Raw genomic sequence first — 56,937 nt, 5'->3', positions numbered from 1 at the left:
AACGCTGTCGGCGAGCGCCGCATCCAGATACTGACCGCGTCCGCTCACCGTGCGCTGGTAGAGCGCGGCCAGCAGCGCGGATAGCGCCGTGGATGCGCCGGCCAGATCCGCGATCGGCAGCATGGCCTGGTGCTCTGGAGGACCACCGGGCGCGCCAGCCAGTGATAACGCGCCCGCTGCTGCCAGGTAGTTGATGTCGTGACCTGGCAGCAGCGCATGCCGGCCGTCCTGGCCAAACCCGGTCAGCGACAGATAGATCAGCCGTGGGAACGGCTCGCGGAGGTTGTCGTAGTCCAGCCCGAGCCGGCGCATCACGCCTGGGCGATAGGATTCGATCACGATGTCCGCCTGCGCGATCTGCTCCCTCACCTCGGCCAGGCCACTATCGCTCTTCAGGTCGCAGAACAGGCTGCGTTTGCCACGATTGATCGCATCGAACAGCCCCGGCGCCATGCGCCGGGCATTGTCGCCGTGCGGGGGACGTTCGATCTTCACCACTTCGGCGCCCATGTCGACGAGGGACTGCGTCAGGAACGGGCCGGGAAGCAGTTCGGTCAAGTCGACAACGCGCACGCCCGCGAGCGGCGGGGCACTGGTCGCACGGGCCGCGCTCATTTCCCATCCTCCTCTTGCTCCATCACGATCACCGCATCGAGTGGCAGCGCCCCCTCCCCCGCGACGCCGACCCAAACCGGATTCAGATCCATCTCCACCAGCCGGTCGGCATGCGCGACGACGAAGTCCGACACCTTCACCAGCAGCGCCGTCAGTGCCGCGATGTCGTGCCTCGGCTTTCCGCGCGCGCCATCCAGCAACGGGAAACAGCGCACCTCGCGGATCATCCCCTCGGCCTCTGTGGCCGACAGCGGCAGCATGCGGCGCGATACGTCCTTGAAAACCTCCACGTAGATCCCGCCGAGGCCGAAGGTCAGGATGTGCCCAAACACCGGGTCACGCGAAACACCGATGAGTATCTCCAGACCGCCCGGCGCGGCCATTTGTTCGAGCAGCAGACCGTCGATGCGCGCGTCAGGCACGTTGCGCGTGACCGATGCGTGAATACCTTGCCAGGCCGCCTCGAGCCCGGCTTCGTCGTGGATACCGACCACCACGCCCCCAACATCCGACTTGTGCTGGATCTGCGCGCTCACCACCTTGGCCACCAGCGGGTAACCCATCTCGCGCGCCAATACGCGCGCCTGCTCCAGCGTGGCCGCCACACGGGACACGGGAACGGCGATGCCGGCTGCGCGCAGCATCGCCTTGCCCTCGGGCTCGGACAGGGCCCGCGTGGGCACCTCGGCGCGTGGCCGCGCGGCGGCCTGCAGCAGCGGCTCGAAGTCGATATCGGCGCGGGCCCGCCAGTCCGCATAGGCCATCCAGCGCTGCACCGCCTTGACGGCCTTGCTGATGCTGCGCACGGGCGCCAGGCCCGCATCGGCAAACACCTTGTAGGCATCGCCCTGGCGCTCGCTCATCCAGATCGGCAGCATCGGCACCGGGCTCTCTTCCTGCACCTGTGCCGTGATGTCGGCGGCCAGCTTGGTGATGGCCCCGTACTCGAGCGCCTGCGGCAGCAGCACCAGTGACACGTTCGGGTCTTGGCAAACCGCCTGCAGACAAGTCCGTGCCAGCTCCGGGTCAGCCATCACCGCGGTGGTGGTGTCGATGGGGTTGTCGATGGCCGCGTACGATGGCAGCGCTTCGCGCAGCACAGCGAGGGTCTGCGGCGCGAACTCGGCCAGCTTCAGTCCGGAATTTCCGACCATGTCGGCGCACAACGCCGCGGTGCCGCCCGACCCCGAGTAGATCGCAAGGGCACCGCCCTGGCGCGGCATGCCGCGCGCAAACAGCCAGGCGGTGTCGATCAGTTCGTCGATGTCATCGACCTCGACCACGCCAAGCTGGGCGAACACGGCGCTGTTGACCTCCGCCGAGCCGGTAATCGAAGCCGTGTGCGACTGCGCTGCCTTGCGCCCGTATTCGGAACGCCCCACCTTAAGCACCACCACCGGCTTGCCCTTGCGCGCCGCATGCTGCACGGCCGCGACGAACTTGCGGCCGTCATTGACCCCTTCGAGCAGCGTGGCGATGACCTTGATATCGGGCGCATCGGCCATGTAGTGGATGAAGTCGCTCACCTGCAGGTCGACCTCGTTGCCGCTGGAACTCCACAGCGCCACGCCGATGCCGCGATCCATCGCCTGCAGCACATTGCGGCCAAGGCCGCCCCCTTGCGTGGCCAGCCCCACCGGCCCGCCGCGAAGATCGTGCCGGAAGGACGGCGAGAACGTGAAGCCGAGCCGCTCCGTGATATTGGTCAGGCCCGGGCAGTTCGGTCCGTAGATGCGCATGCCCGTGCGCGCCACGATCTCCTTCATGGTCTGCTCGGCGGCCTTGCCCTCCTCACCGGCCTCGCCAAAGCCCGAAGTCAGGATGATCGCGAAGCGCACCCCTTTCTCGCCGCACTGTTCCAGTACCGCAAGCACATGCTCGGCGGGCACCGCCACCAGAGCGGTGTCGGGCACGGCCGGCAGCGACGCCACGTCGGGCCAGGCCTTGCGCCCGGCCACTTCCGGCTTGGTCGCGTTGATCAGGTACACATCGCCCAGAAAATCCGAATGGTCCAGCAGGTTCTCGAGCGCGCGGGCGCCAATGCTGCCACTGCGGTCACTGGCCCCGACCAGGGCGATGGAACGCGGGCTGACGAGCCGGGACAGGTCTTGGTATGTCTCCATGTTTTTTCTCTCGATGCGGAAGTCTGCGGAGCCCGGCGATACGCCGGGCGGAAAGGGCCTGGAGGCCCGGCGCGGCTGTTGCCGCTCAGGCGATGGCCGACATGCCCAGAATCTCGCGGCCGACGATCAGTGTCTGCACTTCGGTGGTGCCTTCTGGAATGGTGCCGCCACGCGTATCGCGGAAGATGCGTTCGATCGGGTAGTCGGTGGCGTAGCCCAGACCGCCGTGCACCTGCAGGGCCATGCTGGCCACCTCGTGCGCGGCCTCGGTCGCATACAACTTGGCAATCGACGCGGAGACACGCGTGTCCTCACCGCGGTCGAGCGCCATGGCGGCGCGATACCCGAGCGCACGGGCCGCTTCCACCCGGATCGTCATATCCACGATCATCTTCTGCACGAGCTGGAAACTGCCGATGGGACGGCCGAACTGCGTACGCGTCCTGGCGTAGTCAGTGGCGAGGTCGAGCGCGGACTGCGCCGCGCCCACGGCGCCCATCGCGATATTGACGCGCGCTCCGTCCAGGCCCTGCAGCATGCGCTTGAGCGCGCCGCCCTCCTCGCCCAGCAGGTTCTCGCGCGGCACGCGAATATTGTCGAAGCCGAGCTCGGCGGTGCCGGTACTGCGCAGCACCATGGTGTCGACGCGGCGCACCTCGTAAGGACTGACTTCGCGCTCGACCAGGAACGTCGACAACTGGCCTTCGCAGTTGTCGCTGTAGGTACGGGCCACCACGATGCCGAAGTCGGCAAACGCGCCGTTGGTAATCCAGAGCTTGCGGCCATTGAGCACGTAGTGGTCTCCGTCCAGGTCGGCACGCGTCTGGATCTGCGCGATGTTGGAACCGGTACCCGGCTCGCTGATCGCGGTAAACACCTTGCGCTCACAGGCCAGCAAGGGTTCGAGGAAGCGGGCCTTCTGATCCGGCGTGCCGACGGCAGCAAGCTTGGCGATCGGGCCGTTGGTAATGTTCAGGATGGTACGCAGCGAAAGCCAGGCGTAGCCGGCCTCCTCCATCATCATCGCCCAGGTGAGCTGGTCCAGCCCCATCCCGCCCTGTTCCTCGGACAGGCGCCCGCCGATGTAGCCGAACTGCGACAACCCCTTCAGGATCTCGAAGGGAAAGGTCTTCTCCTGATCATGCCGGCTGATCAGCGGTGCCACCTCCGCCTGCATGAATCGGCGAATGTTGTCGCGCAGCAGCCGCTGCTCGGGAGTTGCTTCGAAAAACATGGGTGTCTCCTGTAAAAGCCCGGTTGAGAAATGCATGCGGCACCGGCGGCATTGCGTGCCAGGCACCGCCGATACAAAGCCGGACACAGGAACGGTCCCATGTGCCGGCCTAATCCTTCTGGGCGGCGGGAAAAACCAGCTCCCGCGCAGCCTCGATCACCTCCAGGTACTCGTCCTTGCGGCGATTGAATCGTTCGGTGGGGCCCGCCAGCGAGATCGCCAACGGTTCGTCGCCGATCAGCCCGGCCACCGCGATGGCGGTCACCCCTTCTCCGCCCTCGTCCTCGACCCACGCCCAGCCGCGCTCACGCACTTTGGCGATCTGCTTTTCCAGCACGACCGGATTGATTTCCGTCTTTGGACCCAGCTTGGGCAGCGCGCGCAGGCGTAACTGCCGCGCCGCGTCTTCCGGCGGCAGTACCGCCAGCAGCGCCTTGCCGAGCGCCGTGGCATGCAAGGCCAGGCGCTTGCCGACGCGCAGCACGTAACGCAATTCGTAGCGGCTTTCCTGGAAGCCGGTCACCCGCACGTGAGCGCCGTCGAGCCGGCCGCACAACGAGGTCTCGCCGGTCTTGCCAGTGAGGAACTCGGTGGCCTCGGCCGCCACGGCCGCCAGCGGATCGTTGCCGGCAATGGCTTCGCAGATCGAATGGAGCCGCGTGGTGGGATAGAAGCGGCGCGTGCGCGCGGTACGCATCAGATACCCCGTCTCGGTCAGCGTATGCAGCAGGTCCGAGCAGCTGCTCTCCGGCAGGTCGAGCAGGCGCGCAAGTTCCGAGTTGGAGAGCTCGCGCTTTTCGCGCGAGAACACCTCGAAAACGGCAAGACTGCGCGCGGCGGCAGGAACAAAGCTTGGCATGGGTTCTCCGAAATTCTCGTGATGACAGGGCGGCATCCGCCCAAAGCGCACAGTCTACGAGATTTCGTACGTTCTCCCGTGTTTGACATGGGGTATTACTACGATATACTGGATACTAATCCGACCTATCGTAGTTATGCAAGATAAAGATCGGCCGATGGCACCCGCGACGTCGCGCCGACGTGCAAGCACCCGCGCGCCCGATGGGCAAACAGATACTGAAGAGGAGACACGATGCAGACTGCGGAATCCCGCTCGCCTGAAACACAAGGGGCGCCATTCCTGGCCGTACTGCGCTGCGGCGCATGCGGCAAGCCCACCTACCCCGCTTCCGCCTATGGTTGCCAGTACTGCGGCGCCGAACCCGAGCGCGGCACGGTGGAACAGATGCCCGCGCGGGGCACGCTGCGCAACTACGTGACCGTGCATGCGCCGCTGGTGCGCGACATGCCGCCGCCATTCGTTGTCGGCGAGGTCGAGTTCGCGGAAGGCATACGCGAAGAAGTGCTGCTCGACGTGGTCAGCGAATCGGAACTGGCTCCGGGCATGACGGTGCAAGGCGTGATCCGCGCCGACGCCCCGTGCGGCGACCGTTATCCGCTGCGCTTCGCGCCCGCAAGCCAGGAGGTGCAACGATGAACCGCCTGCTTCAGCAAACCCCCGTCTACGTCATCGGCATCGGACTGCATCCGTACCAGTTCGCGTCGGATACCCCTTATGTCAGCCTCGGCCTGCGCGCGCTGCGCGAGGCGCTGGCGGACGCCGGCATTGCCTGGCCAGAGGTGCAGAGCGCGTACGTAGGCACGTCGGCGATCGGCATGGCAACCGGGCGCGTCATGTTCCGCCACCTGGGCTCCACCGGCCTCGCCGTGACGCAGGTGGAAAGCGCCTCGGCATCGGGCTGCTCGGCGTTCCGCCAGGCGTGCCTGGAGGTGGCGAGCGGCATCTCGGACGTGGTGGTGGCGATGGGGGTGGACAAGTTCGGCGATGGCCGCAAGGCCGCCGACAAGGACGGCCTGCCGCACCTTGCGCCGACCGCGACCATGCCGCCGGTGAAGTTCGCGCTGATGGCGCATGAATACCTGCGCCAGCACGGCCTGAAGCCCGAAGCGATGGCACGCGTCGCGGTCAAGAACCACGGCAATGCGGCGCTCAACCCGTATGCACAGTTCCGCAAACCCCGCACACTCGAGCAGGTCATGGCCTCGCCAAAGGTGGTGGGCGACCTGACGGTGCAGCAGTGCTGCCCGCGTGGCGACGGCGCCGCTGCCGTGATCGTGGTGTCGGAGGCGGCGATCAGGCGTCTCGGCCTGGACAAGCGCCGCGCCGTGCGCGTGCTGGCATCGGTGGCGAACAGCGAGGAGCTTGAGCACGGCGATTCGTCGGCAGCCGTCGACATGGTGCGCAAGTCCACCGCGCTGGCGTATGAGCAGGCCGGCATCGGCCCGCGCGACCTGAACCTGGTGGAACTGCACGAGGCCTTCTCGATCGAGGAGCTGGTCTACACGGAAGCCATGGACCTATGCGCGCCTGGAGAAGGGGCGGCGTGGCTCGAACGCGGCGCTTCGGCCATCGGCGGCCAATGCGCGGTCAATGCATCGGGCGGCCTGCTAGGCATGGGTCATCCGACCGGACCGACCGGTATCGGGCAGATCGCCGAGATCACGCGCCAGATTCGCGGCGAGGCACACGGACGGCAACACCCGGGCGCGCGCCTGGGGCTGGCTCACATGATCGGGCTCGGCTCGGTGGCCTTCGCCCACGTCCTGGCGGCATCGCACTGACTGCCCCCGCGGGGTGGCCGGCCGCGCGTGCGACTGGCGAACCCTCACGCAAACATCGGCGCGAACATCATTCCAGGCAAGGAGACATCGATGCAGTTTGAAACCCTGTTGTACGAAGTGGTCGAGGCCGTGGCCATCATCCGGCTGAACCGCCCCGAGCGCATGAACACACTCGGCGGCTCCATGAAGCCGGATCTCGCCAAGGCGTTCTTCGAGGTGGCGCGGGACGACACCAGCGTTCGCTGCGTGGTGCTGACCGGCACCGGCGACAAGGCGTTCTGCGCCGGCGCGGACATCAAGGAGCGCGCGGGCGGCACGGCGCATCCCGCCGATTACTACGTCACGCAGCAGCGGACGCATGAGTTGTTCCGCGGCATCGAGGAATTTGAAAAGCCCGTGATTGCCGCCATCAACGGCGTGGCACTCGGAGGCGGCCTGGAACTGGCCCTGTGCGCCGACATCCGGCTGGCGGCGCGATCGGCGCGATTCGGCCTGCCCGAGATCAAGCTCGGCGTCATACCCGCCGCTGGCGGCACGCAGCGCCTGCCGCGCGTGGTCGGCCAGGCCGTGGCCAAGGAACTGATCTTCACCAGCGAACTGATCAGCGCCGACGCAGCGAAGGACATCCGCCTGGTGAACCGCGTGATCGACGATGACAAGCTGATGGACGAGGCACTGACGATGGCCAGGCGTATCGCCACGCAACCGCCGCTGGCCGTGCGCTTCGCCAAGCGGTCGGTCAACCTTGGCATGCAAGGCTCGGTCGACCTTGGCCTGCAGTTCGAGTGCTACGGCGCGGCCATGGTGATGGACAGCGAGGACAGGAAGGAAGGGATGCGCGCATTCGTCGAGAAGCGTGAACCCCGCTTCGTCGGGCGCTAAGCCGCACGCGAACGACATCGAAACATCGGAACATCGAAAACTGGAGGAGAACGGAATGGAACTGCATCTGCAAGGCAAAGTGGCCCTGGTGACTGGCGGTGGACAAGGCGTGGGTCGGCGCATCTGCCTGGAGCTCGCCGGCGAAGGTGTCAGCGTCGTGATCAACGACTACTTCCTGGAGCGCGCGCAGGCGGTGCAAAAGGAAATCGAAGCGGCAGGCGGCCAGGCGTTGGCCGTGCAGGCCGACATTGGCGACGCCGAGCAGGTGGAACGCATGTTCGCGCTGGCACGTGAGCGCTTCGGCGATGTCGACATCCTGGTGAACAACGCCGGCGTGACCGTGGCGCGTCGCACCAAGGGCGGCATGCCCCCGACGTTCATGGAAATGCCGGTGGAAGACTGGAAGGAAGTCGTCGACCTGAACGTCTATGGCGTGATGAACTGCTGCCACAGCGCCCTGCCCGGCATGCAGCGCAAGGGCGGCGGCAAGATCGTCAACATCATGTCCGAAGCCGGACGTGTCGGCGAGGCGCGCCTGGCAGTCTACTCCGGCGCCAAGGCCGCCATGCTGGGATTCGCCAAGGCGATCGCGCAGGAGCACGGCCGTGATCGCATCAACGTCAACACCATCGCACTGGGCGCGGTCTCGCACGAAGGCATCGCCAACGGCCCGCTGCATCCGTCGGCCACTCCCGAAACCGACGACCGTCTCAAGAAGATGCTTGGCGCCTATCCAATCGCACGCGGGCTGGGGAGGCTGTCACGGCCGGAAGATATTTCCGGCGTCGTGACATTCCTGGCATCGGATCGCGCGGCCTTCATCACCGGCCAGAGTCTCGGCGTGAGCGGCGGCTACGTGATGCTCTGACGCAGCTCTGACGCGCCGCATCCAGACATCCGATGGAGGAGAACACATGAGTTCGGCAGCATCCGGCCACGCGGCCGAAGGCATTTTCCGGACGCGGTTGGCCGCGCTGCTGGATATCCGCTATCCGATCCTGCTCGGCGGCATGCAACTCCTCGGCACGTCCGATGTGGTGGCGGCCGTGGTCAACGCGGGCGCGATGGGGTTCATCACCGCGCGTTCGTTCCCGAACCTCGACGCCTTTCGCGCCGATCTGCGCCGCTGCCGCACCCTGACCCGGGGCCGACACTTCGGCGTCAACGTCACGCTGTCGGCCCGCGAGGACCGCAACCGGCTGGCCGCGGCGTGGATCGACGTCGCACTGGAAGAAGGCGTGCGCGTATTCGAGAGCGCGGGCATGTCTCCCGAGCGACTGGTGGCGCCAATTCATGCCGGAGGTGGCCTGCTGATCCACAAGTGCCCGAGCGTGCGCCACGCGCTGACGGCACAGCGGCTTGGCGTGGATGCCATCGCGCTGGTGGGGCTTGAGGAAGGCGGACATCCTGGCGCCAACGAGTTGTCCGCCTTCGTCAATGGCGCGTTCGCGCTGGAACGCGTGGAGATCCCGCTCGTCATCGGCGGCGGCATCGGCAGCGGCCGTCAGATCGCCGCCGCGCTGGCGCTTGGTGCCGATGGCGTGGTGATGGGCAGCCGCTTCATGGTCGCCACAGAAATCGCCACCCACCGCGCGCTCAAGGAGCGCATCGCCGCGGCTGACGAGCATTGCTCGATTGCCATCCTGCGCAGCCTGAACGATACCTGGCGCGTGCTCGACAACGCCGCCGCGCGCGAGGTGCAACGCCTCGAAGCCGAGGGCGCCCGCACGCACGCGGCATTTGGCGACCTCATCCTGTCGTCGCGCACCCAGGAGCGCGTGTACCTGGGCGGAGAACCCGACGCCGGCATCGTCTCGCTCGGGCCGGCCGGCGGATTCGCCGATGCGATCGAACCGGCTGGAAGGATCATCGAGCGTCTGGTTGCGAATGCGTGCACTGCGTGCGAGGCCATGATGCAGCGCGTGGAGAGGGAGTGGGCGTGATGCGGCCTCATGTAGCCTACGTTCCGGCGACGCCACCTGCATCGGTCATCGAGTTGTTCTGCAATGCAGCCATGGTGGCCAGCAGACTGGCGTCGATATGCATGCCGGCTTGCTGCGGGGATCTGTGCGAACAGCCACGGTGAAATAGTCAGCGCGCATGACCGACGTGATAAACGTCTTCTCGCCGATGACGACATAGTGGTGATAGTCGACACTTACGCAGACCAATCGTCCGCGTTAGCTCAGATACCTGCCTCTCAGATCTGGTCTGTCGGCTGTCTCTCATTGAGCGTGCGTTGCAGTCTCGGGCCCTGAAGGGCAACTATCGAAAACCACGTATGTCTCTTCAGGGTCGGGACGCGCCGACTGTCAGGTACCGGTCGGAAGGCCCATTCCGGCCATGAGGAGCCGTTCGGTTGCGCTTGTGCTGAGACACTCGAACGGCCGATCGAAGGCTCGAAGCACACAAATGGCTGCGCATACGTTGCAGTGTAGGTCCATGTGACAACCCCGACTCCTCTGCACCGGCACACACATCGTGCAAAATAATTTATAAATTATGATCTTGCAAACAAGATCATTGTTGATGTACATTTTGCAAATATGCCAGGGAGCGACATATGCCGGTGGCACGCACTTGATTTGGATGCAAAGTGAAAACGTCAGACCAGTTCGTGAGTGAACCAGAGTCCTCTCAGCCACCGCTGCCCACCGCGGCCGCAGGGGCGTATGAATGTACTGTCCTTGACTGGGCGAAACACCTACCGGAAAGCGTCGTCGCTTTGCGCGACCTCACCTACGGTACCGACCAGCAGCAGCGGTTCGATGTGTTCACGGCAAGAGGGTTCCGCGACGCGCCTGTCCTGATCTTCTGGCATGGTGGTGGCTGGACGAACGGCTACAAGGAATACGTCTCGTTCCTTGCGCCTATGGTGATAAGCCTTGGCATGGTCTTGGTGGCGCCCACGTATCGGCTGGCGCCGGCCCACAGCTTGCCCGCAGCGTTTGACGACGCGGTGCTGCTCCTGGCCACGGTGCAGAAGAGCATTGCCACTTGGGGCGGCTCTCCCTCTCAAGTGTATCTTTCAGGCCATTCGGCGGGCGGCGGTATTGCGGCAATGGCGGCGATGCGAAAGCCACAACTGCGCGCGATGGGCGTTGACCAGCAGGCCATTCGCGGTTGCCTGCCCATCAGTGGCATCATGAACCTGCACCACCCGAACCCGGCGCCCGGGAGTCTTGAGGAGCGGGTGTACACCGCATTGCTCGATTCGCAGGAGCTGGATGCGGCAATGAGTCCGCTGACGTGGTCTGCTGGCAATACCGTTCCGATGGTGCTCAGCTACGGCGAACATGACAGCGAGCGGGTGATCCGCTCCAATCTCGCCATGTACGCCATGCTGAGGATGCAGCCGGCACCCGTTGATTGCTACATGCTCGCGGGCGAGGATCATTTCCGCACACATACTGCGCTTTCCGACCCTTCCCACCCTTGGTATGCGCGGCTCGCGCAACTCGTCAAGGAGACCTCACAGTGAAGCAGGTCATTGAGACTGGCTTGCCCGCCCCGGCACAGCCATTTTCCTGGGCGACCCAGGCCGCAGGTCTGCTGTTCACGGCGCACGGTCCAGTCCGTCCGGACGGGTCGGTGGATACCGGCGATATCGCCCGGCAGGCGCGCCTGACGTTTGAGAACCTGAAGTTAGCGACCGAAGCAGCGGGCGCGGACCTGAACGATGTGGTGCAGGTGCTGATCACCCTGCTGGAAGCCGTTGACGTGCCGGTAGTCGATGCGGTCTATAGAGAGTTCTTTGCCCCGCCTTATCCAAATCGTTCGACGGTGATCGCCAAGGCATTGGTAGTGCCAGGCATGCGCATCGAAATCGTGGCCTACGTCGCGCTGCCCGACAAGCCCTGAAATTAGGGCTAGTCGGCAAAGCGCTTGCTGAGGACTTCGGCCGTGCGCATCAGGTGGTGCCGCAGCAGCGCGGAGGCCTTCTCCGTGTCGCGCGCGAGCACCGCCTCCATGAGGTCCAGGTGTTCCTTCAACACGTCGTCGGCCAGTTCCTTGCTCGAGCGCGGGTAGGCAAGGCGAATTCGACGATACCGCTCAGAATGGTCGACCAGTTGTTCGTCGATGCGCAGTAGCCACTTCGACGTAGCCGCTGCAACCAGCGCGAGGTGAAAGCGCCGGTGAGCCGTTTCCCACAGTTCCACTGCGACCGTGTCCGATGCATCGGTCGGCAGCCGCGCTCTGGTCAGCTTGTAATAGGCGGCCATGATGTTCGCGCCCCAGTCATCGTCGCCATGCTCAATGGCATCGGCCAGCAGGAGCAGTTCGATCGAGGTGCGCGCATGCATCAGATCGAGCAGATCACTCCTGGAGAGCTTGGTCACGCTGAAGCCCCTTTGCCCCTCATTGCTGACTAGTCCTTCGCCGCAGAGGAGCATTAGGGCCTCGCGGATCGGGCTCACGCCGAGTTCGTAGCGTTCCTGCAATGCCTGCAGGCGAAGCTTTTCTCCAGGGGGCAGGCTGCCCGCAATGATGTCTGCGCGCAGCAGTTGATACGCCTTCTCGGAAATGGTCTGGGTTGGCGCCGGCTCTGCGTGCTGCAGCCTGCGCGGCAAATCGGAAGTCCGCATGATTTGTTGTTGGATGGATGAGCGGCAAGGGCTGGCCGGTATCTATAGGACACCTGCAATTTCATAAATTTACCTCCAACAACGAAATTTTGCACTATCCGGAGACCAGAGCGGGTGCCGCCGATCGGTAGGATTACCAATTCGGGCCTGAATTTCGCCCGTGTGCAGCCGGAAAAGAGCCATTTCCGCACCCTTTGCCTACGCAGGGTAAACGCCATCTTTTATTCAATAAATCTAAATTTATAATTTCTACGGGTTTTCATTGAAACGTTGTTTCATATATGAACATGGTGCGGTAAGCGCCGGAATTGCTGTGAGGCCCGGCGGGCCGCAATGCACCTAGAGGAGTTGGATCACATGAAGAAATCCGCGAGACGCCGGGCATTGGTTGGCCTGGCAGCGATTACCACCCTACTTGCGGCGGGCGGAGCCACTGCGCAGGGCAGCTATCCAACCAAGCCGGTCACGCTTCTCGTGGCCTATCCAGCCGGCGGCGATACTGATGTGCTGGCACGCCTCTTTGCCGAGAAGCTGACTGCGCGGCTTGGGCAGCCCGTCGTGGTGGAGAACCGCACCGGCGCCGGCGGAACCATTGGCACGGCTTACGTGGCAAAGGCTGCGCCGGATGGCTATACGCTGCTGTTCGCCCCGAACACAATCTCAATCTCTCCGCACGTGCTGCGGCCCGGCACGGGCGCCTCCTACGACCCGCGCAAGGATCTGACGCCGATCACGCTACTTGGCACGCAATCGCTGTTCGTTGTGGTCAATAAGGCCGCCGGTGTCACCCGGATGGAAGACTTCGTCACGCATGCTAAAGCCGGTACGCTGAAAACCTATGGCAGTCCGGGCAACGGGTCGCCAATGCACATACTGGCGGAACTGTTCAACAAATCGGCCGGCATCAAGCTCACCCAGATCCCCTACCGCGGCAGCGCCCCCGCGGTGGTCGACTTGCTGGGCGGGCAGGTGCCGATGATGTACTCCACGCTTGGGCCGGTGTCCCAGTACTTCCCGTCGGGCAAGCTGATTCCGCTGGCCGTCGCGGATAAGAAGCGTTCGCCATTCGCGCCGAACGTGCCGTCCCTGGCCGAGCTTGGCTACAAGGATGTCGAGGTTGGTGCCTGGCAGGCCGTGGTGGGTCCGAAGGGCATGTCCCCGGAACTGGTTCTGACGCTGAACAAGCACTTCAACGACATCCTGAAGATGCCGGACGTCGTCGCCAGGATGGCAACGGTTGCCGTGACGCCGCAGGGCAGCGACCCAGCCTCCCTTGGCAAGCTGATCGCTGCTGACTACGAGCGCTATGGCCGGATCGTCAAGGAATTCGGCATTCAGGCCGACTGAGGAGCTGCCATGACGATATTAGTCACCGGCGCCGGCCTGATCGGCCGTCTGACCGCCGCACAGTTGCTGGCCCGGGGAGAATCTGTGCTGCTCGCCGACGTGAGGCGGCCCGATTCCGCTGAACTGGGCGCGCTGCCGCTGGCATTGTGCGATGTGACCGACTACGACGCATTGTCCCGCCTGGTGGACGAGCATGGGGTCACCGCTATCGTCCATACGGCGGCCTTGCTTTCCACTGCCATTCGCAAGGATCCACTCGCCGGCATCCGGGTCAATACGATGGGAACGGCAAACGTTCTTGAGCTGGCACGCCAGCGTAAGCTCTCGCGTGTCGTGATTGCCAGCTCGACCACCGTCATGTACTCAGCCTTCCCGTCCCTGCCTGCCACACCGATCGCCGAGGATTTCCCGTTGCGGGTCCTCAGCGAACGGCCTGGCAGTATCTATGCGGCCACCAAGCTGGCTGGCGAGCATCTCGCGCTCGCCTACGCCTCGCTCTATGACGTCGATGCGGTCGTGCTGCGCTACGGCGCTGTGCTCGGCGCGGGACGGGACGCGGTCACCAGTGTGCCGGGCCGGTTACTGGCCACGCTGCTCGAAGCCGGACGCACCGGAGTGTCTGCAAGGCTGGACGACTCGATCCTGTTGTGGAACGGCTGTGAGGAATTTATCGATGCCCGGGACTGCGCTATCGCCAACATCGCTGCACTGACCGCACCGGCGCCGCGCCAACGCGTGTACAACATCGCTACCGGCGAATGGTTCTCGGTTGAAGCGTTCATCGATGTCGTGCGCCAATGTTATCCGGCGCTGCAGACCACCGAGCTCAGGCTGCCCGAGGGCGGCTTTGCCGGATTTCCGTATGCACGACCGGCGCCGTCCGACGTCAGTGCCGCTCGCCGAGAAATCGGCTTCAAGGCCACCTATTCGCTACTAGAGACCACGCGGCACTTCGCGGCAACGCTGTAGATCTGCGCCGCACCCGACGGGATCCCAACCAGGAGCAGGCTCACAGTCCACCAGCTGATTGGCGCCCTCGTGCGCGCCACGCTCAAATTTAGATATTCCATAAATATTTGCATATTTTAAAAAATTTAGAATGAAAACCGACATGGGAATGAAGCGGGCGATGTTGGCAAGATGCGTGCTCGGCGCGGCGGTGGCATTCGGCGCAGGTGGGCACTCGATCTATGCCGCGGCGCAGTCGTCCAGCGTGAATCTGTATGGCGTAGCGGACGTCGGGCTGGTACACGAAAACGGCGCGGCAGCTGGTTCGGTAACAAAGGTCACGAGCGGCATGATGTCAGGCTCGCGCGTTGGCATGCGCGGACGCGAGGAATTAGGCGGGGGCACGGCAGCGTTCTTTACGCTGGAAGCCGGCATCCTGATGGATACTGGCACATCAGGTCAGGGCGGCCTACTGTTCGGCAGGCAGGCCTACGTCGGACTCGACGCATTGCCGGGCCGCATCACGATGGGGCGGCAATACACAACGCTGGCGCTGGCACAAGTGGAGTTCGATCCGTTTGTGACTGGCTTGGCCGGCACGTCTGCAAACCTGATTTCAGCCGGCGGTCGAGGCGGCAGCAACCGCGTCGACAACGCCCTTAAATACAACCTGCCGGGCACACTCGGCGGCCTCGATGGCGAACTCTCCTATAGCTTTGGCGAAGTGCCCGGCAGCGCGGCCACCAACAGCCAGTTTGGCGCGGCACTCGGTTACTCGGGGGGGAACTTCCAGGGGCGTGTTGCATACGCGGACGCCCATGACGCCAACGGCCCTGGCAGGAATGCACGGGAAGTGTTCTTCGGTGCCAAGTACGACTTCGGGCTCGCGACGGGCTACTTCAACTACGTGATCAACCGGGGCGCCATCGTACCGGGCACGCCCAACTTCAAATCGGAAGACGTGTTGGTGGGGGCTTCGATTCCAGTCGGCGCCGGGCGGGTCGTGACGTCATACATCTACAAGAACGATCGGACCGACGCCAACAACGATGCCCATCAGTTTGCAATCGGCTACGTACATAGCCTCTCCAAGCGGACCAGGCTCTATACGTCCTACGCTCACATCTGGAACCGCGCGGCGAACACGGCCAAGTCCGGCTTCTACCGCGTATGGAATGCCAATGACGTCGGCAACCCACTCGCCGGAAACTCTGCCTTCAACGTTGGCATCAACCACAACTTCTGACCTCTCTGCCGCCTACCGTCCGGTGGGGTAGTGCCCACCGGCCTTCTTGCCCGATGCCAGCCAATGCTCGCATCAGGCCTTTCTCCGAGGCAGGCACCTGATTAAAGAGCGCAGGCCTGATCATGTTGTTGCTGGTTCTGTTGCATTCAACGGCAGGCATGCCCGATAAGGTGCCGGCGACGACTCCTACCTCGATGACCGCTTGAATCTCAAAAGCTGCCGTTGGTCGTTTTTGAAAGCGAAGTCCGATATGGGTCGGGAGCGGAAGTTCGACGCCGCGGCGGAGGTCGGCGACCGATGGACTTCCGGGTTCGGCCATCTCCGGACGCTCGCCTTTCGCTTCACTCCAACATTCGAGCGGCGGTTGTGCCTTGGAAAACGCCATTGTAGGTGCGCATTACAGGTGGACTCTAATCTGCTGTGCGATATGTCCGAGTGCCTCGTATTCGAAGCGAAGCATGATCTCGCCTGCTCACATGGCCACGGCGGCAATTCGATCGGGAAAAGCATTCGCGTTCAGCTGATTCCTTCTCTGATGGGCCGGTTCGCGCATTCCTCAAAGATGCGCACGCCGCACCCCGCGCAGATGTCAGGGTCGAGCCGCGCGATGACGGCGTGCAGGGCCTGGCGCTTGGTCGGGAAGACATGGTTATCGCCCAGCTTGGCGCGAAAGCCGGTCTGTTCCCAGGTCCGCTGCACCTGCGCGCGCGGGCGGTGGAAGTACAGATCGCCGCCCGCGGCGCGGCGCTCGGTCAGCTCGCTTTCCCACATCTCCGCGCCTGCCAGGTCGATGAAGTTCATGCTCTTCGTCATGACCAGCAAATGGGTCTGGCCAGGACTGACCGTGCGCAGCCGATGCAGGCAGTCGGCCACATACTGCACTGCGCCGAAGAAGATCGCGCCTTCCATGCGCAGTAGCTTCAGCTGCGGACATTCGAGCCGGAGCCGCGGCAGTTCGTCCAGCGGGGTGAAGCGGCGGTCGGGGTCGTCCGCATCCGGCACCAGGCTGCGCACGGCGGGTCGCGAGGTGCGGTACAGATAGGCCACCAGCGAGAGCGTAGCTCCGAGCAGCACGGCCATCTCCAGGCGGATCACCAGCGTGGCCGCGAAGGTGCCGAGCGCGATAGCGAACTCGGTTCGGCTCAGGCGTGCGATGCGCCTGAGTCGGGCGAAATCGAACAATCCCCATGCCACCAGGATCAGCGTAGCAGCAATGGCCGCGAGCGGAATCTGCGCCAGCAGCGGCGCGCTGACGCTCACCAGCGCCACCAGTAGCAGGGAGGAAAACACACTGGCCAGCGGCGTCTGCGCACCGGCCTCGAAGTTGGGCATGGAGCGGTTAAGCGAACCGCAGGAGACATAGGAGGAGAACAGGCCACCGGCAATGTTGGACAGGCCCTGTCCGATGAATTCGCGGTTGGCATCCACGTGCTGACCGGAACGCAGCGCTACTGCCTTGGCGATGGAAATCGACTGGCCGAGCGCGACGATGGTCAGCGCGGCAACCACGCCCGGCAGGGCGGGAATGATTTGCCAAGGAGTACTCGGTAAATGAAAGCGTGGGATCGCCGAGGGGATCTGGCCAATCACATTCACATGGCCGCCCAGGTCCGTGGCGTTCAGCACCAAGGCGAAGCCATAGCCGGCCAGCAGGCCGAGCAGAGTGAAGGGCAGCCGGCGTGAAACGCGCTTGACCACCAGCGTGACTACCAGCGTGACAGCGCCGACCGCGGAGGCACCCCAATGGACGCTGGACATGTTCTCGAACAGGAAGCGCACCACGCCAAACGCATTGGTGCCGGTGGGCACCGGCAATCCGAACAGGTCCTTGAGCGCATACAACGCGATCAGGGTGGCGGCACCGCAGGTGAACCCCAGCAGCACCGATGGAGAGATGAAGTTGGCAAGGGACCCCAGCCGCAGCGCGCCGACCGCCAGTTGCAGCACGCCAACCAGAATGGTCACCGCCAGCACCAGACTGATGTACTCGGCGCTGCCAGCGATGGCGAGCGGGCTCAACATGGCGAACAAGGCCAGGGAGTTGGCATTGGTCGGGCCCGACATCACATGCCGGCTCGATCCAAACAAGGCCGCGACGATGCATGGGACCACCGCCGTATAGATGCCGTACTGCGGCGGCATGCCGGCCAGTGTGGCAAAGGCAACCCCTTGCGGCAGGACCAGCACGGCACCAAGCAGACCGGCCATCAGGTCGGCACGCAGCGATTCGGAACTGATGCCGCGGTGCCATGGCATCAGGAAACTGGCGAGACGATTAGCGGCTGTAGCGGGCAACAGCGACGCACCGGGAAGTGAAGGCATCGATTGAAAAGCTCAGTCAGCCACGACCAGATTGGCTGACTTGGCGGCCGACGTCATCCACGCAAGGTCCGCAACGATCCCATTATCCACTTCAGCAGCCGTTGATGGTCTGACCTCGCTTCCAGCCGCAGCAAAGCTTTCCCGCAGATCAGGCTCTCTCAGGACAGCGCTGACCACGGCAGAGAGCGCTTCAATGACATGCGCGGGCGTCCCCTTTGGTGCAGCGAGGGCGCCCCAGAAAACGAGATTCAGTCCCTGGATGCCCAACTCGGCCAGCGTGGGCGTATCGGGCAGCGCCGCCGTGCGCTTCTCATCGGTAACGGCGAGCACGCGAACCAGCTTCTTCTGTGCAAAGCTGGCAACGACGGGCACCGCACTGATGGCGAACTGCACGTCGCCGCGGGAAAGAGCGGTCAGCATGTCGGGCCCACCCTTGAAAGGTACGGGTACCACGTCCAGGTTGAAATGCCTTGCGAACTTGACGCTTGCCAGGTGCTCCAGCGTTCCGGGCCCGGGCGTAGCGTAGTTCACCTTCCCGGGGTTCGCGCGGGCATACTCGATCAGCTCCTTCAAGGTCCGATAGGCGCTGTTGGGAGGTATGGCAAATGCCCCAGGGGTCATGCTGGTTCGGCCGATGGGCGCCAGTTGCTTGAGCAGGTCGTAGCGACGCAGCGACGCTTGCGCTGCCACCATGCCCGAATTCAGGGCGATCAGGGTGTAGCCGTCCGCAGGAGCTCTCGCTATCGTCTGCATGGCAATCTGATAAATCCCGCCCGGCTTGTTGTCCACCACAACCGACTGGCCGAGGCGCTTCTGTAGCGAAACGCAGAGTTTCCGAACCAGGACATCCGCGGCGCCACCGGCTGGCAGCGGAACGATGACGGTGATAGGCCGTGATGGGAAGGCGCCTGCCGCCAGGACTTTCGTTGCGGGGATCGCCAGCATGCAGGCGGCGCATTTCAGGATGTCGCGGCGGGTAAAGCTCGTCATGGAATTGGCCTCCATTGAAACGGCGTCAGTAAGGCCGACCTTCCTTGCATTGCCACGCAAACTTGATCAGAAGGCGGCGTACGGATTCTGGCGCCCGTGAAACGGTGCCAGGCATCGAACCGTGTGCAGCGCAATCGGTTGCCAGAATTCAGCCAGCGGTATCACGGGATTCGCCATTTCCGGATCTGAATCCGTGCAACAGCTCGCGCTTGAGTACTTTGCCAATTGCGCTGCGAGGCAACTCGGCGGTGAGATGCACCGCTGCAAGCCGCTGCATCTTGCCCAGCCGGTCGTTGACCCACAGGAGCAACGCCTCACTTGTAGGCGCCTGGCCTGGCCGAACCACCACAAATGCCACGGGAGTCTCCCCCCATCTTTCCGAGGGGACGCCTACCACCGCGACATCCGCTACCGCGGGATGCAGAATGAGCTCCGCTTCAAGATCACTGGGAAAGATATTGAAGCCACCGGAAATGATCATGTCCTTCTTGCGATCGACAAGCACAAGGAAGCCGTCCTCATCGAAGCGTCCCATATCACCAGTGCGGATAAAGCGCTCACCCTGGGGGCTGTACCATTCAGCCTCGGCGGTCCTCTCTGGCTGATTTTGGTAGGCAGACATCATTCCCGCGGATTTGCCCACAATCTCTCCAACCGCACCAGATGGGAGTTCGTTTCCGTGCTCATCGATGACACGAATGTCAGAGCCGGGCGCTGGCTGCCCCACGGTATGCAGCTTGTCAGGAAACGCATGCGCGGCGAGCATGCACGTGCCGCCCCCTTCCGTCATGCCATACAGTTCGACCAGCCCGCCGGGCCAGCGCCTTAGCACGTCGGCCTTGAGTTCGGCAGAGAAAGGCGCGCTAGTGCAAAACTTGGTGCGGAAGCTCGACAAGTCGTAGCGCTCGAATTCCGGATGGGCCAGCAACCGCCGATACTGGACCGGCACCAGCATGGTGTTTGTCACGCGGTATTGCTGGGCAAGTTCGAGGTAGTCAATGACATCGAACTTGTCCATCAGGATGACGGTGCCACCCAGCGCCAGGGTCGGGATGAAGCTGACCAGTGTCGTATTGGAGTACAGGGGCGTCGAAAGCAGTGTCACCGAATCCTGACCGTAACCGGTGAGCGCGCTTCGGCACACATGGTTCCACCGCATCCCGTGCGATTGCACGACGCCCTTGGGGGTGCCGGTCGTCCCTGAAGAGTAAATGATGTTGAAGGGCTGCTGGGCCGTGACTGGCACATCAGCCGGGGGCTTTCCGGCGGGGCCGAGCCAGTCCACGAAAGCCTGCGTATCCAGCCTGGCCAGCCTCACATTGCCGAGTTCTGCGGCAACGCCTTCCAGCATCGCAGCCACGACGGCATCGGCAAACAGGATGCCGGCATTGGCGTCGGCCACCATCCCAGCCAGGTTTGCTGCAGTCGAAGACGGCGCCAGCGGCGCAACGACTGCGCCAGCCCGCAAGGCGCCGAGAAAGACGGCGGCATATTCGACGGACGAAGCTGCGCAGATGGCGACAGCTTCCCCCGAACGGACCCCATCGCGTTGCAAGGTGGACGCGACCTGATCCACCATCGCATCCAGTTCCCGGTAACTGATTTTCCGGCAGCGATGAATGAGTGCGGTGCGATCGCCCCCCTTCAACGCATGTTCCCGAATCAGCGCGGACATGCTGGTGAACGGCCGCTCCATTGTGGTGGCAGCTTGCATAGTGATACTTTTGGTGACGTTGAGAACAGCGCAGTTACGGGCCCACCTTCATCTGCCTTGCCTGCCGGGACCGAGGTCCCGGCGTCTTGTGAAGTGGGTAAGGGATCAGTCGGCAGCTGCCGCTGCTTCTAGGTATTGAGCGCCGCGCGCAGGGTCCGTACGGCGTTGCGCATGCGCACGAACTGCAGTTCAGGCAATAGTGGCTGCGGCGTGTCAGGCCCGATGCGCCGTGGGTCTGCATCGACCACCAGGTCGACAAACGTGGCGCCGTCCTGCGCAAGCAATTCCGGGAGTGCGGCAGTCAATGCGTCCAGGTTATCGATCGTGCGCGCATCGTCATAGCCGGCAGCCCTGGCCATCGCCGCGAAATCGCACGTCGGCTCTGTGCCTGCGGTCGCAAGATTGACCAGGCCATTGAACTGCACGCTGTTGTGAAGCACGATATGCAGGAAGCGTTGAGGCCGGTTGTGAGCCACGGTGACCAGGCCACCCAGTTCCATCAGCAGACTGGCGTCGCCATCGACCACGATCACCGGAAGGTCGGGCCTGGCCATCGCCAATCCCAGGCCAAGGCCAGCCGCCCCGCCCATCAAGGGGACCGAGTCGATCCGGCGCTCAGCCACACCCAGCGCGTCGAAGGCAAACTGGGCTGACATCGTCGATACGAGCAGTGCGTCAGGGCATGCTTGGTTGCGGGCCGCAGCGATGGCGGCACAGGCTTGCTGAATTTGCATCGTTTTCGTCTCCTCAATTCCAGGTTACGTGACGACCGATCAGCAGCACCGCCGGTCCCTCACAGGCCGCCGCGTGCGCAAAGGCTTCCGCGCAGTGGGCGACGTCAGTCTCATCTTCGATATTCCAGTACCGAACGCCGATGGCATCCAGCAATGGTTCCATCAGACGCACCATGCTGCGCTTGGAATCTCGTGCAGGTTGCCCGATGTTCTCCAGTTCGCGCCCGAACTGGCCAACAAGAAACACCATGGGCACGCCGGCGTCGATGCAGGTTGCGCGCAGCGTGTTTAGGCACTTGTAGAATCCCTGGTTCTGCACCATGACCACCGGCTTCGCACCGCCAACGTACAGTCCGGTAGCCATCGTCAGTGCCTGATCCTCGCTACAGGCGGCTACCTGCCGGATACCACTATCAGCAGCGAGCAACCTCTCGTGGAGTGCGAACTGCACGAAGTCCGGCACGGTGACGGCGTGCGTTACCTTAGCAGCGCGCAGGGCGCCGAGCATTGCGCTGGCGCTGGGGCCACCGGGGGGATTGGGTGTTCGAACTGCAGTCATGGTTTGTGCATTCATCGTCTTCTCCTTAGTGTGCAAAGTGGCGCGTGTCCGGCGGGTTGCGCCTTCCTCTGGCCGAACGTCCGAACCGCTCAGACAGCGCTGCCCTTCAACCCGGCATCGCGCATCCTGGCTTGTATCAGCGCTTCGCTCGATACGATCGGACTGTCGCTGGCCAGTTCGCCCGGCTCGATCCGCACTCGATCGATCTGCCCGGTGTATCGCAGTGCGCCCTTGCCTTCATGGCACTCGCTGACAGACAGTCGCCTGCTCATGCCGACGCTCAGGCCATTGGTCGCGCGGAGCATCGTCGGCGACAACTCGGCACGCTCAACGTGCAGCGCGCCATTGAGTGTGACAGCCGCTTCCCCCCGGCGTCCGCCGGTCGCCTTGAAATCGAGCTCGAACTCCTGTTTTCCCGGCTTGAGCCGGATGGGCGGCAGGGTCCGCGGGCTGAACCACCACTGGTACGTGAAATGCAGCGCGTCCTGCTCCACGTAGAGCACCATTCCGGAGAAGCGGTCGCCGATGGAAAGGATGACGCCCTCGTCCCCCGTGTTCCAGTCAAACGATGCCCGCAGGACAAAGCACCGATCGCCAATCAGGGGAGAGATCACCGCGCCCGGAATGGCCTGGCCCTCCCGATGGAAGTCTCGCGGCAACCGGACGTGATCGAGTTCATATGGAGGCAGGGAAACCAGGCGCCGCTCATCGCGGTTGTCGAGCGGATAGACGTAGTTCGCGGTCGCTTCGCTTTCGAACTCCGCCACCATGCGATCCAATATCTCCGGATGCTGGTCCGCGAGGTCATGGATCTCGGTCGGGTCGTCGGCGATATTGAACAGCATCCAGTTGTCCAGATCGAGGCGCTGCGCCGGCACCTGCAAGGAGACGATCTTCCAGTCGCCAGAGATATATCCCCGGTTGGCCTGCAGTTCGTAGTACTGGCGGCTGCGCTGCGACGGCGCCGTGCCGCTGCGCAGGCTGGCAGTAAAGCTCTTGCCGTCCAGGTCACGGGTGCGGAAGCCATTAAACACCGGCGGCAGCGCCGTCTGGGCCAGGTCCATCACCGTCGGCAACACGTCAGTCACGTGAATCCATTGCCGGCGGATAGCGCCCCGCTCCTCCCTGGCAATGCCGCTAGGCCAATGCACTACGAACGGCACGCGAATGCCGCCCGCCATTGGGGTGCGCTTGTAGAGCCGGTAAGGCGTATTGCTGACCTGTGTCCAGCCGGACGGATAGACGACATATGTCTCTTTACTCCCCACGCGGCCGGCTTCCAGCAGTTGCCTGTTGACCTCCGGATTGTCCGGCAGCCCTGCCCGGCGTGCCTGAAGGTTCATGGCGCCGGTCGGGCCTCCGACGGAGTTGGCGCCGTTGTCCGAAGTCACCATGACAATGGTGTTGTCAAGCTGGCCAGTCCTGCGCAGGAAGTCCAGGACCTTGCCAATGTTCTGGTCTGCGTTGTCGACCAGCGCAGCATAGACTTCCATGTACCGTGCGTACAACGCCCGGTCCTCGGGCGGCAGGTCCGCCCACGCGGCCACGCCCGGATTGCGTTCAGGGTAGGCGGCGTTGGGCTCGATCACGGCTTCCGCGCGCTGCCGCTGGTAGCGCGCCATGCGCAGTGCATCCCACCCGGCATCGTAGCGGCCCAGGTACTTCTTCAGGTCCCCTGGCTTTGCCTGCAAGGGGCCATGGGGCGTCTGGAAAGCCAGGTAGAGAAAGAACGGCTTGTCCGGCGAACAGGATCGGTGCTCAGCCATCCAGCCGATCGCGCGCCGGGTGTAGTCATCTGGCGCAAAGTAGTCGTCCGGATAAGATTCCACGCCGGCAAACTGGTTGCCGTCCAGCATATTGTCCGGCTGGAAGTAGCTGGTCTCGGCCGACATAAAGCCGTAGAAGCGGTCAAAGCCTCGCTGCAATGGCCACGAGCTGGTATCGCCGCCGGGAAAGTTGTTCCGGTCATAGGTGTTGTGCCACTTGCCGACCGCCATGGTGCTGTAGCCGGTGCTCCTCAAGATCTCCGCCATGGTGGGCGCATCCAGGGACATCTCACCCTTATAGCCCGGGTAGCCCGGATCATGGTGTGAGAGCCAGCCGCATCCCACGCTGTGCGGATTCTTGCCCGTGAGCAGCGCCGCGCGCGCAGGCGTGCACATGGGGACGGTTGTATAGTTGGTGAATCGCAGCCCCCCGGCCGCCAGGGCGTCGACGTTTGGCGTCTCGATCTCTCCGCCAAAGCAGCCCAGGTCGGAGAACCCGAGGTCGTCGAGCAGGATCATGACAACGTTGGGGCTGCCAGCTTTTGCGCGCACGGGGGGGGACCAGTGCGGCATTGAGTCTGCCAGCGTCTTCCCCATCTTGCCCTGGAATGCCGGTTGGTACTGCGGTTCAAAATTACTGGTTGTCATGAGACCTCTTGTCATTGTGGCGTGATCGCAAGCTTCGTGGCGATCCGTTCATCAGCGCGACTAGCGGTGGATGCCATGGGCTGGCTTGCCTATGTCTTCAGGCCCAGGCGTTTCACCAGAGCCTGTTCCGTCTGGATTTCCGTGCGCAGTTGCTCGGCGAACGCCGCCGCAGACTCACTGATCTCCACGCTCGCACCCACGCTTCCCAGATACGCCACATACTCGGGCTTGCTCGCGACGGCCTTGACCGCCGTGAACAGCCGCTCGACCAGCTCCGGCCTGGCCTTGCCCGGCAAGGCGTACCCGCCCCACGGCACATAGTTGTAGCCGGGCACCCCTGCTTGCGCCACGGTGGGCACGTCGGGAAACTGCGCCGGGCGCTTGTTGGCCGTAATGGACAAGGCGCGCAAGGTGCCCTTCTTCAGGTAGGCGAGCACGGCGCCCGGATGCTGGAAGGAAAAGTCCACTTCGCCGGACAACAGCGCGACCGCGCCCTCAGCGCCGGACTTGAATGGCACATGCAGCGCCTTGAGCCCGCCCGGCACCCGATCACTGAGAATCTCGTACATCAGGTGCGTGTTCGAACCGATGCCCCCGCTGGCGTAACTCAGCTTGCCCGGTGCCGACTGGATCGCAGCGATCAGGTCTGCCTGGATCTTGTAGGGCGAGTTGCCGCGCACGACCAGCACATGCGGCGTCACAGTGGTCTTCGTCACCGGCTTGAGGTCTTTGAGCAGGTCGTAGCGGCCAGTGATGGCCTGTTGGGTGACCATCAGGTTGCTCATCAACAGGATGACGCTGCCGTCGGGCGGCGCGTTTATGACGGACTTGGCGGCGATCAGGCCGGACGCACCTGGCTTGTTCTCGACCACGATGGTCGTGCCCAGCGACTTGCCGAGCATGCCCTCCATCATCCGCACACTGTTGTCGGCACCGCCACCGGCCTGGAAGGGCACGACCAGCTTGGTGGTGGATGGCCATGGCGTCTGCGCGAAGGCGGACCGGCCCACGGCGCCCAATGCCAGGATTGCGCCACCTCCCTGCAGGAGCTTACGGCGGAAAAGATCGGTCATGAGATGTCTCCAGGAAGGGTGGACGGCACCGCCGGGGTGCGGCCACCCATGGTTTGGCGTGTCTGTCTTGGTCCCGCGCGCCTGCGCGGACGCACGCTTCAGGTATGCTCGGCCAGCACGAAGTCGGCCACGCGTTCACCGATGACGATGGCGATCGCGTTCGTGTTGGTTGCTGCGATGGATGGCATCACGCTGCAGTCAGCGACCCGAAGCCCGGTGATCCCATGCACGCGCAGCCTGGGGTCGACCACGGACTGCGCGGCATCGGTCCCGATGCGGCAGGTGCCGACCGGGTGGTAGGCCGTGGCGCCGGTCGCGCGCATATAGTCCACCAGGGCTTCGTCGGAAGAGACAAACGGTCCCGGACGCAGCTCCTCGGTCAGCCAGCGCGCCAGCGGCGCGGCCGCGGCCACCTGGCGCGACTTGCGCAAGGCAACCAGGCAGGCCTCGATATCGCGCGGGTCGGTGAAATGGTTGGACACCATCCGCGGGGACGCAGCGGGATCGGCGCTGACGATGTGCGAGGACCCGCGCGAATAGGGGCAGATCTGGAACGATGCCAGGGTCACGCCGTCGAAGGGATCCAGCCGTGTCCGAGTTTTGCCGCGATTGCCCGAGGAACTGGCCTGCTGGATCTGGAGCTTGATCTCGGCATCCTTGCCGCCGGCCTCGCGCGGCACGAAGCCATGCGCGGTGATGGTGGCCGACGTCAGGCGTCCGTCACGGCGGAAGAACCAGCGCACGCCGTCCTTGAATCTGCCAACCCCGCTGGCAAGCTGCCGGTTCCAGCTGATGCCCGGCTTGCACCGGTAGGCCATCGGGCTGTAGACGTGCTCTGAGAGGTTTTCCCCCACCATCGGCAACTCGTGCAGCAGCGCAATGCCCGCCGCGCTCAAGGCATCGCGCCGGCCGATGCCAGACAGTTCGAGCAGCTGGGCGGAATTGAAGGCGCCGCCGCTCACGATCACTTCGCGGCGCGCACGCAGCGTCAGCTCGCGCTCCCCCCCGCGGGCCACCACGCCGCAGGCCCGCTTTCCCTGAATCAGGACCCGGCTGGCCAGCACGCCCGTCATGATGGTCAGGTTATCCAGCCCCTTGTTCGGGTCCAGGTAGGCCTCGCGCATGTTGGAGCGCATGCCGTTGCGCGTGTTGAACTGGATGTAGCTGCCGCCGATCCCGCCGGCATTGTAGTCAGCGACCCGCTTGCCTACCCCCGAAGCCTGCAACGCATCGAGGAAGGCATCCGGTCCTTCATCGACCGGCTGGAATTCCGTGACGCCGACCGGGCCTCCCCGCCCGCGATGCGCCGGATCCCCCTTGGCATAGCTTTCGATCTTGCGGAACCAGGGCGCCAGATCGTTCCAGCCCCAGCCAGGGCAGCCATCCTCCGCCCATCGGTCATATTCGCGAGGGGTGCCATGCACCCACATCATGCCGTTGACCGTGGAACTGCCGCCCACCACCCAGCCGCGCGGCCAGTAGATCTTGCGGCCGTTCAGTTGCGCGTCCGACTCGGTGAAGAAGTCACGGATATAAATGCCCCGCCCCAGGAGATTGACGATGCCAATCGGGATGCGGCTCCAGAAGCTGGTGTCCGGCGGGCCCGCCTCGAGCAGCAGGACCTGGTGCTTGCCCGCCTGCGCCAGCCTTACCGCCGCCGCGGCACCGGCGGAGCCGGCGCCGACGACGATAAAGTCATAAGTATCTGTCTCGTTCATGCTCATTCTGTTCATCCGCTATCCAGTCTCTTGCTGTGCCGCGCCAGGCGAACTACCCAATGCCGACATCTCGATACTAGGCCTGGCGCACTGCAACAATCTGTCAACCTGGAGACAAAATCCGGTTTCTGGCTCGGCACGGTTCTGACAGGCCGCGCACGGGATGCCCCCGCCAGGACCAGTGCCTTGCCTGCGTCAATTCAGAAGCGATGGCGGATGCCGACGCTGACGGACTTGCCGGAATCGCCGCTGTTGGCGTCGATCGGGATCTGGTTCAGCGAGATGCTGCCGCGCGGGCTGTTATGGAAGTAGAGCCCGCGCACATAGACAGCCGTCCGCTTGCTCATCGCATGGTCCCAGCCCAGTGCCAGGGCGAAAGGCTGATTGCCTCCCTTGACGAAGCGCTTGACGACTGCCGCCTTCAGGACATCGCTCTTGGTGACGTCCCAGTTTGCAGTCAGGCCGAGATGCCGCGCCGGCTTCGTATTGACAAAGGTGCTGCTGGTATAGCCAGCGGCCACTCCCCATTCGACGGGGCCGGTACGGACGGCGGCGCCCGCAAGATGGATGGAGGTCAGCCTGGTTTCGGTTGGCGTCGGCGTCTGCGGGTTGTGCATGCCTTGATAGGCGTAGAAGCCATAGACCGATTTCGACTCATAGGTGAGATTCGCGCCGAAGTTCAGGCCACTGCGGGGCGAGCCGGGCACCTCGCCCGGCGCCACGGCGGCGCCGAAAGCGAATCCGCCGAACTTGGGTGAAAAATACTGCACCGCATTGTTGAAGCGCGCGCCGAAGGCGACCTGCCCGGTTCCCTGCGAGGCGACGCTGTTGAGCAGGCCGAAAGGCGATACGGCGGCGTTCAATGCGAACGGGTCCACGCGCACCAGCGCATAGAAGGACGGCGTGTACTGGCGGCCAAGCCTCACTTCGCCCCAGGTATCCGACCCCAGGCCGACATAGGCCTGCCGGCCGAACAGCGTGCCGCTGCCAAAGGCTTCCATGCCGGTGTCCATGCTGACGCCGGCTTCCATCAGGGCCGTGGCCCGGGTTCCGCCCCCGAGGTCTTCGATTACCCTGATCCCGAAACGCGATGCGGCCTGCTCGCCATCGCGCATGCGCACAACACTACCGGTCGACCCGTGGGCATATTCCACGGCCAGGTCGGCGACACCGAACAATTGCGTAGTGGTTGCCTCCGATGCGCCCGCCGCGACGATCAAGATGCAGGCCACACCATGTTTTCGTGCCATTGTTTGCTCCCCCTTCATTTTTGTTATCGATTCACACAGGGCGTGCTGCTAGCCGGCGGCCTGCGCCATTGCAGCGTCCACCACCTGGTTCGCATGACACGCTCTTAAGCCGGGGAAGTGGCGCACGAAAGGGCGCAGAGCGGTGCGGCGGCTGCCACGGCTACCGCCGCAAAGCCTGAGGTTGCGATGCTAAGATGTTCACTCGCCAGCCTTGACCCCTCGGCGCTTTCCCCATGTGCGCATTCTGGCGATGCCGCACTGCAACAATCTGTCACCTTGAAGACAAAAACTGGACTTACGGCGTATCAGGCTCTCGCCAACTCCGTGCTCGAGCGCTCCGCGGCGCTGCAAGGGTGCGCGGAGCAGACGCGCAGCCGTTTCGTTGAGACGGGGAATATCAAGCAATATGCCAGTGGAGAAATCCTCACTACACGAGGTCAGCCGGCGGATTCACTGCTTGTGTTGTTGAGTGGCTGCCTTGAGGTCGGCGTTTTTACGGGTTCAGGCAAACGCTTTGTGATCCGCTATATGGAGCCTGGGCAGATTCAAGGCGTCATCCCCGTGCTGGATGGACAGCACTCCATTCACGACACGCGCGCGCATAGTGATTCGGTCGTATTGCACATTGCCAAGCAGGCCTTCATGGATGCGCTCCTTACAGACGCCGCACTGGCCCAGGCATTGCTGCGCCTCTTCTGCTCGCGGTCTCGCGCTCTTTATGACGGAGCCGCTGCCAACGCGCTGGCCCCGATACGGGTCCGGGTGGCGCGATCGCTGGTCTCACTGCTTCCAGCTTACGGCCTCCCGCGGGGGGACATAGTCACGCTCTCACTCAAGCTCTCCCAGGACGAACTGGCCGCATTGGTGGGCGTGTCGCGACAGCGGCTGAACCGGGAGCTAAAAGATTTCGAGAGCGAGAAGCTCATCACGATCGCCTATTCGCATATCGAGATACTGGATTGCCCCGCCCTTATCGCGATTGCATCGCTGGATGTGTAGCATGTGTAGCATCAATGCCAGTGCTAGCTACCGACGAACTGATCAGCGTTATGGCAGCAGCGCTGGTTCGCGAGCTGGCCATGCCTCGAGTTTATGGCGATGGTACTGGAGCACTATGGGCCTGATGCACCTACGGAATTCGCTCGTGCGCAAGGACGTAACAAATGTCCGTTTCGCGTTGGAAGCCGCCGTTGGGGCCGCGCGGGGCTAGACGGCAGAAGAGGGTCGGACAGCGACCGTTACAGCAGGCGCAAACTGAATCTCCCTTCACCTGAAAGGAGATCGTCATGGATACGCGAAACTCCCCCGCCGCGCCTCACGTTCCTTGGAACAAAGGGAAGCTTACGGGTCAGAAGCCGCCCTTGAAGCTCAAGGAAATCTGGGCGATCCGCACCAGGCTCCAAATGTCCTCGAAGGCGCGCGAGCTTGCGCTGTTCAACTTGGCCATCGACAGCAAGCTCCGAGCTTGCGATCTGACTCGATTGCTGGTCCAAGACATATGCCACGGCGGGCACGTGGCCGCCCGAGCCACAGTCACTCAGCAAAAGACCCATCGACCGGTGCAGTTTGAGATCACCGAGCAGACCCGTGACAGCGTTGCTGCCTGGATTCGGATACGAGGACTCCGTTCATCTGACCACCTTTTCCCAAGCCGACTTCACGCCTGCGCGCAGTACAGTTGCTGCTTGGACACACTAAGATCGAGAGCACTGTCAGATATCTTGGCATCGAGGTCGACGACGCGCTTGAGATGGCGGAGCAGACTGAAGTTTGATGACGTCACGGCCGGCGAGCGGTCGCTTGCGGCCAGTTTCGGACATCGGCCAACGCTTGCGTCCAGGCAGCTCAATGCCCGCTCCGCATCCCGTACCGGACGTTCAGGCTTATGCTAGCTGCGCACGCGCAGGCAAGCCGCTCAGCGCCCCAGTCCCAGGAACGAAGGCTGTCGTTTGTCGAGGAAGGCCGCCACCCCCTCACGGAAGTCGCTGCCCTGCAATGAAGCCGCGATCTCGCGCTCAGCCAGCGCCACGCTTTCACCTAGCGTCTGGCCAAGCGCGAGGTACGATTGCCGCTTGGCCGCCGCCATTGCGCTGGGCGAGCATAGCGTCGCCAAAGTAGCGGCACGTTCGAGCACCGCCGGCAGGAATCCATCGGCTTCGAGCACCGCGGAAACCAGACCGGCCTGATCGGCCTCCTGAGCGGTCATTGACCTGCCGCACATTAGCCACTCGAGCGCACGTGACAAGCCGATCAGCCTGGGCAGGATCCAGGCAATGCCGTGCTCGGCGGCCAGCCCACGCCGCACGAACGCCGGCACCAGTCGCGCGTCGTGACTGGCGTAGCGGATATCGCAATAGAGTGCGAGCACAAGGCCAACCCCGGCTGCGGCGCCGTTCAGGGCGCAGATGATGGGCTTGCCGATGGCCAGCAGATAGCTGTAGCGCTGGTCAAAGTCTTTCCTGGCGGTGGCATCGTCAGGCATGGGAGCCGCCGTGCCAACGGCGCATTGCGGGCCGGACGCTGTTAGCCGCGCGCGCGCCGCCGACAGATCGGCGCCGGCACAGAAGGCCTTGCCGGCCCCCGTCAGCACGATCACACGGACCTCGCGGTCGTCCCGGCAGCGCTCGAGCGCTGCGCGCAGTCCCGCTTCCATTTCGGCGTTCCAGGCGTTGAGCTGGTCCGGCCGGTTGAGGGTGATGACGGCAATCTGGTCCGCCACTTCGCAGCGTATGCTCTCGGTGGGGATCGGGCTGGCCACGCTCATGATTTGCTCCCCACGCGTTCCGTCAGCAAGCGCAGTGCCTGGCGGTGCGCTTCGGTCGTATGCGCCAGCGCCTGCATGCTGGCGGAGAGGTCGAGCACGGCGTCGAGCGTGTTGAGCAGGGACGCCTCCACCAGGCGTTTTGTCATCCTGACTGCGTGCCCCGGGTTCGCAGCGATCGCACGCGCAAGCGTCAGCGCAGTCTCCATCAGTGCTTCAGGCTCGGCCAGGCGCGACACGAGACCCCATTCCATTGCCTGCTGCGCATCGATGGCGTTGCCGGTGAGCGCCATTTCATACGCGCGCGCCAACGGCAGGATTCGTGCCAGCAACCAGGCGCCGCCGTCGCCCGCTACCAGGCCAAGCTTGACGAAACTCTCGGCAAAGGTAGCGCGGGTCGAGGCAATGCGGATATCGCACATGCAGGCGAGGTCCAGTCCGGCACCAATGGCGGGGCCGTTGACCGCGGCGATCACCGGTATGTCGATTTGCTGGAAGGCACGCGGAATGCGCTGGATGCCAGTGCGGTAGCGCTGTTCGTTGACGAGCGGCTCACCCGCTGCGAGCTGACCCAGCGATTGCAGGCTGCCGCCGGCGCAGAACGCGGGCCCGGCGCCGGTCAGAATGGCCGCGCGCAGGGTCGTATCGGCGGAGATCTCCGCAAGTGCCGTGACGATCGCCTGGATGCTGGCGTCGTCTGCAATGGCATTGCGGTTCTGGGGGCGATTCAGCGTGAGGATGGCAATGCCATCCTCATGGACAGTCTGGACGAAATCAGACATGACTGGAAGTCTCTATTGGCAGACGGCCGGTTTTCACTTCAGAACGCGCCTTGCTGGCGCAGGGTGTCGATCGCGGCGGCGGACAGGCCGAGCAGCTCGCTCAGCACCGCGTTGTTGTGCTCGCCCAGGCCCGGGTTGGGCTTTAGCACCCGCGGCGCAGACTGATGAAAGCGCAGAGGGCTGTTGGGCAGTACCACCTCGCCCAACTCGGGATGATCAACATAGCTCAGCATGCCGCGCTCGTGCATATGGCGGTCGTGTACCACCTCATCGAGCGTGCGTACTGGCGCGCAGGGAAAGCGATAAGCCTGGCTCGCCGCCATGATCTCGGCTCGGGTCAGGTTCGACGTCCAGGATGTGACAAATTCGTCCACTTCGCTCATCACCTCGCAACGCAAGGTGTGTGTTGCGTAGCGTTCCTGCCTACCCAGTTCGGGGCGCCCCATCGCTTCGCATAGCGCCGGCCAATGGCCTTCGGTGACACAGATGATGGCGATGTAGCCGTCCTTTGCCAAATAGCTGTTGTAAGGCGCCATGGCGAGCGCCCCGTGCTTGTTCCCGGTGCGCGGATTGCGCTCCGGGTCCTCGTAGTACAGCGTCAGATTTGAGGCCAGCGTGGGATACATCGCGTCCTGCATGGCGATTTCGGCAATTCGTCCGCGGCCGGTCCGTTCGCGCTCCAGCAAGGCTGTGACGATGGCGCCATAGAGGTGGATACCACCCAGGAAATCGCTGATGGCCGGCCCTGCCTTGACCGGGGGGCGATCGGCATAGCCGGTCACGTGCATCGCCCCGCTCATGGCCTGAATGGTCAGGTCCATGGCGAGATGATCGCGATTCGGCCCGCTGGTGCCGTAGCCCGAGGCAGACGCGTAGATCAGGCGAGGATTGATCTCCAGCAGCGCCTCGGCGCCGAGGCCGAGGCGTTCCATCACGCCCGGCATGAAGTTCTCCAGCACTACGTCTGCCTTGGCCACCAGGTCGCGAAAGACGCTGCGGCCTTGCTCGGTCTTGAAATTCAGCGTGATGCCACGCTTGTTGGAATTGAGCATGGCCAGGGGCAACAGCGACTCGCGACGCGACCGCACCGGCTCTCCATGTGGCGGCTCGATCTTGATCACATCGGCACCCGCCATCGCCAGAAGGAAGCCGCAATAAGGTCCCTGGTAGATCTGGCCCAGGTCAAGCACGGTCAGGCCTGCCAGCGGAAGGTCGCGCGCCGGAAGGTCATTGGTCACACTCGTGGTCGGGTTCGTCGTCATGGTATGGATCTCACTGTTTCTGCATTCCGGCCTGCCGGGCTGCCTGCTCCCAGCGGCTGATTTCCTCAATTTGGAAGCGTCTGAGCTCATTGGCATCGCCAAGAAACGGCTCGCCATAGGATTGCCGCACCTTTGCCACGCCTTCGGGCAAGCGGTAGATCGCCTGCAGATGCTCGCCAAGGAGATTGACGATGGGCGCCGGCGTACGAGCCGGCACGAAGGCCGCAGTCCAGTTGATCATGTAGTAATCTCGGAAGCCCGACTCCTGCAGCGTCGGCACCTTGGGGAAGGCATCGACGCGCCGGTCGGCACTCACGGCCAGCATGCGAACCTTGCCGGACTGCAGGAAGGGAACAACGGCGCCGAGGTCGGCAAAGGCAAAATCGAGTTGGCCGCCGGCAAGGTCCGACAAAGCTGGCGCCACACCCTTGTAAGGCACGGGCGTAGCGCGGCCACCCGCAAGGTGAAGGAAGAGTTCGGTGGCAATCTGGTACGAGGCCGCACCGGCGCCGTAGTTGAGCGTGCCAGGCTGGGCCCGGCTGCGCTCTGCCAACTCACCGATAGTTTTCGCACCCGAAGAGGCCGGCACCACCACCGCCATCACGCCACGCGTCAGCCGAGCCACCGGTGCGAAGTCTTTCACGGGGTCGTAGGGAAAACGCTTGAAGATGGCAACATTGGTCGCCATCGGCGAATTGCTGGCCAGGAAGATCGTGTGGCCGTCGGGGTCAGCACCGGCCACGGCCTGGGCGGCAATGAAGCTGTTGGCACCGGGCCGGTTCTCCACCACCACCGGCTTACCCAGCCGCTCACCGAGCTTCTGTGCGACATAGCGCGCGGTGGTATCGGCGCCGCTGCCGGGCGGGAAGGACACTACTAGGCGGATTGGCTTGTCAGGGTATGCGCCAGCGCTGAAAGGCAATGCCAGCGAGAGCAGCGAGGCCGCTGCGGCAAGGCGCAGGGAGGTGCGTCTGTTCATCTTGTCTCCACGCTAACTTATCGAGGGCGAGCTCTGTCTGGCCCGCATGGCTGCAGAATAGGCAACCATAGACATGACACCAATCGCGGTGGGTCTATATCAGTCATACCACTACTGGTATGACCAGGTGGCCCTTATCGGGCGGGGAGTGCGCGCCTGATCTCGGCTCGCAGCCAATCGCAGGCTGCATCGCGGTGGGTGAGGTTGTGCCAGAACATGGAAACATCCGTGGCAGGCGCCTCAAAAGCAAGCTCGGCCACGACGACGTTGTCGGGCAACGCCAGCCGCCTGGCCGTCCTGGCAGGGATGGCGCAGATCATGTCGGTCTCGCTGACGATCTGCGGCGCCGCCATGAAGCTGGAAATGGTGTACACCACTTGCCGTGAGCCGCCTTGCTTGCGGATAGTTCGGTTGATCAGTTCACCCAGCAGGGTCAGACCGGTTGGCGAGACATCCAGGTGCGGCAGAGCGCAGAAGTCCTTCAGGCTGATCCGCACCTTTTCTCCGGTGTGGCGCGGCTTTCGCATTACACAAACGAACGCCTCGGAGTAAAGCAGCGAAGTGTGAATTCCGGGCGCGGAGGGGATGGCCGAGCCAATGCAGAGATCGAGTTCGCCGCTTGCCAACGCATCGACTGCGCCGCTCCGATGCAATGGACTGAATTGCGCCGTGATGGAAGGGGCGGCGGTGCGCAGCGCGGTCAGCAAGGAAGGGGCAAGCGAGAGCTGGATATGCTCATTGCAGGCCAGTGAGAAATGTCGCACGTGGGTGGCGGCATCAAAAGGCGCATTGACGCTGGCCAACTGAGCCGTCGTTTCCAGCAGTTTTTCCACGATCGGCAGCAACTCCTTGCCACGCGCAGTCAGCAGCATATGGTTTCCCTCACGCACCAGCAGGGCATCCTGGAATACGATGCGCAGACGGTCGAGGGTTCGACTCATAGCCGGCTGTGAGACTTCCATCTGGGCCGCCGCGCGCGATACGCTTCGCCCCCGTAACAGGGCTGCAAGCGCAAATAGGGTATGGAAGTCAACGTTGCCCAGCCGATCCAGAGCAGATGGCGGGATAGATTTTCCTGATTTGATTTCTGGCTCCACGTCATCATTAAGATGGCCACATGATAGTGCCTGGTCGGAAAAGAGCTACGCGGATTCGGGTGAAGGAACGAAAATCCGCAGTGTCGCGACTGCCATAGGGTATCGAACATTTTGCAGTCCGGTGTACGTTCGCTTCGTCCGAAGACCTGCTGATCACGATAAGGGGGCGATGTCGGTTGTACTTCGGAAGCGGCCATTCGTCTTCCGGTACTCGCAACGGCGGAGATGGGTCGGGAAGCGACGCCCGGCTCGCGGCAAACAGAGGTCACTTTCCAGCCAGCAGCAGTCGATCAAACGCCAGCCGGCCGGCCCTCGACTCAGTTCACCGACGGCAATTCCGCATCAAGCAAATCGGTCCCGTATGAATTGTCAATCGCGCAGAGCCAATTGTCCTCTGGCCCCTTCCGGAAAACGTACGTCGCACGTCTGGTCGTTGCGACGGCAGCACCCGCTGCATCGAGTGAGTTGAGTACGGTCTCCATAATCACAAGAGCCGTATCACCATTCTCCAGCACGACCGTCTCGCCCTGACTGACAGTCATGCTGTGATTGAAGTGCTCGGCGATCGCGACGAATGCACGGCGAATCTGCTCCTTGCCCCTTGCAATCATGCCCGGCTTGACAACGAGCATCGCGTCGTCGGCATAGATTGCCATTAGCGTATCAAAATCCTCTGCCGTGATCGCAGCGTCGGCGGCCTTGATGATCTGGGTGAGTTCGTGCGCTGACATCAATGGGTTCCTCCTGAATGAGAGCCACTGAAGCGGGCAACAAAAAACCCGCCACCGGGGCGGGTTTTGCACTCTGGCCAGTCGCGCGCTACCCACCGAAAAACCGGATGGCGCGAATAATCAGCAATGCGGGAGCGTATGCGCGGGACATGCTACGTATTCTGCCACGGATTCCGATTGACATGCTGCCTCGATCCAGGATTGTCCCTTCCGGATAGTGATGGTCCCCTGCAAGTGCAGTGACTGGTGCACCCGTCTGGTCGACGGTAGCGTTGCAAGCGTAGGCGGTGCGCAAGGTGGCATCACAATCGGGGAACCCGTTGGCTGGCATTCCTCCCCGACGTACCGCTCACCAGGCATGACCAGCGTTGGTCGACCCCCTACTTGCTGCGCCTCCCAAAGATTGTGTAGACCGGGCAAAAGCCGACGAGGCCAGTGATGAGAGGGACCAGCCCGATCCAGCCCCAAGGCACCTTTGGCCCAAAGAAGACCAGCATCAACAACGCTATGCCAGCGACAATCCGAATTGTCCGATCCACTCCACTCAGGTTTTTGCAGAACGACATCTTTTGCTCCTGTATCTATGCAAACACATAGATCGTGGGCCAGATCGCCCTGCATGTCTGTGACTTGGTCACAATCGGCGCGCCAGTTGTTCCAGTACGTGGCGATTCCGCACGCGGATTCTGCCCCGCTGCATTTCCAGCCATCCCCGTCGCTCGAACTCCTTGAGGTGGCGACTGATGACTTCTCGTGCCGATCCCAACTCGGTAGCTATCATCTGGTGGGTCGCATTCAGTTCCCCATCCCCAGCTTGCAGGAGGTAGCTGGCCAGACGGACGTCTACACGTTCAAAGGTCACCTCCTCGAACAGAAGCATCAGGCTGGCCAGCCGTGTGCCGAAGGACCCGAATACAAATCGGCGCGAGCCCAGCGTCTTGTTCTTCCAGGTGACCAGAGCCCGACTTTAAGCTTAAAGTCGACTTTAAGATCAAGCCCCCGGAGAATGCGGAACTGGCTCGATTGAGTGGCGTTTCCGCCTCACGCATCCGGTTTTATGAGGCGAGCGGCCTGCTCGAGCCGGCGCGCAGCGGCAAGCCAACGACTATCGCGAATACGCGCCGGAAACGTTGACCAGGCTGGAGAACCTCATGTGTGCGCAAGGCTCGGGCTTCTCTCTGGAAGAGATTCGAGCCATCCTGCCTCCGGACCTGGAGAAGTGGCCGCATGACCAATTGCTCCAGGCCCTGCGGCGCAAGGTCGATGAGATCGAGCTGCTGGAGCAGCGTCTGGCGCAGAGCAAGCACCGCCTCGTCGCACTGATCGACGAGATCAACGGCAACAGGGAGGGTGAAGATTGCGAGGACAAGGCCAGGCGGGCCCTAAAGCAATTGAATCAGGATGGCAACAGCGCCCCGGCTGTCTCCCTGGCCGTAGGACGAGGACGTCAAGTAAAGGAATTCCTCTGTAACGAGCCGTCAGGTTCGCCTATGCTGTCCAATGCGGCAGATGCAAAATCCGCACAGGTCCGACGGATCTGAAAACAAGAAGGGGGAAGTCCCCGGAACGGAAAGCGCCATCAGGATTGCGCTTTCCGTGCGCTTGCCTGGCCGAGTCACGGGGTGGTGAACCATCGCACACGAGGCATATTGCCAGCTCGTGGGCGAGATTCTCCGTTGACGACAACATGACAGACGCCTTCCTGTTCAGTAAGCCGTTCACGTTTCTCGCCTGCGCCGGCATGTCGGAAGTCAGGGAAGGGGTTGATGTACTGGAAGCCCTCCCCGGCCACTTGTTCTGGCTCGAGAACGAGGACTACATCCGCCGGGTCTTCGTGCCCGATTTCCTGGAACAGAGCCGCGCCGCCCTTGAGGCGGTGATGTCGGACGGGCCAGCGCTGATCGATGCGATGGCCGACGAGATCCGGCGCAGCCCCCGCCTGCTGCCGGATCTGCAGCGCCTCTCTCCGGAGGTGGCCGCTGCCGCCCACTCATACTGCTATTGGCGCTACAGCGCAGACGTGGTCGGGCGCGCGCAGGGGATTCCGCGCAGCGCCATCGAGCGCCAGTTCGACCGGGCCGCGCGGCCTCGGGACGGCGCACACAAGCTGCAATGGATCTGCCCGTGCTGCGACGGACTGGCGCACTATCAGGTCGACGGGCTGCTGGCCTCGCAGCGGCCGGCACGGCAAGGCGGCTTTTCACTCGAATGCACACACTGCGGACACCAGGAACGGCTGTACGCCGGTTTCCTGCATGCGGGCCGCCTGGAATGCCGCTGCGCAAATTGCACGGGTTTTATCAGGACGCTGGCCGGCCAGCTGGCCAGGCCCGCGCGCAGGCTGTGCGCGGCGCTGGAGGACTATGCATGGATGCATGCCGTGGATACCGCGGCAGAAATCCGCGAACTCTGGGAAACGTCATTGCAGATGCTGGCAAGCGGTGCCAGGCCGTCCGACAACGCGATGGCATTCGCCCTGGCCATCCAGTCAGGCGAGGCGCGCACCATCCCGGAGATCCTCAGCCAGATCGACCCGACCCTCGAAGGCCGGTTCGACAAGAATCCAAGGGCCTGGGTACTGCTGTGCGAGCTGCTGCGCGAAGGCGTGCTGGACGCCGACTGCGCAATCTATGACCAGGACGGCCGCCAGCACGTGGCGCTTGAGCTTGCCCTGCTCGAAGACGACCAGGCGGCCGACAGCGCCACTGCGCAGGACAGCCTGGCTACCTTGCTGAAGGGCTACCAGCCACCGGAGCGCGATGCCTTCATCAACTGGCTGAAGGCGCTGAAGCGCTTGCGGCTTTGCACCGCCAGGTTCAATGCCGCCGTGGACGTTGCCTGGAAGCCGAACCTGGAGCATTGCCGCATCCTGACCGCGCGATGGTCTGACGGCCAGGCAGCGCCCGCCGTGCAAGCCAGCGCCGCGTGGCTGCCCCCCGCGCCGCGCCCGCGCCGCCCGGAACGGCCGGTGTATCTGGACGCAGAGCTGGAGGCGGTGCAGTTGCTGAAGGCGCTGGGCTATATCGTCCTGAGCCCCGAGGAGATTCGCTCGCAACGAGATCCCATCGAGGATATGTCGTGAACCGGCAAACCCAGTCAAGCAGCGCACTTGACGGATGCGCCACGACATTATTGAGTTTTCCCTGATTCGCGGCAGCAAAAAAACAACCACATTCAATGTAACGTCCTGCCGTGCGCGACAGGTGGGGTGTGGCGGGTCGAAACTTCTAACTGCGGCTTATCACAATACTAAATACGCTTCGCTCCTGCTTTCTGTTTTAATGGTTCACAGTCGAAGATTTTGGCGGTGCACTGTTTAATAACACCGCGGACATCGATTAACCCAACCGGCAAGTACCATCGACATGCTGCTCGAGCCATTACATGGAAGCATTGGCACCTTGTGCATGGCATTGCTGCTAGTCAGTCCTTTGCTTGCTGCCGAGCAGGCTGACAAAAATCAGATCCCACCCCGGGGCGCATACACGGCAATTCAGTGCAGCGAAGCCTCTCAGTGCCCGCTGTTCGACGAGGTCTACGCGACAACTCCAGCGTTTCGCCACGCGCTTTCCCTGAGCCTGCGCCATGGCAATGAAGTAGTCCCTGACTGGGTCAAAGATAAGCTCCCTAACGGACAGACGCATGGTGACGTGCCACCACCGACGACAGCTTCAGCAATGCTACCGCTGCGGATCGATGATCGCCCATATATACTGGGGCGGATGACCGACCCGGAGAACTCTGGGCACCTGATCGTCGCGCTGTACGACACTCAGCGTGGATTCGCGACTGTTCACTACGTCAACAAAGACGGGAATGCTGCATTACTCGGCGACACCGCCGAGATCTTGCGCAAAGTGATACACGATTATCTCAACGCGGAATCTGCGTTCGCCAAGTCGCTGGCGCGCCCGGATGTGGCTCTGCCCATTCCAGTCACGAGCCAATGAGCTGGGTCTACATCCATCCCTTCATTCCCCTGCTCTGGCACCCCGCAATCGCCATCGAGGACTCCTATGCAGCGTAGCCGGAGCCCACGCGCGGCACGCAGCCTTTTCGTGTGTGTGCTTACAGCCTTGAGTGAAGCGACAACGTGGGCACAAACCGTTGGCCCGGGTACGATCACCGCAACTGTAAGCAACAATGGATCCACTGGCGACCAGACCATCGTGGGGAACACGCAGGTGACGATATCTGGCGCTGGTTCTGGCACCCTCGTGACAGCCGGGACACTGACCTTAGACCCGAACGCAGCGGGCTTTCCGGCGGGGCCGATCGAGATCCAGACAACTAGCGACCATGGATTATTCGTCAATTCGACCACGACTCCTGCTGCGGTCCTGGCACTGCCAGGGGTAACCGTTTCAACATCGACGTTCGGTACGGCCGTCGTCGCCCTTGGGGGCGCTGCAAGCGTCACGGCAAGCGGGCTAACTATCAATAATTCCGGAACCGGAACGGGTGGGGGCTACGGTGCCGTCGCCCAGGACGGAGGGCGGGTTTCGCTGACCGATACCGCGATCACGACCTCGCGGCTGGGCGCAATCCTGCTTGGCACCGCCGGCACGGGCAGCACGTTGAGCATGCAGGGGAACAACACCATCATAAGCAACGGCGCACAAAGCGTTGGTGTCTATGCGAAGAACGGCGGAACGTTTTCGCTTCCTGCCGGAACCACGTTGACGCTCAATGGACAGGGAAATACGGGGATAGTCCTTGAGGCGGCACCGCAAGCTGACGCGGCCATTGGCGACGGACTGACGATTCACCTCACCGGAACGGGCCAGTCCTATATCAACGGCAGCGTTGGCGTGGCGGCATTTGGCGGATCGACGGCGACGTTCCGTGGTCTTGTCGTGGACGGCGCGAACGCGGGGACAGGGGTCGTTGCCTTCTCCGGCGATCCCCGTGCTGGGGGAGCTGGCAACGCTGGCACCAGTTCGCGGGTAGACCTTTCGAACGCAACGATCACGATCAACCGCGCCGGCACCTCCACCTTCGCGGTGACGTCGTCAGCGGCTTCGCAACTCGTGAATGCTGCGGGCATTACCACGCCTGCCCTGAACACGGTGAACACCAGCGCCCCTGCGGGGCTGAGGGCGACGCCAGGATCCCAGTCGTCCCTTCTCTCCACGAGCAGGATCGATGCGATCAACACGACAATCAACATGAACGCCGCGAATGGCTTCGGCGTCTATGCCGGCGCGCGCGCAATCTCTGGCCTCAACACAATCAACCTCACCAACAGCATGGTGAACGGCACAGGTGCGGCCAGCTACGGACTAGCGGCTGATCAGAACGGTGCGGTAAACGCAACAGGGTCCACCGTAAACGTGTCTGGGGGTGGGGGCGGGCTCTATCTGATCACCGGCGCAAACGTGACCGGCGGTGTCGGGCCTGCCATCGCACTGACCAACAGTAACGTTACGACGAGCGGCTCCGCGACAATCGGCATTTTTTCCCAGAACTTTTCGAACACCTTGACCAACAGCGTTATGGTGACCGGTGGAAGCGTGAAGGCTCCGGATGCGGTAGGCATCTACGCGTCCGGAGGACCCACGAGCATCGTGGCTGATAACACGACGATCAGTGGCGGCAGCTTGCTTACGGCAATTGGCAGTGCACTCGCACCACAGGCGACTGTCGCTGACGTGGTCGCTCGCAATCAGAGTGTGCTGACCGGCGACGCGTTCGCCGACGCCACGGCAACGGCGAATATCACACTGCAAACAGCCTCACATTGGAATGGCGCAGCGCTCAACGTTACCAACGTGAACGTGGATCCGACCAGTACATGGTCCGTGACGGGTAACTCGACGGTGACCCGGCAAGTCTCCAATGCAGGGACGGTTGCGTTCACCGCGCCGGCGGCGGGCGCCTTCAAGACCCTGACCACCCAGAACTACGCCGGCAATGGCGGCGTGCTCGGTATCAATACCTTCCTTGGAACGGACGGCTCTGCGTCGGACAAGCTAATCATCAACGGCGGCACGGCCTCCGGCACGTCCGGGATTCGCGTGACCAACGCTGGTGGCCCAGGTGCGTTGACGACGCAGAACGGGATTTTGGTGGTGGATGTCTTGAACGGTGGCACAACCGGGACTTCTTCCTTCACGCAAAGCGGCCGCGCTGTTGCAGGCGTCTACGAGTACCGGCTCTTCCGAGGCGGCGCCGACGGCACGAACCCGAATGCCTGGTATCTGCGCAGTGAGCAGCAACCGGAGCCGCCTCCCCCGCCCGTGCCGCCGAACCCTGATATCGTTGTCCCGTTATTCCGCCCTGAGATCGGCGCATATCTGGCTAACCAGCGCCTCGCCGCCGGTTTCCTCGTCCACAGCCTGCATGATCGCCTGGGCGAGCCGCAGTGGGCCGAACAGCAGACATTCGAGAACGACGACGCAAAGCGTGGTTCGGGGTGGGTGCGCCTGGTCGGCAAGGATATTGGCTCGCGCACAAGCAATGGCACCTTCGACGTCCAAAGCACGGCGTGGATGCTCCAGCTCGGCGGCGACGTTGCGCAGTGGTCGGTCTTCCGCGGCGACGACCGCGCGCACCTCGGTGGCATGATCGGCTACAACTGGGGCTCGAGCACCGGACGCGCCAAGGGCAACCCTTTCGCGGCCGACAGCGATGTGCAGGGCGTGAACGTCGGAATCTACGGCACCTGGTTTCAGAATGATAAGTCGCGACTCGGCTGGTACACGGACCTGTGGGCCCAGTTTGGCTGGTTCAGCAATCACGTGAACGGCGAGCTGCTGCCATCCGCCAGTTACAACTCCAGGATGTTAGCCCTTTCCGCGGAGACCGGATACGCATGGCTGCCGGGCTTTACGCATGATTGGGTGATTGAGCCGCAGGCGCAGGTCATCTACGTTCGCTCATATCAGGGGACATTCTCCGAGCCCAACGGGACGCAAGTGGGCGGTGCCGATTCGGACGGCGTCATTACGCGGCTGGGTGTGCGCATGCACCGTACGTGGATCGACGGTAAGGGTCACCGTTATCAGCCGTACATCACGTTGAACTGGTGGCACGATTCGGTTGACAACAACATCGCGCTAAACGGCATCACCATGAGCGACCTCTACCCGAGCAATCGGTATGAGGTCAAGCTAGGCCTGGACGTGCAAGGTCGCAAGGGCTGGACGGGGTGGAGCAACCTCGGCTGGCAATGGGGCTCGCAGTCCTATCACGCCTTTATCGGCCGACTGGGCGTCAAATATAGTTGGTAACCAATCCCGGATGCCACGCTCGGGCATATTGCATCTGCCGGAAGCGCAGCCGCGCATCCTCGAAATTCTCCGCCTTTCGGCCGACCCGCGAAACTGCGAATGTGTGTGGTTGCCAACCATCGCCTCCTGCCGGCGCCGCGCCCTGCCTTGGCGGCAGAAAATGTGCTTGCTAGACTGTCTTACGCATGCCTGGGCGGGCCTGCGGCAGCACAGCGTCCACCCGCCATGGGCCGCGCGAACAGGCAGGGAGAAGCCAATGAGCAACGACAACAAGCCTGGCGGCACATTGACGCGGCGCGATTTCCTCCTGACTACCGGGGTTGGGGCCATCGCCCTGGGTCTTGGCGCAGGCGCGGATGCCAAGGATGCGCCAGCGGGGGCAAGCGACGCGGCCCAGGCCGCTGGGAGCCTGCCTTCGGGACCGTACAACATCCTGTTTATCCTCGTTGACCAGGAGCGCTACTTCCGACCTGGCGAGTTGCCCAAGGGCTATGGCCTGCCTGCACATGATCGCTTGATGAAGCGCGGTACGACCTTTGTCAATCACCGCATAAATTCATGTGTTTGCACCCCGTCCCGCTCAGTTCTTTACACGGGCCAGCACATCCAGCACACCCGGATGTTCGACAACACGAACTTCCCGTGGATTAGCAGCATGTCAACGGAGATACGGACGCTCGGTGACATGCTTCGTGACGCCGGCTATTACACGGCGTACAAGGGCAAGTGGCACCTCACCAAGGAATTCGAGACCGTCAACAAGCTTGGCACGCCAACCAAGATCTTCACTCAGGAAATGGAAGCCTATGGCTTTTCCGACTACATCGGAATCGGCGACATTATTGCCCACACCAGCGGTGGGTACCTGCACGACGGGGTGATTGCTGCAATGGGTGTGAGCTGGCTGCGCGGAAAAGGGCGTGAGCTGGCGGCGCAGGGAAGGCCATGGTTCCTGGCCGTCAACCTCGTCAACCCGCACGACGTGATGTTCTACGACACCGACGCGCCCGGCACCGAGGTTCAGGCAATGCGCGGCCTCGCACATGTCGCGCGCGACCCGGCCGACCCGCTATACGGCAAGCAGTGGCAATTCACGCTGCCGGCAAGCCGGAAACAGGCACTTGACGCGCCTGGGCGCCCTGCGGCACACCGCGATTTCCTGCGCTCGCATGACGCCCTGGTCGGAGCCATTCCAAATGAAGATGCGCGCTGGCGCCGCCGGCACAACTATTACCTGAACTGCATGCGGGATGTCGACCGGAATATCGCTGCCCTGTTGGCCGAGCTTGAAGCTGCAGGGCTCTCCGACAAGACCATCGTAATCCTGACATCGGATCACGGTGACATGGACGGTGCCCACCAGCTCCATGCAAAAGGCGCCGTCTCCTATCGGGAGCAGAACAACGTGCCGTTGGTCATTGCCCATCCCGCCTATCAAGGTGGAAAGCAGTGTCGCGCCGTCACCTCGCATCTGGACATCGCGCCCACCTTGGTTGCATTGACTGGCGTCGCGACTGACAAGCGCGCAGCCATCGTCAAGGGATTACCGGGAAAGGATTTTTCCCGCTTGCTTGCAAAGCCTGACGCAGCCGAAGCGAACGCCATTCGCGATGGCGCGCTGTTCTGCTACAACATGCTGGCCTACCTGGATGGCGATTATCTTTTCAAGGCTGTTGCCCATCTGCAGGGCGGTGGCAAGCCCGACCAGCTCAAGCAGGCCGGTATCCGCCCGGACCTGATGAAGCGCGGCGCGGTGCGTGCGGTCTACGATGGACGCTATAGCTTTGCACGGTACTTTTCTCCCAGGCAGCATAACAAGCCGAAGACCCTGGAGGAGCTCTACCGGTTCAACGACGTGGAGCTGTACGATCTGCAGGCCGATCCCTTCGAGATGAACAACCTGGCGGCAGGCGAAAAGCAACGGGAACTACTGGTCGCCATGAACGAAAAGCTGAATCAGCTGACTGATGCCGAGGTTGGCGAGGACCGCGGCCAGATGCTGCCCGGTGGCATAGACGCAGGATGGGAAGTCAGTGCGGAAACGATGGCGGGAGCCTGACCGCACCGGCCCAGACAGCTTAGGCTGCCCGATGGGGCGGCATTGGCTGGCCGCTAGCGCTGTTCCGCCAGGTAGATCCTGGTGAGGCCTTTCGCAATGGCCTCGACAATCTGCTCGCGCCGCAAGGCAATATGCGAAGTCAGGCATTTTTCTCCCTTCTCCCAGTCGTGCGCCTGCAAGGCGTGAACGATTTCAGCGTGTTCGCTCTGGGTGGAATCGCGCCCGATATTCTCCATGTCGATCCAGCGGATAAACCGGATGCGTTCGTTCAGGCTGACCAGCATCCGCTTGAGTTCGGCGTTGCCCGCCATGGCGGCAATGCGCAGGTGAAAGCCTTCGTCCAGTTCCACCAGTTGCGGGATCGGGGTATTTGCGGGCACCGACTTGCTGTGCTCGAGGTATCGCGCAAGCTCCTCGATGCTCTCAGCCGAGGCCCGCTCGAACGCCAGGCGCAGGCAATCGCGCTCGATCGTTACGCGTGCTTCGTATAGGTCCAGCATTTCCTGGATATCGAGCGGCCGGCGCACATAGCCGCGGCTGGACTCCACCAGGAAGCCCTCGGTGGCAAGGCGGGTCAGCGCTTCGCGCACTGGCGTCCTGCTCACGCCGAGGCGTTCCGCCAGCTCGATCTCATTGAGTCGTTCGCCGGGCTTGAGCTCGTAGGAAATCGCCATCTCGCGCAATCGACTGATGACATCGGATCCCCGTTTGCGCCTGACAGCGGAAATCAGCGGCTTCATGCCGTTGGTTGCTTGCATAGATATTCCTCGTTGGCCGCGATCATACCCGACGCTGCCGAGCCGCCAGGTGACGCATCCATGCCTTCAAGTTTAAGTATACTTAATTGTATCCTGCAGTGTATTCTTATCTCGCTTGCCCGACACTGACTTGGAGACTCCTGGAATGACGAAGATGAACGGCGCTGAAGCCATGGTCCGAATGCTTCAACTGAATGGTGTAAAGCACGTCTTCGGGCTGTGCGGCGATACCAGCCTGCCCTTCTATGACGCCATGGCCCGCCTCGACCATGGCATTGACCACATCCTGACGCGCGATGAGCGCAGCGCCGGCTACATGGCTGACGCCTATGCCCGCGTAACCGGCAAGGTTGGCGTATGCGAGGGGCCCAGTGGCGGCGGAGCCACCTACTTGCTGCCGGGTCTGGTCGAGGCCAATGAATCTTCAGTGGCTGTGCTTGGGATTACCTCGGACGTGTCGGTCGGCTCGCGCGGCAAGTACCCCCTGACCGAACTCGACCAGGAAGCGCTGTACCGCCCCCTCACCAAGTGGAACACCACGATCGACCGTGCCGACCAGATCCCGGGCGCGGTGCGCGGCGCCTTCCGCGCCATGACCACCGGCAAGCCCGGATCCGCGCACCTGTGTTTGCCATACGACGTGCAGAAGCATGAGGTGGATGTTGCCGACGTATGGGCGCAGCCTGGCCACGACCGCTTCCCTGCCATGCGCTATGCGCCGGACCCGGCCGAGATCGAACGGGCAGCGCAGCGGCTGGTCGCAGCGCGCCTGCCGGTCATCATCTGCGGTGGTGGCGTGGTCATCTCTGGCGCCTGCGCAGAACTGGAAGCGCTGGCCGGCATGCTGAATGCCCCGGTCTGCACCACCGTCAGCGGGCAAGGCAGCCTGGCCGACACCCATCCGCTGAATGCCGGCGTGGTCGGTGCCAATGGCGGCATCATGGCCACGCGCGAGATTGTCGCCAAGGCCGACGCCGTGCTGTTCATCGGTTGCCGCGCCGGCTCGACCACCACCGAGCATTGGCGCTTCCCGTCGCGGGACATCGCAATCCTGCATCTCGATGCGGATCCGATGGTGATTGCCGCGAACTACCGCACTGACGTCGCCATGGTTGGCGATGCCCTGCTCGCCCTGAAGGCGCTCAACACCGCCGTGAGCGACCGCCTGGCCCACCGCCCGTCCGACGCTGCCGACGGCGCCGCGCTGGCCGGTGCCGCGCGTGCCGCCAAGCTTGCCGCCTTCGCACCGCTGGCGGCCTCGCTCGATGTGCCGATCAAGCCGGAGCGCGTGGTGGATGCGCTCAACCGGCTGCTGCCGGATGACGCCATCGTGGTGGCCGACCCCGGCACGCCCTGCCCGTATTTCTCCGCGTATTACAACGCCAGCAAGCCTGGGCGCCATTTCATCACCAACCGGGCCCACGGCGCCCTTGGCTTCTCGATGTCGGCCGGGATCGGCGCGGCCGTTGGGCGCCCGCGTGCGACCGTGGTATCGGTCATGGGCGACGGCAGCTTCGGCTTTACCTGCGGCGAGATGGAAACACTGACGCGACGCAGGATTCCGCTGAAGATGATCGTGTTCTCGAACGCTGTATATGGATGGATCAAGGCAAGCCAGAAGGCCGGCTACGAGCAACGCTACTTCTCGGTCGATTTCAGCCGCACCGACCACGCGCGCGTTGCCGAGGCGTTCGGCATCAAGGCCTGGCGCGTGGAAGACCCGGGACAGCTCGATGCCGCGATCCGCGCGGCGCTGGAGCATGATGGCCCGGCGCTGGTCGACGTGATTTCACAGGAACTGCAGGACACCGCCGCACCCGTGAGCCAGTGGATGGGCTGACATCCAGGCCATGTCCAGAACGCTTATCTGATCCGAACCAAAGCTCAACGATGGGAGAGGTATCTATGTCTAGCCGACTTGCGGCACCAGGCCGCCAGAAAGCGCTTGGTGCCGGCGTGGTGGCCCTTGCCTGCCTGCTGCTGCCGCTGACAACGGCAGCAGCAGGGCCTGACAATGCCACGCCACTGAAGCTGGTGGTCACCTTCCCGCCCGGCGGCAGCACCGACATTGCCGCACGCATCATCCAGCCGAAACTGGCGGAGGCGGCCGGGCGGCCCGTGGTCATCGAAAACCGGCCCGGCGCTGCCAGCCAGGTCGCCACCCAGTACGTGGCTCGCTCCGCGCCGGATGGCAATACCCTGCTGGTCGCCTTCGATACGCATGCGATCAACCCCGTGGCGAAGTCCAGGCTCCCCTATGACACGTTCAAGGACTTCACTGGCGTCACGTTTGCCGTGCGCTTCCCGCTCGTGATCGGCGCATCGCCCACCGTTCCTGGCAAGGACCTGCGCAGCTTCCTCGACGCTGCGCGGCGTGAGCCGTCCAAATACAGCTACGCCTCCACCGGGCTTGGCTCGATGAACCATCTCGTGGCCGAGGACCTGAAGCGGCAGGCTCGGGTCGAGTTGATGCACGTGCCCTACGCCGGCGGCGGTCCCGCGGTCCAGGCAGTGCTGGGCAATGTGTCCAGTATCACGCTGCTGAGCTATGCGGCCCTGAAGGGCCAGATCTCTGCCAACAAGATCAAGCCGCTGGCCGTGACGGGCGCGCGCCGCCTGCCCGACCTGCCCGATGTTCCAACCGTCATCGAGTCCGGGTTCCCGGACTTCGAGGCCTACTCGTGGATCGGCATCTTCGCACCGGCAGGCACTCCACCTGCGGTCGTCAGGAAACTGACGGAAGATTTCCAGACCGCATTGTCGGACCCGGAAACCAAACGAAAGCTGACCGCGGCCGGCTTCGAGGTCATGGCCACCGATGGTCCCACCGTAGACCGCTATGCGCGCGAGCAATACGAGCGCTGGCACAGCTTCGTCAAGAAGACCGGGCTGAAGCTGGAAGACTGAGGCGGGGCCGAACGCATCGTATCGGGGATGCCGCGGACCGGGCCTTGGGGAATCGCCTCGAAACTTTGGCCCGGCCCGCGGTTCTAATTTCGTATGGTGAGCAAATTGTCTGCCAATCGGCGCCCCGTCTGGTTCTGGCTTGCAGTCGGCGCCGCGGCGGTGCTGATTGGCCTGGTCGTCCTGTCGCCTCCGTTCAAGGCCTTCGTCGACCAGGCCATCGATTGGGCGCGGGCGACGATGGAACAGCACCCAGCGGCAGGCGCGCTGGTCTTCTTCCTGTTCTCGGCCGTGTCTGCCATGCTCGCCTTCGCCTCGAGCGTGGTCCTGGTGCCGCCGGCCACCGAGGTGTGGGGCAAGCCGCTCACCATTGTTCTGCTCTGGGGCGGCTGGCTGCTGGGCGCTGTGGCCGCCTTCGGCATCGGCCGCCTGGCCTATCCATTGCTCGCCCGCAGTGGTTACGAGGACAAGCTGGCGAAATACCAGGACTACGTGTCGCAGCGCATGAAGTTCTGGGCGGTGCTGCTGTTCTGTATCGCGGTTCCGTCGGAAATTCCCGGTTATCTGTTCGGCTCCATGCATTACCCCTTCCGCAAATTCCTGGCCGCGATGGCCATCGCCGAAGCGGGCTATGCGTTGGGTATCGTCGTGGCCGGGGAAAGCCTGGCAATCGATCGGCCCTTACCGTTTCTCATCGCCGTCGGCATCCTGGCGGTCGTCGCGGTGCTTGCGGGCCTGGTGCTGCGTGCGGTCAGGAAGCATAGGTCAGGCGGCCTGCAACGGCGCTGAACGGGGCTGCCAGGGGCCTGCGGGAGACCACTTTCGCCCCATGGCCGGTCAACCGGCGTTTGTGCCGGATCGGTCATTCAAGGCCGTATCCAACGCTACTGGAACCGCCGACAACTATCCTAAGATAAATTCCCAAGAGTGCATTTCCGGGGGCTCGCTCGGTTGCTTCAGGAGGAGACATGCGGCTAGCTGACTTCATCATGCGGGACACTGCGCGCATTGTGGCGGCATGGGAGGAATTTGCGACCACCCTGCTGCCGGCCGCAAGAGGCATGGACTCCTTCGCGCTGCGTGACCACGCACCGCAGATCCTGCAAGCCGTAGCGAAGGATTTGTTGACCCCGCAAACGAGGGAAGCTCAACGCGAAAAATCAATGGGGCAGGCCCCCAGGCTACTCGGTGCGCCGGAAACCGCTGCACAAACACACGCCCTCATGCGCGCGCGCGGTGGCTTCAACATCAATCAACTGGTCGCTGAGTACCGGGCGCTGCGCGCCAGCGTGCTGCGCTTGTGGATTGACGAATGTCAGTCGGCCGCCCCGGATCTGGACGAAGTAATGCGGTTCAACGAGGCTATCGACCAGGCAGTCGCGGAGTCCGTGGATTTTTTCCATTCGGAGGTAGAGCAGGCTCGCGACCTGTTGCTCGGCATGGTTGGGCACGATATGCGCAGCCCACTGCAGTCCATCCAGACGACCGCCTCATATCTGGCGGCGCTGAACGCGGGGGAGAAGGTATCGGAAGCTGCAGCCCGGCTGATTCGAAGCGGTTCCCGCATGAATTCTCTTCTGAATGATCTGTGCGATTTCAACCGAACGAAACTCGGCTTGGGTATCAACATCACGCCTGACGACGTCGATCTGGCTGACTTGGTTGCCGATACCGTGGACCAGTTGCGTACAGCTCATCCGGCCCGCCGCATCGATCTTGAGGTGAAGGACAACGTGCAGGGTATTTGGGACGGTCCGCGCCTGCAGCAACTGCTTTCTAATCTGGTGCTCAATGCGATAAGGTACGGCGCGCCGGACGAGCCGGTCCGCGTTGTAGTCACCGGCCATGACGCGGAAGTCCGTCTCGAGGTCAGGAACAGTGGTCCCGCCATTGACCCGCTGTCGCTGCAGCGCCTTTTTGACCCGCTGAGGAGAGGCCCGGATCAGGAGCAAAAAAACGCGGACGGCCTCGGACTCGGGCTGTATATAGTGAGCGAGATTACCAAGGCCCATCAGGGATCGATCGAGGCGCGCTCCGACCAGACAGGGACCACGTTTGACGTGCGTCTGCCGCGTCGCAGGTAACGGGCGCGCGCAGCCTGTTCTCTATCGCCGACAGCTGGAATTACCGCTTCACCAACTCCCGTTCACCACCTCACCCCTGCTTTCCCGCCTGAAGCGCGTCGGCGCATGCCCGGTCCAGCGCTGGAACGCCCGGCGAAACGCTTCCTCGCTGGCAAAGCCAAGCTGCTCCGCGATTCTTCCTACCGGCCAGTTGGTCGTGCACAGGCATTGTTCGGCGTATTCCTGCAGGCTGTGTTCGCGCAGCGCCCGGTAGCTGCTGCCGTCGGCAGCGAGACGGCGGCGCAGGGTCGGTTCGCTCACATCAAAGCGCATGGCCAGCTCAGCCAGCGTCGGCAGCCGCGCGCCATGCACCAGCGCTGCATGCAGGATGCCGTGCACCTGCTGGCTCAGTGATACGACCTCGACCGGCGCACCGATCAGCCGGTAAGGAAAGTCTTCCAGGAAGGCATCGAGCTCCGCGGCCTGGCGCACGACCGGGCGGTCGAGCAAGGCCTCATCGAATTCGAATCCGTAGGTCTGGGTCCCGGACGTCACCGCGGCATGAAACAAGCCCAGGAAAGGCATGGCGTCCTCGCGCCGGGGATGCGCCAGGTAGACGTGGGTCGGGCGTAGCGGCTGGCCGACCAGCCAGCCGAACAGCAGCATATAGAAGAAGAGCCCGGTCAGATCCACCAGGCAAGCCGCGGAGGAGTTCGCACGCCGCAGCGAATCCATGCGGAACACCGCCTGGCCTGCGCTTTGCCCGAGGCTGAGCGCACCGGCGCGCGGATACAGCATCGCGCAGAAGTCGGCCGCGCAGCGGATCGCCTCCCTCAGCGTCTGGCTGCTCAAGACGCAACGGCACAGCAAGTCCACTTCCTGCTTGCGCATCGGGGGGTGGCCGTTGCCTTTGGCGACCAGGGCTTCCAGCCGCTCGATCGCGGCGCGATAGAGCGCGGTGAACCTGGCGGGCGGCGCATGCCCGGATGCGCCGGCGGCAGGTGGAACCTCGACGCCCTGCCGCTTCAGTTCGTCCAGCAGGCGCTGCACCATGCCGTGCGGAACAGGTACGGGATTCCCCGGTATGTGGGCATTCATGGTCGCTGGTCGTGATTGCTTCGGTAGCGATGGTTGATCGTTCGGGTGGGGATCCGGTGCGGCCTGGCCTCCCATAATCATCCCGGCACTTCCACCCGCGCGGCAGCTTGCGCACGGCCTGGGCGATGGAGGTTGCCATGCCACAAACACCATGGCTATACGGGACAACCCATGACCGCGCTTCCCTCCCGCAAACCCCCGGCTCCGGCATCGCAGCTTTGCTGCCACGCCTGCGTCGCGCGAGACACACCGTGATCCACATACTCGATGAAATCGTGCTCGCGCCAGGGCACCTGCCCACTGTGCTGAGCCTGCTGGAAAGCCAGTACCTGCCCGGCAGCGCCGCCAGGGGCCTGGCACTGCTGCAGCGCTGGGTGTCGCCGCCCGTGGCGCTGGAAGATGCACCCAATACGCTGTGGCTGCTGTGGCAAGTGGCGGATGCGCCGGCTTACTACGCCATGCGCGCAAGCATCGATGCTCCGGCCCTAGCCTTCTGGTCGACAGTCGGCACGCTGTGTGAAGCCCGCCGCCGCCATGTGATGGCCGATGCGACAGCTGCGCTGACCCGGCGCAAGGAGCATAGCGATGCGGCTTGAGACAGCACAGGTGCGATTGCACGCCGGCTTCAGCGCCGGGACGTGCACACAGGAGCAAGCCCTGCTTGCGCGGATTGAAACGCTGCCGGGCCTGCGCCATGTGGCGATTGGCCGGAACCTGGCGGGAAGCTGGGGCGCGGGCGACTACACGCTCGACCTGCAATTCGACGCGACTTCATCCGGCTCGCCCGGTCACGACACCGGCCTGGCCACCGCGCTGGCCGGCATGGCGGAGGTGGATAGCGTCGCCTATCACCCGATCTCGGGCGGTCTGCGCGCCCCTCAGCTGCGCCACGGGATCTGGCGCACGCTGATGTTCCGGGTCCGGCCTGAAGCGCCGGACCGGCAGGTCCGCGCACTTGAGCAGGACCTGCTGCGGATGCCCGAGTACATGCCCGGCATCCGCAACTGGCGCCTTGCCCGCGCCCTGTCGCCCGGCACCTGGACCCATGTCTGGCAGCAGGAGTTCGCCAGCGCGGACGACCTGCTGGGCGAATACCTGATGCACCCCTTTCATTGGGGCCATGTCGACCGATGGTTCGACCCCGAGTTTCCCGAATGGACAGTCCAGGCGATCTCCCATGCCTTCTGCCCGCTCGCGACAAGCCTGATTGCCAACCACAACCGCACAGAGGAATACGCGCCATGACCGCACACGGAAAACTGACAGGGAAGATTGCGCTCGTGACCGGCGCCAGCCGCGGCATCGGCCGCGCCATCGCGCAGCGCTTCGCGGCGGAGGGCGCGCTGGTGGTTGCCACGGCACGGCGCGCAGGCGAGTCCGACGACGAGCCTGGCACGCTGGCCGAGACAGTTGGCCAGATCAGGCGGCAAGGGGGCAGTGCCATCGCGCTGGCGGCGGATCTCGAAGACCCGGCGCAGCGCGACGACCTGGTGGCGCAGGCGGCAAGCGCCGCGGGCGGTCTCGACATCCTGGTCAACAATGCCGGCATGGCGGAATACAGCGGCATCGAATCGATGCCGCTGGAAATCTTCGACCGGACGGTCGAGCACTACCTGCGCATCCCCTTCGTGCTCAGCCGCGCAGCGATCCCGCTGCTGCGCACGCGCGGCGCGGGATGGATCCTGAACCTGGGCTCCGTCACCGCCCTGTCGCCTGCTCGCCCGTATCAGGATTTTGACCGGGCTGGCGGGGTCACGGCCTACGCCGCGGTCAAGGCCGCCATCAACCGGTTCACCGAGGGCCTGGCGGCAGAACTGGAGGCCGACAATATCGCGGTCAATTCGGTAGCGCCGAGCACGGCGATCCGCACGCCAGGCAGCGAGCGCTATATCCCGGACGGCTATCCGACCGAGCCAGTGGAGTACCTGGTGGAAACGGCGCTTGCACTCTGCAGCGTGCCGGCCCGGCTGCGCACCGGCCACATCGCCCATAGCCTGCACTTCCCGCTGGCGCACGGACTGAGCGTCCGTACGCTTGATGGTCAGGGCATGCTGCCGCCGCCAGTGATCCCGTCCTGGGCACATCCCGGTTTGAACCACGAACTGTCCGCAAAGCAAGCCCATGGAGAAGAGCATGCGCGCTGTCGTCATTGACCGTACCGGCGGACCCGACGTACTCAGGCTTGGAGACCTCCCGACGCCGGAACCCGCTGCCGGCGAAGTCCTGATCCGCGTGGCCTGTGCCGGCGTGAATCCCGCTGACTGGAAATGCCGTGAAGGCTATCTGAGCCACTTCATGCAATATAGCTTTCCGTTCGTGATCGGATTCGATGCCAGCGGCGTCGTGGCAGCGGTGGGAAGCGGCGTCAAGGACTTCGTCCCGGGACAGCGCGTGTTCGCGCAAACCGCGGTCGGCGCAGGCAAATGGGGTTCCTATGCCGAGTACGTCGCGGTCAGCCAGGATTGCGTGGTGCCGATTCCCGACAACCTGGGATTTGCCGAGGCCGCGGCAGTCCCGACCCCGGCGCTGGCCGCCTGGACCGGACTCTTCGACGAAGGCGGACTCAAGCCAGGCCAGACGGTGCTGGTTCATGGCGGTGGCGGCGCGGTCGGCACGTTTGCGGTGCAACTGGCAAAGGCGGCCGGCGCAACCGTCGCTGCCACCTGCAGCACGGCACGACGCGACGAACTGATGGCGCTCGGGTGCGACCTGGCAATCGACTACCGTGGCGGCGACATCGCTGCCGCGATGCAGGCATGGGCGCCGGCTGGCGTCGACCTGGTACTGGACGCCGTTGGCTGCGGCACCCTGCCGAACGGCATGGACCTGCTCAGGCCCGGCGGCATCCTTGTCGCCATCCTGACGCTGGTCAGCGGCGACAACGGCCCGGATCCTGCCGCAGCCACGCAGCGCGGCGTCCGCACCGCGGTGGCGTTCAGCAAGATGCCCAGCGGCGCGCAGCTGCGCGAGATCGCGGCGCTGCTCGGCAGCGGGCGCCTGCGCCCGCCCCGCATCGAATGCCTGCCGCTGGAGCAGGCCGGGCGCGCGCTCGATCTGGTGCAGTCGGGCAAGGCGGCAAGCAAGCTGGTGCTGCGTATCGACGAGCCAGCCAATGCTCACGCCCTGGTCGCTGGCTTCTAGTCAGGCATCAGGCCGACTGAATCATAAGTTGGATGCTGCTTGCTTGATCAAACAGCGCGGTCGCGCGCACTCACGGTTCCTGGACACGTTGGCGCGACCGCGGTAATTCTGGCGACGGAGGTGCCTTGGAACGTTGCCCACGTGTTGCCAGCCAACAGAGGATCGACCCGGCACATACCATGGATGCGCCCTTCCAGAAGGCGATCGACAGGGGTGTACGCAAGAGCATGGCCGCCAGGGCGGCGGAAAGCACCGGAATGAAGTAGGAAGCGCCAGCAAGGACCGTGACATTGCCATGCAGGATGCCAACATTCCAGGCCGCATAGCCGAACCCCATCGCGGAGGCGGCCAACGCAAGATAAATCACTGCCTGATAGCTGAATTCCATCGACCCGCTCTCTGTGGCGGAATACTTGATCCACAGCGCCAGCGCTGTCAGCATGAAGAACAGCGTGATGCCATTCCTGCCTTCGGCAATCCGGTTGGTCACAGTGCAATATGCCGCCCAGATCAGGGCACCAAGGAAGGCCAGCCCATAGCTGAGCGGATTGTCCTGGATGTTCCCCGCCATCCCTGCCAAGTCCAAGCCCTGATCCCCGCCAAGCACCCAGCAGATCCCGAGAATGGCGATCAGGAAGCCGGGAATGATCAGCAAGTTGGTCTTCTGCTTGTTGAATGCGATGGCACACAGCATGGTGAAGCTCGGCCACAAGTAGTTGACCATCCCCACCTCAATGGCTTGCCTGCTGCTGTTCGCGTAGCCAATGGACAAGGAAAGACACAGCTCGTAGGAAACGAACAGAATGCTTCCCCAAACCAGATAGCGCCGGGGAAAATCCTGCATTCTGACGAAACCGACTGTCAGCAAGAGCAGGGCCGAGGCGACGGTATAGATCATTGCCGCCCCACCGGTTGCCCCAAGGTTTTCGCTGACACCGCGAATCAGGCCGACAATCGAGCTCCATAACAGAATCGCGATGAGCCCGATGAGAGTTGCTTTGCTCTTGCTTTGCATGACACCTGTTTGCACTTACCAGTCGATCTGAACCATCGGCATTGTAAGGGCACCATGCTCAGCCGCAGCCAACGCGGGTATGGCCCGTCATTTCACCTGCCTGGCGTATTACCGGTCGGATACGTCGATCCAGTTGGGAACGAAGTCGAGAAGATGCCGGGGTTTTCACCGCTCCCAGAGCAGGCATTTTCAGCAACTGGGCCAGCCGTCATGTTGTGGCGGTCACGACGCGGGCCGATATAGACTCCCCATGCCAGGATCCAGGCGCTTGTCCAGGTCTAGTCATTCGGGTTGAATGCCAGCCTGCTTAGCCAGATTCGCCCAGCGATCCGTCTCTGCGCGCAGCCGGTCTCCGAGTTGAGCAGGCGAGGACGCCTTGAGGTCGATACCCTGGCTGTCGAGCCGTGCCTTGGTCTGCGGATTCGCCAATGCCGCGCGGACTTCGTCCGCAAGCCTGCTCACAACGGCAGACGGTGCCCGCGCGGGAGCCACCAGGGCCCACCATTGGCTGACCTGCATTCCCGGCAGCCTGGCTTCGGCTGCGGTCGGCACGCCGGGAAGCGAAGGCACGCGCACCGGGCCAGTCACCATCAAGGCCGCGATCTTGCCACCGCCAAGCAGGCTGCTGCCGCTTGCCAGCGTGGCGAAATGGCCTTT

At 63.4% G+C, this 56,937-nt stretch carries 50 protein-coding genes and 2 pseudogenes (2 of these 52 running past the window's edge); 25 read left to right on the top strand and 27 right to left on the bottom strand.

The window, feature by feature from the left end; all coding sequences use genetic code 11:
* From AC3WLF_RS13185 to AC3WLF_RS13170, 4 genes are all read right to left on the bottom strand, one after another.
* On the bottom strand, window positions 1–615 hold the 5' portion of the coding sequence (locus AC3WLF_RS13185) for a CaiB/BaiF CoA transferase family protein (protein ID WP_492318026.1). Its footprint begins 453 nt before the window's first position; only the first 615 of its 1,068 coding nucleotides appear in the window; it begins with the start codon at window positions 613–615; the stop codon falls past the left edge of the window.
* Window positions 612–2,738, bottom strand: a complete 2,127-nt coding sequence (locus AC3WLF_RS13180; protein WP_492358346.1) for an acetate--CoA ligase family protein — start codon at window positions 2,736–2,738, stop codon at window positions 612–614. The genes AC3WLF_RS13185 and AC3WLF_RS13180 overlap by 4 nt, the downstream gene beginning before the upstream one ends.
* Window positions 2,739–2,823: 85 nt before the next feature.
* Window positions 2,824–3,972: an acyl-CoA dehydrogenase family protein gene (locus tag AC3WLF_RS13175; RefSeq protein WP_492358345.1), complete on the bottom strand. Its 1,149-nt coding sequence runs from the start codon at window positions 3,970–3,972 to the stop codon at window positions 2,824–2,826.
* Window positions 3,973–4,081: 109 nt separating this feature from the next.
* A complete protein-coding gene (locus AC3WLF_RS13170; protein ID WP_492318029.1) occupies window positions 4,082–4,831 on the bottom strand; it encodes an IclR family transcriptional regulator in 750 nt (249 codons plus the stop codon).
* 234 nt (window positions 4,832–5,065) lie between these two features.
* Here AC3WLF_RS13170 and AC3WLF_RS13165 point away from each other — a divergent pair, with 234 nt between their 5' ends.
* From AC3WLF_RS13165 to AC3WLF_RS13135, 7 genes are all read left to right on the top strand, one after another.
* Window positions 5,066–5,470 (top strand): Zn-ribbon domain-containing OB-fold protein, encoded by a 405-nt coding sequence (locus tag AC3WLF_RS13165; protein WP_492318030.1) that lies wholly within the window; start codon window positions 5,066–5,068, stop codon window positions 5,468–5,470.
* On the top strand, window positions 5,467–6,615 hold the full coding sequence (locus AC3WLF_RS13160; RefSeq protein ID WP_492358344.1) for a thiolase family protein: 1,149 nt from the start codon (window positions 5,467–5,469) through the stop codon (window positions 6,613–6,615). The genes AC3WLF_RS13165 and AC3WLF_RS13160 overlap by 4 nt, the downstream gene beginning before the upstream one ends.
* A 90-nt stretch (window positions 6,616–6,705) precedes the next feature.
* Entirely contained in the window at window positions 6,706–7,497 is a 792-nt protein-coding gene (locus AC3WLF_RS13155) for an enoyl-CoA hydratase/isomerase family protein (protein ID WP_492358343.1), read from the top strand.
* Window positions 7,498–7,552: 55 nt separating this feature from the next.
* Window positions 7,553–8,365 carry an SDR family NAD(P)-dependent oxidoreductase gene (locus AC3WLF_RS13150; protein ID WP_492318033.1) on the top strand — a complete coding sequence of 271 codons (813 nt, stop codon included), beginning with the start codon at window positions 7,553–7,555 and terminating at the stop codon, window positions 8,363–8,365.
* Window positions 8,366–8,411: 46 nt separating this feature from the next.
* On the top strand, window positions 8,412–9,440 hold the full coding sequence (locus AC3WLF_RS13145) for an NAD(P)H-dependent flavin oxidoreductase (RefSeq protein ID WP_492356332.1): 1,029 nt from the start codon (window positions 8,412–8,414) through the stop codon (window positions 9,438–9,440).
* Between the two features lie 782 nt (window positions 9,441–10,222).
* Window positions 10,223–10,978: an alpha/beta hydrolase gene (locus AC3WLF_RS13140; RefSeq protein ID WP_492318035.1), complete on the top strand. Its 756-nt coding sequence runs from the start codon at window positions 10,223–10,225 to the stop codon at window positions 10,976–10,978.
* Entirely contained in the window at window positions 10,975–11,358 is a 384-nt protein-coding gene (locus AC3WLF_RS13135; RefSeq protein WP_492318036.1) for a RidA family protein, read from the top strand. The genes AC3WLF_RS13140 and AC3WLF_RS13135 overlap by 4 nt, the downstream gene beginning before the upstream one ends.
* Before the next feature lie 8 nt (window positions 11,359–11,366).
* Here the strand turns inward: AC3WLF_RS13135 and AC3WLF_RS13130 are convergent, their stop codons facing one another.
* A complete protein-coding gene (locus AC3WLF_RS13130; RefSeq protein WP_492318037.1) occupies window positions 11,367–12,083 on the bottom strand; it encodes an FCD domain-containing protein in 717 nt (238 codons plus the stop codon).
* A gap of 357 nt (window positions 12,084–12,440) precedes the next feature.
* On the opposite strand from AC3WLF_RS13130, the gene AC3WLF_RS13125 reads away from it, so the two are divergent.
* The 3 genes from AC3WLF_RS13125 (at window position 12,441) to AC3WLF_RS13115 (ending at window position 15,624) form a co-directional block, all read left to right on the top strand.
* On the top strand, window positions 12,441–13,430 hold the full coding sequence (locus tag AC3WLF_RS13125) for a Bug family tripartite tricarboxylate transporter substrate binding protein (protein WP_492318038.1): 990 nt from the start codon (window positions 12,441–12,443) through the stop codon (window positions 13,428–13,430).
* 9 nt (window positions 13,431–13,439) lie between these two features.
* Window positions 13,440–14,399 carry an NAD-dependent epimerase/dehydratase family protein gene (locus tag AC3WLF_RS13120; protein WP_492318039.1) on the top strand — a complete coding sequence of 320 codons (960 nt, stop codon included), beginning with the start codon at window positions 13,440–13,442 and terminating at the stop codon, window positions 14,397–14,399.
* Window positions 14,400–14,529: 130 nt separating this feature from the next.
* The gene (locus AC3WLF_RS13115; RefSeq protein ID WP_492318040.1) at window positions 14,530–15,624 is read left to right on the top strand and encodes a porin; all 1,095 of its coding nucleotides are present in this window, start codon (window positions 14,530–14,532) and stop codon (window positions 15,622–15,624) included.
* On the opposite strand, the gene AC3WLF_RS13110 is transcribed toward AC3WLF_RS13115, so the two are convergent.
* From AC3WLF_RS13110 to AC3WLF_RS13065, 10 genes are all read right to left on the bottom strand, one after another.
* Window positions 15,608–16,009, bottom strand: a complete 402-nt coding sequence (locus AC3WLF_RS13110) for a hypothetical protein (RefSeq protein ID WP_492358342.1) — start codon at window positions 16,007–16,009, stop codon at window positions 15,608–15,610. The two genes, AC3WLF_RS13115 and AC3WLF_RS13110, sit on opposite strands and share 17 nt — an antisense overlap.
* A 131-nt stretch (window positions 16,010–16,140) precedes the next feature.
* Window positions 16,141–17,880, bottom strand: coding sequence for a SulP family inorganic anion transporter (locus tag AC3WLF_RS13105; RefSeq protein ID WP_492358373.1), 1,740 nt, complete (start codon window positions 17,878–17,880; stop codon window positions 16,141–16,143).
* A 78-nt stretch (window positions 17,881–17,958) separates the two neighbouring features.
* Window positions 17,959–18,936 carry a Bug family tripartite tricarboxylate transporter substrate binding protein gene (locus AC3WLF_RS13100; RefSeq protein ID WP_492318043.1) on the bottom strand — a complete coding sequence of 326 codons (978 nt, stop codon included), beginning with the start codon at window positions 18,934–18,936 and terminating at the stop codon, window positions 17,959–17,961.
* Between the two features lie 148 nt (window positions 18,937–19,084).
* Window positions 19,085–20,650, bottom strand: a complete 1,566-nt coding sequence (locus AC3WLF_RS13095; RefSeq protein WP_492358341.1) for a class I adenylate-forming enzyme family protein — start codon at window positions 20,648–20,650, stop codon at window positions 19,085–19,087.
* Window positions 20,651–20,778: 128 nt separating this feature from the next.
* Complete coding sequence (locus tag AC3WLF_RS13090; protein WP_492318045.1) at window positions 20,779–21,384, bottom strand: thiamine pyrophosphate-dependent enzyme; 606 nt, start codon at window positions 21,382–21,384, stop codon at window positions 20,779–20,781.
* Between the two features lie 13 nt (window positions 21,385–21,397).
* The gene (locus tag AC3WLF_RS13085; RefSeq protein ID WP_492318046.1) at window positions 21,398–21,958 is read right to left on the bottom strand and encodes a thiamine pyrophosphate-binding protein; all 561 of its coding nucleotides are present in this window, start codon (window positions 21,956–21,958) and stop codon (window positions 21,398–21,400) included.
* Between the two features lie 74 nt (window positions 21,959–22,032).
* Window positions 22,033–24,357 carry an arylsulfatase gene (locus AC3WLF_RS13080; protein WP_492318047.1) on the bottom strand — a complete coding sequence of 775 codons (2,325 nt, stop codon included), beginning with the start codon at window positions 24,355–24,357 and terminating at the stop codon, window positions 22,033–22,035.
* 89 nt (window positions 24,358–24,446) lie between these two features.
* A complete protein-coding gene (locus AC3WLF_RS13075) occupies window positions 24,447–25,430 on the bottom strand; it encodes a Bug family tripartite tricarboxylate transporter substrate binding protein (protein WP_492358340.1) in 984 nt (327 codons plus the stop codon).
* 98 nt (window positions 25,431–25,528) lie between these two features.
* Window positions 25,529–27,148 carry a GMC family oxidoreductase gene (locus tag AC3WLF_RS13070; RefSeq protein WP_492318049.1) on the bottom strand — a complete coding sequence of 540 codons (1,620 nt, stop codon included), beginning with the start codon at window positions 27,146–27,148 and terminating at the stop codon, window positions 25,529–25,531.
* Between the two features lie 200 nt (window positions 27,149–27,348).
* Window positions 27,349–28,416: a porin gene (locus AC3WLF_RS13065; protein ID WP_492358339.1), complete on the bottom strand. Its 1,068-nt coding sequence runs from the start codon at window positions 28,414–28,416 to the stop codon at window positions 27,349–27,351.
* A gap of 258 nt (window positions 28,417–28,674) precedes the next feature.
* Here AC3WLF_RS13065 and AC3WLF_RS13060 point away from each other — a divergent pair, with 258 nt between their 5' ends.
* Both AC3WLF_RS13060 and AC3WLF_RS13055 read left to right on the top strand, forming a co-directional pair.
* Window positions 28,675–29,397 carry a Crp/Fnr family transcriptional regulator gene (locus AC3WLF_RS13060; RefSeq protein WP_492358338.1) on the top strand — a complete coding sequence of 241 codons (723 nt, stop codon included), beginning with the start codon at window positions 28,675–28,677 and terminating at the stop codon, window positions 29,395–29,397.
* Window positions 29,398–29,684: 287 nt separating this feature from the next.
* Window positions 29,685–30,172: pseudogene (locus AC3WLF_RS13055) on the top strand (site-specific integrase).
* Window positions 30,173–30,313: 141 nt separating this feature from the next.
* Here the strand turns inward: AC3WLF_RS13055 and AC3WLF_RS13050 are convergent.
* The 8 genes from AC3WLF_RS13050 to AC3WLF_RS13015 form a co-directional block, all read right to left on the bottom strand.
* The gene (locus AC3WLF_RS13050; protein ID WP_492358337.1) at window positions 30,314–31,162 is read right to left on the bottom strand and encodes an enoyl-CoA hydratase-related protein; all 849 of its coding nucleotides are present in this window, start codon (window positions 31,160–31,162) and stop codon (window positions 30,314–30,316) included.
* The gene (locus AC3WLF_RS13045; protein WP_492358336.1) at window positions 31,159–31,941 is read right to left on the bottom strand and encodes an enoyl-CoA hydratase-related protein; all 783 of its coding nucleotides are present in this window, start codon (window positions 31,939–31,941) and stop codon (window positions 31,159–31,161) included. Before AC3WLF_RS13045 ends, AC3WLF_RS13050 begins: the two co-directional genes overlap by 4 nt.
* A 38-nt stretch (window positions 31,942–31,979) precedes the next feature.
* Entirely contained in the window at window positions 31,980–33,203 is a 1,224-nt protein-coding gene (locus AC3WLF_RS13040; RefSeq protein WP_492358335.1) for a CaiB/BaiF CoA transferase family protein, read from the bottom strand.
* A gap of 10 nt (window positions 33,204–33,213) precedes the next feature.
* A complete protein-coding gene (locus AC3WLF_RS13035) occupies window positions 33,214–34,182 on the bottom strand; it encodes a Bug family tripartite tricarboxylate transporter substrate binding protein (protein ID WP_492358334.1) in 969 nt (322 codons plus the stop codon).
* 134 nt (window positions 34,183–34,316) lie between these two features.
* Window positions 34,317–35,279 (bottom strand): LysR family transcriptional regulator, encoded by a 963-nt coding sequence (locus AC3WLF_RS13030; RefSeq protein ID WP_492358333.1) that lies wholly within the window; start codon window positions 35,277–35,279, stop codon window positions 34,317–34,319.
* A gap of 317 nt (window positions 35,280–35,596) precedes the next feature.
* Window positions 35,597–36,010 carry a YybH family protein gene (locus AC3WLF_RS13025; protein ID WP_492318057.1) on the bottom strand — a complete coding sequence of 138 codons (414 nt, stop codon included), beginning with the start codon at window positions 36,008–36,010 and terminating at the stop codon, window positions 35,597–35,599.
* A 380-nt stretch (window positions 36,011–36,390) separates the two neighbouring features.
* Entirely contained in the window at window positions 36,391–36,576 is a 186-nt protein-coding gene (locus tag AC3WLF_RS13020; RefSeq protein WP_492318058.1) for a YgaP family membrane protein, read from the bottom strand.
* Between the two features lie 68 nt (window positions 36,577–36,644).
* On the bottom strand, window positions 36,645–36,890 hold the full coding sequence (locus AC3WLF_RS13015) for a Crp/Fnr family transcriptional regulator (RefSeq protein ID WP_492318059.1): 246 nt from the start codon (window positions 36,888–36,890) through the stop codon (window positions 36,645–36,647).
* Between the two features lie 110 nt (window positions 36,891–37,000).
* Between AC3WLF_RS13015 and AC3WLF_RS13010 the strand changes: the two are divergent.
* The 5 genes and pseudogenes from AC3WLF_RS13010 to AC3WLF_RS12990 form a co-directional block, all read left to right on the top strand.
* Window positions 37,001–37,455 (top strand): annotated as a pseudogene (locus AC3WLF_RS13010) (MerR family transcriptional regulator); the annotation flags it as partial.
* A 242-nt stretch (window positions 37,456–37,697) separates the two neighbouring features.
* Window positions 37,698–39,092 carry a hypothetical protein gene (locus tag AC3WLF_RS13005; protein ID WP_492351482.1) on the top strand — a complete coding sequence of 465 codons (1,395 nt, stop codon included), beginning with the start codon at window positions 37,698–37,700 and terminating at the stop codon, window positions 39,090–39,092.
* Between the two features lie 283 nt (window positions 39,093–39,375).
* Window positions 39,376–39,960 (top strand): hypothetical protein, encoded by a 585-nt coding sequence (locus AC3WLF_RS13000; RefSeq protein WP_492318061.1) that lies wholly within the window; start codon window positions 39,376–39,378, stop codon window positions 39,958–39,960.
* Window positions 39,961–40,179: 219 nt separating this feature from the next.
* Window positions 40,180–43,242 carry an autotransporter family protein gene (locus AC3WLF_RS12995; RefSeq protein WP_492358332.1) on the top strand — a complete coding sequence of 1,021 codons (3,063 nt, stop codon included), beginning with the start codon at window positions 40,180–40,182 and terminating at the stop codon, window positions 43,240–43,242.
* 256 nt (window positions 43,243–43,498) lie between these two features.
* Window positions 43,499–45,301, top strand: coding sequence for a sulfatase family protein (locus AC3WLF_RS12990; RefSeq protein WP_492351480.1), 1,803 nt, complete (start codon window positions 43,499–43,501; stop codon window positions 45,299–45,301).
* 53 nt (window positions 45,302–45,354) lie between these two features.
* Here AC3WLF_RS12990 and AC3WLF_RS12985 read toward each other — a convergent pair whose 3' ends face one another.
* The gene (locus AC3WLF_RS12985; protein WP_037025720.1) at window positions 45,355–46,041 is read right to left on the bottom strand and encodes a GntR family transcriptional regulator; all 687 of its coding nucleotides are present in this window, start codon (window positions 46,039–46,041) and stop codon (window positions 45,355–45,357) included.
* A 163-nt stretch (window positions 46,042–46,204) separates the two neighbouring features.
* Here AC3WLF_RS12985 and AC3WLF_RS12980 point away from each other — a divergent pair, with 163 nt between their 5' ends.
* The 4 genes from AC3WLF_RS12980 to AC3WLF_RS12965 all read left to right on the top strand — a co-directional run bounded on the left by AC3WLF_RS12980 (window position 46,205) and on the right by AC3WLF_RS12965 (window position 51,047).
* Window positions 46,205–47,899, top strand: coding sequence for a thiamine pyrophosphate-binding protein (locus AC3WLF_RS12980; protein ID WP_492358331.1), 1,695 nt, complete (start codon window positions 46,205–46,207; stop codon window positions 47,897–47,899).
* Window positions 47,900–47,964: 65 nt separating this feature from the next.
* Window positions 47,965–48,966: a tripartite tricarboxylate transporter substrate binding protein gene (locus AC3WLF_RS12975; protein ID WP_492351479.1), complete on the top strand. Its 1,002-nt coding sequence runs from the start codon at window positions 47,965–47,967 to the stop codon at window positions 48,964–48,966.
* A 93-nt stretch (window positions 48,967–49,059) separates the two neighbouring features.
* Window positions 49,060–49,752, top strand: coding sequence for a TVP38/TMEM64 family protein (locus tag AC3WLF_RS12970; protein ID WP_492351478.1), 693 nt, complete (start codon window positions 49,060–49,062; stop codon window positions 49,750–49,752).
* Window positions 49,753–49,931: 179 nt separating this feature from the next.
* On the top strand, window positions 49,932–51,047 hold the full coding sequence (locus AC3WLF_RS12965) for a sensor histidine kinase (RefSeq protein WP_492356321.1): 1,116 nt from the start codon (window positions 49,932–49,934) through the stop codon (window positions 51,045–51,047).
* A gap of 48 nt (window positions 51,048–51,095) precedes the next feature.
* On the opposite strand, the gene AC3WLF_RS12960 is transcribed toward AC3WLF_RS12965, so the two are convergent.
* On the bottom strand, window positions 51,096–52,124 hold the full coding sequence (locus AC3WLF_RS12960) for an AraC family transcriptional regulator (RefSeq protein ID WP_492340469.1): 1,029 nt from the start codon (window positions 52,122–52,124) through the stop codon (window positions 51,096–51,098).
* 251 nt (window positions 52,125–52,375) lie between these two features.
* Between AC3WLF_RS12960 and AC3WLF_RS12955 the strand changes: the two genes are divergently transcribed.
* Genes AC3WLF_RS12955 through AC3WLF_RS12940 form a run of 4 tightly spaced genes read left to right on the top strand, consistent with a single transcriptional unit; the run spans window position 52,376 to window position 55,265 of the window.
* The gene (locus AC3WLF_RS12955) at window positions 52,376–52,720 is read left to right on the top strand and encodes a hypothetical protein (RefSeq protein ID WP_492318068.1); all 345 of its coding nucleotides are present in this window, start codon (window positions 52,376–52,378) and stop codon (window positions 52,718–52,720) included.
* The gene (locus tag AC3WLF_RS12950; RefSeq protein ID WP_492358330.1) at window positions 52,710–53,369 is read left to right on the top strand and encodes a Dabb family protein; all 660 of its coding nucleotides are present in this window, start codon (window positions 52,710–52,712) and stop codon (window positions 53,367–53,369) included. The genes AC3WLF_RS12955 and AC3WLF_RS12950 overlap by 11 nt, the downstream gene beginning before the upstream one ends.
* Window positions 53,366–54,277: an SDR family NAD(P)-dependent oxidoreductase gene (locus tag AC3WLF_RS12945; protein WP_492358329.1), complete on the top strand. Its 912-nt coding sequence runs from the start codon at window positions 53,366–53,368 to the stop codon at window positions 54,275–54,277. Before AC3WLF_RS12950 ends, AC3WLF_RS12945 begins: the two co-directional genes overlap by 4 nt.
* A complete protein-coding gene (locus AC3WLF_RS12940) occupies window positions 54,258–55,265 on the top strand; it encodes an NADP-dependent oxidoreductase (RefSeq protein ID WP_492358328.1) in 1,008 nt (335 codons plus the stop codon). Before AC3WLF_RS12945 ends, AC3WLF_RS12940 begins: the two co-directional genes overlap by 20 nt.
* A 70-nt stretch (window positions 55,266–55,335) precedes the next feature.
* Here the strand turns inward: AC3WLF_RS12940 and yddG are convergent, their stop codons facing one another.
* Both yddG and AC3WLF_RS12930 read right to left on the bottom strand, forming a co-directional pair.
* The gene (gene yddG, locus AC3WLF_RS12935) at window positions 55,336–56,280 is read right to left on the bottom strand and encodes an aromatic amino acid DMT transporter YddG (protein WP_492358327.1); all 945 of its coding nucleotides are present in this window, start codon (window positions 56,278–56,280) and stop codon (window positions 55,336–55,338) included.
* Between the two features lie 282 nt (window positions 56,281–56,562).
* Window positions 56,563–56,937: the end of a tripartite tricarboxylate transporter substrate binding protein gene (locus AC3WLF_RS12930; protein ID WP_492351473.1), read on the bottom strand. The gene runs 594 nt beyond the window's last position; 375 of the gene's 969 nt are visible here — the last part of the coding sequence; its start codon lies off the right edge, out of view — the gene reads right to left on this strand; the stop codon is at window positions 56,563–56,565.

This window comes from Cupriavidus sp. FW306-01-F10A (genome assembly GCF_058782785.1).
The sequence above is the reverse complement of the archived record's forward strand: the minus strand, read 5'-3'. Positions and strand labels throughout refer to the sequence as shown.

What these genes read in the sequence shown, in the direction of transcription:
- AC3WLF_RS13180 (WP_492358346.1), bottom strand. Translation starts at nt 2,738, where the DNA reads ATGGAGACATACCAAGACCTGTCCCGGCTCGTCAGCCCGCGTTCCATC.
- AC3WLF_RS13175 (WP_492358345.1), bottom strand. Translation starts at nt 3,972, where the DNA reads ATGTTTTTCGAAGCAACTCCCGAGCAGCGGCTGCTGCGCGACAACATT.
- AC3WLF_RS13170 (WP_492318029.1), bottom strand. Translation starts at nt 4,831, where the DNA reads ATGCCAAGCTTTGTTCCTGCCGCCGCGCGCAGTCTTGCCGTTTTCGAG.
- AC3WLF_RS13165 (WP_492318030.1), top strand. Translation starts at nt 5,066, where the DNA reads ATGCAGACTGCGGAATCCCGCTCGCCTGAAACACAAGGGGCGCCATTC.
- AC3WLF_RS13160 (WP_492358344.1), top strand. Translation starts at nt 5,467, where the DNA reads ATGAACCGCCTGCTTCAGCAAACCCCCGTCTACGTCATCGGCATCGGA.
- AC3WLF_RS13155 (WP_492358343.1), top strand. Translation starts at nt 6,706, where the DNA reads ATGCAGTTTGAAACCCTGTTGTACGAAGTGGTCGAGGCCGTGGCCATC.
- AC3WLF_RS13150 (WP_492318033.1), top strand. Translation starts at nt 7,553, where the DNA reads ATGGAACTGCATCTGCAAGGCAAAGTGGCCCTGGTGACTGGCGGTGGA.
- AC3WLF_RS13145 (WP_492356332.1), top strand. Translation starts at nt 8,412, where the DNA reads ATGAGTTCGGCAGCATCCGGCCACGCGGCCGAAGGCATTTTCCGGACG.
- AC3WLF_RS13130 (WP_492318037.1), bottom strand. Translation starts at nt 12,083, where the DNA reads ATGCGGACTTCCGATTTGCCGCGCAGGCTGCAGCACGCAGAGCCGGCG.
- AC3WLF_RS13125 (WP_492318038.1), top strand. Translation starts at nt 12,441, where the DNA reads ATGAAGAAATCCGCGAGACGCCGGGCATTGGTTGGCCTGGCAGCGATT.
- AC3WLF_RS13120 (WP_492318039.1), top strand. Translation starts at nt 13,440, where the DNA reads ATGACGATATTAGTCACCGGCGCCGGCCTGATCGGCCGTCTGACCGCC.
- AC3WLF_RS13115 (WP_492318040.1), top strand. Translation starts at nt 14,530, where the DNA reads ATGAAAACCGACATGGGAATGAAGCGGGCGATGTTGGCAAGATGCGTG.
- AC3WLF_RS13110 (WP_492358342.1), bottom strand. Translation starts at nt 16,009, where the DNA reads ATGGCGTTTTCCAAGGCACAACCGCCGCTCGAATGTTGGAGTGAAGCG.
- AC3WLF_RS13105 (WP_492358373.1), bottom strand. Translation starts at nt 17,880, where the DNA reads ATGCCATGGCACCGCGGCATCAGTTCCGAATCGCTGCGTGCCGACCTG.
- AC3WLF_RS13100 (WP_492318043.1), bottom strand. Translation starts at nt 18,936, where the DNA reads ATGACGAGCTTTACCCGCCGCGACATCCTGAAATGCGCCGCCTGCATG.
- AC3WLF_RS13095 (WP_492358341.1), bottom strand. Translation starts at nt 20,650, where the DNA reads ATGCAAGCTGCCACCACAATGGAGCGGCCGTTCACCAGCATGTCCGCG.
- AC3WLF_RS13090 (WP_492318045.1), bottom strand. Translation starts at nt 21,384, where the DNA reads ATGCAAATTCAGCAAGCCTGTGCCGCCATCGCTGCGGCCCGCAACCAA.
- AC3WLF_RS13085 (WP_492318046.1), bottom strand. Translation starts at nt 21,958, where the DNA reads ATGAATGCACAAACCATGACTGCAGTTCGAACACCCAATCCCCCCGGT.
- AC3WLF_RS13080 (WP_492318047.1), bottom strand. Translation starts at nt 24,357, where the DNA reads ATGACAACCAGTAATTTTGAACCGCAGTACCAACCGGCATTCCAGGGC.
- AC3WLF_RS13075 (WP_492358340.1), bottom strand. Translation starts at nt 25,430, where the DNA reads ATGACCGATCTTTTCCGCCGTAAGCTCCTGCAGGGAGGTGGCGCAATC.
- AC3WLF_RS13070 (WP_492318049.1), bottom strand. Translation starts at nt 27,148, where the DNA reads ATGAACGAGACAGATACTTATGACTTTATCGTCGTCGGCGCCGGCTCC.
- AC3WLF_RS13065 (WP_492358339.1), bottom strand. Translation starts at nt 28,416, where the DNA reads ATGAAGGGGGAGCAAACAATGGCACGAAAACATGGTGTGGCCTGCATC.
- AC3WLF_RS13050 (WP_492358337.1), bottom strand. Translation starts at nt 31,162, where the DNA reads ATGAGCGTGGCCAGCCCGATCCCCACCGAGAGCATACGCTGCGAAGTG.
- AC3WLF_RS13045 (WP_492358336.1), bottom strand. Translation starts at nt 31,941, where the DNA reads ATGTCTGATTTCGTCCAGACTGTCCATGAGGATGGCATTGCCATCCTC.
- AC3WLF_RS13040 (WP_492358335.1), bottom strand. Translation starts at nt 33,203, where the DNA reads ATGACGACGAACCCGACCACGAGTGTGACCAATGACCTTCCGGCGCGC.
- AC3WLF_RS13035 (WP_492358334.1), bottom strand. Translation starts at nt 34,182, where the DNA reads ATGAACAGACGCACCTCCCTGCGCCTTGCCGCAGCGGCCTCGCTGCTC.
- AC3WLF_RS13025 (WP_492318057.1), bottom strand. Translation starts at nt 36,010, where the DNA reads ATGTCAGCGCACGAACTCACCCAGATCATCAAGGCCGCCGACGCTGCG.
- AC3WLF_RS13020 (WP_492318058.1), bottom strand. Translation starts at nt 36,576, where the DNA reads ATGTCGTTCTGCAAAAACCTGAGTGGAGTGGATCGGACAATTCGGATT.
- AC3WLF_RS13015 (WP_492318059.1), bottom strand. Translation starts at nt 36,890, where the DNA reads ATGCTTCTGTTCGAGGAGGTGACCTTTGAACGTGTAGACGTCCGTCTG.
- AC3WLF_RS13005 (WP_492351482.1), top strand. Translation starts at nt 37,698, where the DNA reads ATGACAGACGCCTTCCTGTTCAGTAAGCCGTTCACGTTTCTCGCCTGC.
- AC3WLF_RS13000 (WP_492318061.1), top strand. Translation starts at nt 39,376, where the DNA reads ATGCTGCTCGAGCCATTACATGGAAGCATTGGCACCTTGTGCATGGCA.
- AC3WLF_RS12990 (WP_492351480.1), top strand. Translation starts at nt 43,499, where the DNA reads ATGAGCAACGACAACAAGCCTGGCGGCACATTGACGCGGCGCGATTTC.
- AC3WLF_RS12985 (WP_037025720.1), bottom strand. Translation starts at nt 46,041, where the DNA reads ATGAAGCCGCTGATTTCCGCTGTCAGGCGCAAACGGGGATCCGATGTC.
- AC3WLF_RS12980 (WP_492358331.1), top strand. Translation starts at nt 46,205, where the DNA reads ATGACGAAGATGAACGGCGCTGAAGCCATGGTCCGAATGCTTCAACTG.
- AC3WLF_RS12975 (WP_492351479.1), top strand. Translation starts at nt 47,965, where the DNA reads ATGTCTAGCCGACTTGCGGCACCAGGCCGCCAGAAAGCGCTTGGTGCC.
- AC3WLF_RS12970 (WP_492351478.1), top strand. Translation starts at nt 49,060, where the DNA reads ATGGTGAGCAAATTGTCTGCCAATCGGCGCCCCGTCTGGTTCTGGCTT.
- AC3WLF_RS12965 (WP_492356321.1), top strand. Translation starts at nt 49,932, where the DNA reads ATGCGGCTAGCTGACTTCATCATGCGGGACACTGCGCGCATTGTGGCG.
- AC3WLF_RS12960 (WP_492340469.1), bottom strand. Translation starts at nt 52,124, where the DNA reads ATGAATGCCCACATACCGGGGAATCCCGTACCTGTTCCGCACGGCATG.
- AC3WLF_RS12950 (WP_492358330.1), top strand. Translation starts at nt 52,710, where the DNA reads ATGCGGCTTGAGACAGCACAGGTGCGATTGCACGCCGGCTTCAGCGCC.
- AC3WLF_RS12945 (WP_492358329.1), top strand. Translation starts at nt 53,366, where the DNA reads ATGACCGCACACGGAAAACTGACAGGGAAGATTGCGCTCGTGACCGGC.
- AC3WLF_RS12940 (WP_492358328.1), top strand. Translation starts at nt 54,258, where the DNA reads ATGCGCGCTGTCGTCATTGACCGTACCGGCGGACCCGACGTACTCAGG.
- yddG (WP_492358327.1), bottom strand. Translation starts at nt 56,280, where the DNA reads ATGCAAAGCAAGAGCAAAGCAACTCTCATCGGGCTCATCGCGATTCTG.